At 67.2% G+C, this 57327-nt stretch carries 55 protein-coding genes and 1 riboswitch (1 of these 56 only partly in view); of the genes, 39 read left to right on the top strand and 16 right to left on the bottom strand.

From position 1 onward, the window contains the following. Together VX037_RS16625 and VX037_RS16620 are read left to right on the top strand one after the other, a co-directional pair. Positions 1 to 390, top strand: the final stretch of a protein-coding gene (locus tag VX037_RS16625) for an adenylosuccinate synthase (protein WP_235724453.1). The gene continues 897 nt to the left of window position 1, outside the view; only the last 390 of its 1287 coding nucleotides appear in the window; the start codon falls outside the window, past its left edge; it ends in the stop codon at positions 388 to 390. Between the two features lie 55 nt (positions 391 to 445). Beyond that, positions 446 to 1978, top strand: coding sequence for an adenylate/guanylate cyclase domain-containing protein (locus tag VX037_RS16620; protein ID WP_287015712.1), 1533 nt, complete (start codon positions 446 to 448; stop codon positions 1976 to 1978). 8 nt (positions 1979 to 1986) lie between these two features. Here VX037_RS16620 and VX037_RS16615 read toward each other — a convergent pair whose 3' ends face one another. After that, a complete protein-coding gene (locus tag VX037_RS16615) occupies positions 1987 to 3975 on the bottom strand; it encodes an HNH endonuclease signature motif containing protein (RefSeq protein WP_328714993.1) in 1989 nt (662 codons plus the stop codon). A 705-nt stretch (positions 3976 to 4680) separates the two neighbouring features. On the opposite strand from VX037_RS16615, the gene VX037_RS16610 reads away from it, so the two are divergent. The 4 genes from VX037_RS16610 to VX037_RS16595 all read left to right on the top strand — a co-directional run bounded on the left by VX037_RS16610 (position 4681) and on the right by VX037_RS16595 (position 8126). Beyond that, positions 4681 to 4995, top strand: coding sequence for a UBP-type zinc finger domain-containing protein (locus tag VX037_RS16610; protein WP_235724456.1), 315 nt, complete (start codon positions 4681 to 4683; stop codon positions 4993 to 4995). An 81-nt stretch (positions 4996 to 5076) separates the two neighbouring features. Continuing rightward, positions 5077 to 6945, top strand: coding sequence for a formate-dependent phosphoribosylglycinamide formyltransferase (gene purT, locus VX037_RS16605; RefSeq protein WP_266059927.1), 1869 nt, complete (start codon positions 5077 to 5079; stop codon positions 6943 to 6945). Between the two features lie 12 nt (positions 6946 to 6957). After that, positions 6958 to 7437: a DUF456 domain-containing protein gene (locus VX037_RS16600; RefSeq protein WP_328714991.1), complete on the top strand. Its 480-nt coding sequence runs from the start codon at positions 6958 to 6960 to the stop codon at positions 7435 to 7437. Beyond that, positions 7434 to 8126, top strand: a complete 693-nt coding sequence (locus VX037_RS16595; RefSeq protein ID WP_328714990.1) for a YoaK family protein — start codon at positions 7434 to 7436, stop codon at positions 8124 to 8126. The genes VX037_RS16600 and VX037_RS16595 overlap by 4 nt, the downstream gene beginning before the upstream one ends. Here VX037_RS16595 and VX037_RS16590 read toward each other — a convergent pair. The 3 genes from VX037_RS16590 to VX037_RS16580 are packed head-to-tail and all read right to left on the bottom strand — an operon-like array spanning position 8086 to position 11101. After that, positions 8086 to 8931 (bottom strand): ABC transporter ATP-binding protein, encoded by an 846-nt coding sequence (locus VX037_RS16590; RefSeq protein WP_287014727.1) that lies wholly within the window; start codon positions 8929 to 8931, stop codon positions 8086 to 8088. The genes VX037_RS16595 and VX037_RS16590 overlap by 41 nt on opposite strands. Further along, positions 8928 to 10055 carry a FecCD family ABC transporter permease gene (locus VX037_RS16585; RefSeq protein ID WP_266059930.1) on the bottom strand — a complete coding sequence of 376 codons (1128 nt, stop codon included), beginning with the start codon at positions 10053 to 10055 and terminating at the stop codon, positions 8928 to 8930. The genes VX037_RS16590 and VX037_RS16585 overlap by 4 nt, the downstream gene beginning before the upstream one ends. Further along, the gene (locus VX037_RS16580; RefSeq protein WP_235724462.1) at positions 10052 to 11101 is read right to left on the bottom strand and encodes a FecCD family ABC transporter permease; all 1050 of its coding nucleotides are present in this window, start codon (positions 11099 to 11101) and stop codon (positions 10052 to 10054) included. Before VX037_RS16580 ends, VX037_RS16585 begins: the two co-directional genes overlap by 4 nt. A 281-nt stretch (positions 11102 to 11382) precedes the next feature. On the opposite strand from VX037_RS16580, the gene VX037_RS16575 reads away from it, so the two are divergent. Further along, positions 11383 to 11862 carry a hypothetical protein gene (locus VX037_RS16575; protein ID WP_235724463.1) on the top strand — a complete coding sequence of 160 codons (480 nt, stop codon included), beginning with the start codon at positions 11383 to 11385 and terminating at the stop codon, positions 11860 to 11862. Positions 11863 to 12101: 239 nt separating this feature from the next. Here the strand turns inward: VX037_RS16575 and VX037_RS16570 are convergent, their stop codons facing one another. Together VX037_RS16570 and VX037_RS16565 are read right to left on the bottom strand one after the other, a co-directional pair. Beyond that, complete coding sequence (locus tag VX037_RS16570) at positions 12102 to 13499, bottom strand: FAD-dependent oxidoreductase (protein WP_235724464.1); 1398 nt, start codon at positions 13497 to 13499, stop codon at positions 12102 to 12104. Positions 13500 to 13652: 153 nt separating this feature from the next. Continuing rightward, the gene (locus VX037_RS16565; RefSeq protein WP_328714989.1) at positions 13653 to 14684 is read right to left on the bottom strand and encodes an ABC transporter substrate-binding protein; all 1032 of its coding nucleotides are present in this window, start codon (positions 14682 to 14684) and stop codon (positions 13653 to 13655) included. A gap of 102 nt (positions 14685 to 14786) precedes the next feature. On the opposite strand from VX037_RS16565, the gene VX037_RS16560 reads away from it, so the two are divergent. The 3 genes from VX037_RS16560 to VX037_RS16550 are packed head-to-tail and all read left to right on the top strand — an operon-like array spanning position 14787 to position 16899. Continuing rightward, on the top strand, positions 14787 to 15293 hold the full coding sequence (locus tag VX037_RS16560) for an Rv0361 family membrane protein (protein ID WP_266059932.1): 507 nt from the start codon (positions 14787 to 14789) through the stop codon (positions 15291 to 15293). Then, positions 15290 to 15703, top strand: a complete 414-nt coding sequence (locus VX037_RS16555; RefSeq protein WP_235724467.1) for a rhodanese-like domain-containing protein — start codon at positions 15290 to 15292, stop codon at positions 15701 to 15703. Before VX037_RS16560 ends, VX037_RS16555 begins: the two co-directional genes overlap by 4 nt. Next, entirely contained in the window at positions 15700 to 16899 is a 1200-nt protein-coding gene (locus VX037_RS16550) for an O-succinylhomoserine sulfhydrylase (protein ID WP_287014730.1), read from the top strand. Before VX037_RS16555 ends, VX037_RS16550 begins: the two co-directional genes overlap by 4 nt. Before the next feature lie 140 nt (positions 16900 to 17039). Here VX037_RS16550 and VX037_RS16545 read toward each other — a convergent pair whose 3' ends face one another. Next, positions 17040 to 18143 (bottom strand): isochorismate synthase, encoded by a 1104-nt coding sequence (locus VX037_RS16545; RefSeq protein ID WP_287014731.1) that lies wholly within the window; start codon positions 18141 to 18143, stop codon positions 17040 to 17042. 89 nt (positions 18144 to 18232) lie between these two features. Further along, positions 18233 to 18346: riboswitch (SAM riboswitch) on the top strand. Positions 18347 to 18360: 14 nt separating this feature from the next. On the opposite strand from VX037_RS16545, the gene VX037_RS16540 reads away from it, so the two are divergent. Beyond that, on the top strand, positions 18361 to 19653 hold the full coding sequence (locus tag VX037_RS16540; RefSeq protein WP_235724470.1) for an aminotransferase class V-fold PLP-dependent enzyme: 1293 nt from the start codon (positions 18361 to 18363) through the stop codon (positions 19651 to 19653). A 72-nt stretch (positions 19654 to 19725) separates the two neighbouring features. Here the strand turns inward: VX037_RS16540 and alc are convergent, their stop codons facing one another. After that, positions 19726 to 20709: an allantoicase gene (gene alc, locus VX037_RS16535; RefSeq protein ID WP_328715048.1), complete on the bottom strand. Its 984-nt coding sequence runs from the start codon at positions 20707 to 20709 to the stop codon at positions 19726 to 19728. A gap of 171 nt (positions 20710 to 20880) precedes the next feature. Here alc and VX037_RS16530 point away from each other — a divergent pair, with 171 nt between their 5' ends. Further along, complete coding sequence (locus VX037_RS16530; protein WP_266059935.1) at positions 20881 to 21381, top strand: MarR family winged helix-turn-helix transcriptional regulator; 501 nt, start codon at positions 20881 to 20883, stop codon at positions 21379 to 21381. Next, on the top strand, positions 21378 to 23072 hold the full coding sequence (locus VX037_RS16525; protein ID WP_328714988.1) for an MDR family MFS transporter: 1695 nt from the start codon (positions 21378 to 21380) through the stop codon (positions 23070 to 23072). The genes VX037_RS16530 and VX037_RS16525 overlap by 4 nt, the downstream gene beginning before the upstream one ends. A 203-nt stretch (positions 23073 to 23275) precedes the next feature. Here the strand turns inward: VX037_RS16525 and VX037_RS16520 are convergent, their stop codons facing one another. After that, complete coding sequence (locus VX037_RS16520) at positions 23276 to 23788, bottom strand: inorganic diphosphatase (RefSeq protein WP_328714986.1); 513 nt, start codon at positions 23786 to 23788, stop codon at positions 23276 to 23278. Between the two features lie 133 nt (positions 23789 to 23921). On the opposite strand from VX037_RS16520, the gene dacB reads away from it, so the two are divergent. The 3 genes from dacB to tilS are packed head-to-tail and all read left to right on the top strand — an operon-like array spanning position 23922 to position 27372. Beyond that, on the top strand, positions 23922 to 25325 hold the full coding sequence (gene dacB, locus VX037_RS16515; RefSeq protein WP_372475103.1) for a D-alanyl-D-alanine carboxypeptidase/D-alanyl-D-alanine endopeptidase: 1404 nt from the start codon (positions 23922 to 23924) through the stop codon (positions 25323 to 25325). Beyond that, a complete protein-coding gene (locus VX037_RS16510) occupies positions 25322 to 26398 on the top strand; it encodes a zinc-dependent metalloprotease (RefSeq protein ID WP_266059936.1) in 1077 nt (358 codons plus the stop codon). The genes dacB and VX037_RS16510 overlap by 4 nt, the downstream gene beginning before the upstream one ends. After that, entirely contained in the window at positions 26377 to 27372 is a 996-nt protein-coding gene (gene tilS, locus VX037_RS16505) for a tRNA lysidine(34) synthetase TilS (protein ID WP_328714985.1), read from the top strand. The genes VX037_RS16510 and tilS overlap by 22 nt, the downstream gene beginning before the upstream one ends. 198 nt (positions 27373 to 27570) lie before the next feature. Here the strand turns inward: tilS and VX037_RS16500 are convergent, their stop codons facing one another. Then, positions 27571 to 28302, bottom strand: a complete 732-nt coding sequence (locus VX037_RS16500) for a glycine zipper family protein (protein WP_328714984.1) — start codon at positions 28300 to 28302, stop codon at positions 27571 to 27573. 376 nt (positions 28303 to 28678) lie between these two features. Here VX037_RS16500 and hpt point away from each other — a divergent pair, with 376 nt between their 5' ends. From hpt to lysS, 14 genes are all read left to right on the top strand, one after another. Then, positions 28679 to 29290: a hypoxanthine phosphoribosyltransferase gene (gene hpt / locus VX037_RS16495; protein ID WP_442903690.1), complete on the top strand. Its 612-nt coding sequence runs from the start codon at positions 28679 to 28681 to the stop codon at positions 29288 to 29290. Between the two features lie 191 nt (positions 29291 to 29481). Further along, positions 29482 to 31971 (top strand): ATP-dependent zinc metalloprotease FtsH, encoded by a 2490-nt coding sequence (ftsH, locus tag VX037_RS16490; protein WP_328714983.1) that lies wholly within the window; start codon positions 29482 to 29484, stop codon positions 31969 to 31971. Between the two features lie 69 nt (positions 31972 to 32040). Further along, the gene (gene folE, locus VX037_RS16485; RefSeq protein ID WP_396573287.1) at positions 32041 to 32679 is read left to right on the top strand and encodes a GTP cyclohydrolase I FolE; all 639 of its coding nucleotides are present in this window, start codon (positions 32041 to 32043) and stop codon (positions 32677 to 32679) included. Between the two features lie 17 nt (positions 32680 to 32696). After that, positions 32697 to 33620, top strand: a complete 924-nt coding sequence (gene folP / locus VX037_RS16480) for a dihydropteroate synthase (RefSeq protein ID WP_328714982.1) — start codon at positions 32697 to 32699, stop codon at positions 33618 to 33620. Next, complete coding sequence (gene folB, locus VX037_RS16475; RefSeq protein ID WP_235724479.1) at positions 33617 to 34006, top strand: dihydroneopterin aldolase; 390 nt, start codon at positions 33617 to 33619, stop codon at positions 34004 to 34006. The genes folP and folB overlap by 4 nt, the downstream gene beginning before the upstream one ends. Then, positions 34006 to 34533, top strand: coding sequence for a 2-amino-4-hydroxy-6-hydroxymethyldihydropteridine diphosphokinase (folK, locus tag VX037_RS16470; RefSeq protein WP_328714980.1), 528 nt, complete (start codon positions 34006 to 34008; stop codon positions 34531 to 34533). Before folB ends, folK begins: the two co-directional genes overlap by 1 nt. Then, positions 34530 to 35057: a DUF3180 domain-containing protein gene (locus tag VX037_RS16465; protein ID WP_235724481.1), complete on the top strand. Its 528-nt coding sequence runs from the start codon at positions 34530 to 34532 to the stop codon at positions 35055 to 35057. The genes folK and VX037_RS16465 overlap by 4 nt, the downstream gene beginning before the upstream one ends. A gap of 83 nt (positions 35058 to 35140) precedes the next feature. Beyond that, on the top strand, positions 35141 to 36331 hold the full coding sequence (locus tag VX037_RS16460; protein WP_328714979.1) for a DUF6779 domain-containing protein: 1191 nt from the start codon (positions 35141 to 35143) through the stop codon (positions 36329 to 36331). A gap of 143 nt (positions 36332 to 36474) precedes the next feature. Continuing rightward, entirely contained in the window at positions 36475 to 37476 is a 1002-nt protein-coding gene (locus VX037_RS16455) for a Rossmann-like and DUF2520 domain-containing protein (protein ID WP_328714977.1), read from the top strand. Continuing rightward, entirely contained in the window at positions 37473 to 38390 is a 918-nt protein-coding gene (gene panC / locus VX037_RS16450; protein WP_235724484.1) for a pantoate--beta-alanine ligase, read from the top strand. The genes VX037_RS16455 and panC overlap by 4 nt, the downstream gene beginning before the upstream one ends. Before the next feature lie 30 nt (positions 38391 to 38420). Further along, a complete protein-coding gene (gene panD, locus VX037_RS16445) occupies positions 38421 to 38846 on the top strand; it encodes an aspartate 1-decarboxylase (RefSeq protein ID WP_328714976.1) in 426 nt (141 codons plus the stop codon). 8 nt (positions 38847 to 38854) lie between these two features. Continuing rightward, positions 38855 to 39658: a type III pantothenate kinase gene (locus tag VX037_RS16440; protein ID WP_235724486.1), complete on the top strand. Its 804-nt coding sequence runs from the start codon at positions 38855 to 38857 to the stop codon at positions 39656 to 39658. Between the two features lie 353 nt (positions 39659 to 40011). Then, entirely contained in the window at positions 40012 to 40434 is a 423-nt protein-coding gene (locus VX037_RS16435; protein ID WP_235724487.1) for a rhodanese-like domain-containing protein, read from the top strand. 65 nt (positions 40435 to 40499) lie between these two features. After that, on the top strand, positions 40500 to 42044 hold the full coding sequence (gene lysS / locus VX037_RS16430; RefSeq protein WP_235724488.1) for a lysine--tRNA ligase: 1545 nt from the start codon (positions 40500 to 40502) through the stop codon (positions 42042 to 42044). Between the two features lie 58 nt (positions 42045 to 42102). On the opposite strand, the gene VX037_RS16425 is transcribed toward lysS, so the two are convergent. Both VX037_RS16425 and VX037_RS16420 read right to left on the bottom strand, forming a co-directional pair. Then, complete coding sequence (locus VX037_RS16425; protein WP_235724489.1) at positions 42103 to 42255, bottom strand: hypothetical protein; 153 nt, start codon at positions 42253 to 42255, stop codon at positions 42103 to 42105. 222 nt (positions 42256 to 42477) lie between these two features. Beyond that, a complete protein-coding gene (locus VX037_RS16420) occupies positions 42478 to 44046 on the bottom strand; it encodes a FadD3 family acyl-CoA ligase (protein WP_328714975.1) in 1569 nt (522 codons plus the stop codon). Positions 44047 to 44088: 42 nt separating this feature from the next. Here VX037_RS16420 and VX037_RS16415 point away from each other — a divergent pair, with 42 nt between their 5' ends. From VX037_RS16415 to VX037_RS16390, 6 genes are all read left to right on the top strand, one after another. After that, the gene (locus VX037_RS16415; protein WP_328714974.1) at positions 44089 to 45357 is read left to right on the top strand and encodes an acyl-CoA dehydrogenase family protein; all 1269 of its coding nucleotides are present in this window, start codon (positions 44089 to 44091) and stop codon (positions 45355 to 45357) included. Continuing rightward, on the top strand, positions 45354 to 46181 hold the full coding sequence (locus VX037_RS16410) for an SDR family oxidoreductase (RefSeq protein WP_235724492.1): 828 nt from the start codon (positions 45354 to 45356) through the stop codon (positions 46179 to 46181). Before VX037_RS16415 ends, VX037_RS16410 begins: the two co-directional genes overlap by 4 nt. 21 nt (positions 46182 to 46202) lie before the next feature. After that, positions 46203 to 47360, top strand: a complete 1158-nt coding sequence (locus VX037_RS16405; protein WP_266059957.1) for an acetyl-CoA C-acetyltransferase — start codon at positions 46203 to 46205, stop codon at positions 47358 to 47360. A 183-nt stretch (positions 47361 to 47543) separates the two neighbouring features. After that, positions 47544 to 49052: an aldehyde dehydrogenase family protein gene (locus tag VX037_RS16400; RefSeq protein ID WP_235724494.1), complete on the top strand. Its 1509-nt coding sequence runs from the start codon at positions 47544 to 47546 to the stop codon at positions 49050 to 49052. Positions 49053 to 49147: 95 nt separating this feature from the next. Continuing rightward, on the top strand, positions 49148 to 49750 hold the full coding sequence (locus tag VX037_RS16395; RefSeq protein ID WP_287014744.1) for a TetR/AcrR family transcriptional regulator: 603 nt from the start codon (positions 49148 to 49150) through the stop codon (positions 49748 to 49750). 83 nt (positions 49751 to 49833) lie between these two features. After that, positions 49834 to 51432, top strand: coding sequence for an acyl-CoA synthetase (locus VX037_RS16390; RefSeq protein ID WP_328714973.1), 1599 nt, complete (start codon positions 49834 to 49836; stop codon positions 51430 to 51432). Between the two features lie 21 nt (positions 51433 to 51453). On the opposite strand, the gene VX037_RS16385 is transcribed toward VX037_RS16390, so the two are convergent. The 4 genes from VX037_RS16385 to echA20 are packed head-to-tail and all read right to left on the bottom strand — an operon-like array spanning position 51454 to position 55005. Further along, positions 51454 to 52539, bottom strand: coding sequence for an NAD(P)H-dependent flavin oxidoreductase (locus tag VX037_RS16385; protein ID WP_235724497.1), 1086 nt, complete (start codon positions 52537 to 52539; stop codon positions 51454 to 51456). Further along, the gene (locus tag VX037_RS16380; protein ID WP_235724498.1) at positions 52536 to 53321 is read right to left on the bottom strand and encodes a CoA-transferase subunit beta; all 786 of its coding nucleotides are present in this window, start codon (positions 53319 to 53321) and stop codon (positions 52536 to 52538) included. Before VX037_RS16380 ends, VX037_RS16385 begins: the two co-directional genes overlap by 4 nt. Beyond that, positions 53318 to 54217, bottom strand: coding sequence for a CoA transferase subunit A (locus tag VX037_RS16375; protein WP_235724499.1), 900 nt, complete (start codon positions 54215 to 54217; stop codon positions 53318 to 53320). Before VX037_RS16375 ends, VX037_RS16380 begins: the two co-directional genes overlap by 4 nt. Next, positions 54217 to 55005, bottom strand: coding sequence for a (7aS)-7a-methyl-1,5-dioxo-2,3,5,6,7,7a-hexahydro-1H-indene-carboxyl-CoA hydrolase (gene echA20, locus VX037_RS16370; protein ID WP_235724500.1), 789 nt, complete (start codon positions 55003 to 55005; stop codon positions 54217 to 54219). Before echA20 ends, VX037_RS16375 begins: the two co-directional genes overlap by 1 nt. Before the next feature lie 144 nt (positions 55006 to 55149). Between echA20 and VX037_RS16365 the strand changes: the two genes are divergently transcribed. From VX037_RS16365 to VX037_RS16355, 3 genes are read left to right on the top strand one after another with little or no spacing between them, the layout of a single operon-like run. Next, positions 55150 to 55902, top strand: a complete 753-nt coding sequence (locus VX037_RS16365; RefSeq protein ID WP_235724510.1) for an SDR family oxidoreductase — start codon at positions 55150 to 55152, stop codon at positions 55900 to 55902. Between the two features lie 46 nt (positions 55903 to 55948). After that, complete coding sequence (locus tag VX037_RS16360) at positions 55949 to 56845, top strand: SDR family oxidoreductase (protein WP_328714972.1); 897 nt, start codon at positions 55949 to 55951, stop codon at positions 56843 to 56845. A 2-nt stretch (positions 56846 to 56847) separates the two neighbouring features. Further along, the gene (locus tag VX037_RS16355) at positions 56848 to 57231 is read left to right on the top strand and encodes a hypothetical protein (protein WP_328714971.1); all 384 of its coding nucleotides are present in this window, start codon (positions 56848 to 56850) and stop codon (positions 57229 to 57231) included. The last annotated feature ends 96 nt before the right edge of the window (positions 57232 to 57327 follow it).

Raw genomic sequence — 57327 nt, 5'->3', positions numbered from 1 at the left:
ACCACGGGTCGGGCGCGGCGCTGCGGCTGGTTCGATGCGGTGATCGCGCGGTATGCGACCCGGGTCAACGGGATCACCGACTACTTCCTCACCAAGCTCGACGTGCTGTCCAGCCTGGACACGGTGCCGATCTGCGTGGCCTACGACGTCGACGGTGAGCGAGTCGAGGACATGCCGATGACGCAGACCGGTTTCCATCACGCCAAGCCGATCTACGAGGAGATGCCCGGCTGGTGGGAGGACATCTCCGGATGCACGACCTTCGAGGAACTGCCCAAGAATGCGCAGGACTACATTCTGCGTCTGGAAGATCTTGCCGGCGCACATATCTCGTGCATCGGGGTGGGACCGGGGCGCGATCAGACCATAGTGCGACGCGAGATCGTCTAGCTGCGTCATCGTCTAGGTGCGGTATCGGACGTCGAGTAACCGTCGAGGGGGCGGGATGGACCGGGGGAGTCGTGACTACGGATCGATCCTGCTCGGTTCGGCGTCTGAGGGCGGGTTCAAGCAGCGGGTTCGCATCCAGACCCTGCTGACGTCGTTCCTGTTGATCGCCAACCTGATCGGCGCGATTCTGGCGATCGCGTTGTCGGCGGTGGGGATTCCGGAGCCGTCGTTGTTCCAGGCGGAGCTGTGGTGGGTCAACTACATCGCGGTGCCGGTGTATGTGGCGGTGGCGTTTGTGGTGGGCACGGTCCTCGGGACCGTGGTGGTGGTGCGAGATCTGCAGTGGGCCATCCGGGATCGTCCGCCAACCGCCAAGGATGCCCGGCGTGCGCAGCGCGCGCCGTGGCGACTGGTGTTCATCCAGGGTGCGTTGTGGGCGGCGGCAACCGTCATGTTCACCATCATGTACGGCGTTCTGGACCCGAATCTGATCCCGAAGATGTTCTTCGTGGTGGGGCTCAGCGGCATTGTGGTGGTCGCGATCTCCTACCTGCTCATCGAATTCGCGCTGCGGCCGGTGGCGGCCGAGGTGATCAGCGCCGGCTACCGGCGGCGTAAACGCAGTGGAGTCCGCTCGCGGTCGATCGTGTCGTGGATGGTGGGGTCGGCGATACCGATCATCGGCATCCTGCTGGTGGTGTTCTTCGGTGCTTTTCGGGATGACACGTCAAAACTCGATCTGTTCGTGGGTGTCACGGTGCTGGCCGTGATCGCATTGTCGACAGGGTTGCTGCTGACGGTGCTGACCAGTATCAGTGTGACGGCGCCGATCCGGAGTGTGCGTACCGCGATGAACCGGGTGCAGAGCGGCCGGATCTCGGATGTCGATCTCGTCGTCTACGACGGCACCGAGCTCGGTGATCTGCAGGTGGGTTTCAACAGCATGGTGGGCGGATTGCGTGAGCGCGAACGCATGCGGGATCTGTTCGGCCGTCATGTGGGACGCGATGTGGCCGAGGCGGCGTTGGCTCAGGACCCCGAGCTCGGCGGCGCCGAGCGCACTGTGGCGGTGGTGTTCGTCGACGTGATCGGATCCACGACGCTGGCGCAGGGGCGTAGTCCGAGCGAGGTCGTCGAGATCCTGAATAGGTTCTTCGCCGTGATCGTGGCAGCAGTGGAACGTGGTCAGGGGTTGGTGAACAAATTCGAAGGGGATGCGGTGCTCGCCATTTTCGGAGCACCGCTCGAGATCGACGATCCGGCGGGTGCGGCTTTGATGGCGGCCCGCGACATCGCGAGCGGCCTGGCGCACGAGGTTCCGGACATCTCCGCGGGCATCGGCGTCAGCTACGGGACGGTGGTGGCCGGGAATGTCGGCGCCATCGAGCGGTTCGAGTACACGGTGATCGGCGATCCGGTCAACGAGAGCGCGCGGTTGTCGGAGCTGGCCAAGCGCGATCCGCGCCGACCGTTGGCTTCCGGACGGGCTGTGGATGCTGCCGACGGTGAGGCGACGTCATGGGAACGGCAAGAAAGTACAACGCTTCGTGGACGCAGCGAAGAGACGGTGGTGTACGCGGCGCTGTAGCGCATGCGTCAGCGCGGGTAGGTGACGATGACCTGACCGGTGCGGGCGTTGCGCCAGGTGATGGTGCGGTCGGTGTGCATGGTCGGTATCCACGGCCCGTCATGTTTACGGTCGTGGTCGGGTCGGCACAGGGGTGCGAGGTTGAAGCCCACGGTCCAGCCGCCGGCCAGCGGGTCGGCGTGGCAGAACTTGTGTAGGTGGTCGAGTTCGCATTCCTCGGATGGTCGGCCGCAGTAGGGGTAGCGGCAGCGCCGGTCGAGTTGAATGATCTCGGCCCGCAACGCGGCTGACGGTTTGTAGGTGAGTGCCCCCGGTGGTGGGGCGGCGAATCCGCCGTGGCCGGTGGGGTCGATGGGTGGGGCTGGTGTGCGGTTGCCGAAGATGATCAGTCCGCTGGCGGTGCGGGTCTCACTCGGTCGGGCGGTGATGGTGGTGGCGTGCGGGGCGATCCGTGCGGCGTGGGCGGGGTCGATGGCGCCGTAGCCCATCAGGCGGGTGGGGTCGAGACCGGTCGGGTCGCGCAGCAGGGTCAGGCCGGGGACGATGAGGTCGGGATCGGCGTCGGTGTCGGCTACCTCGGCATCTGCTGTGCCTTCGGCGTCCGTGGTGAGTTCGGCTGCTGGGCCCGCGCTGTCCGCGTCGTCCCCGTCGGGGTCGTCGGTCGCTTCCGCATCGGCGACGTCGGTGTCGTGGTCGGCGGGTGGTGCGGTGATGGACTCTCGTCGCGGTTTCGGGAAGGGCGCGACATCCTGAGCGGTGTCGACGTCCGAGTCGCTGTCGTCGTCGATGTCGGCGAGGGTGATCGGCTGTTCTTCTGCCGCATCCGGCCCACCCAGCGCGGGTTCGGCGGTGTGGCCGGCTGTGTTGGTCTCGTCCGCCGTGCTGGCGTCGACCGACGAGTCACGGACACTGCTGTCACCGGCACTCGGGGTGGGTGCTGTCGCGGGTGTTGGGTTGTTGGTGCGGGTCTGGCGGGCGGGGCAGGTGTCGTCGCCGCAGTGGCAGCGTAGTTTTGCGCCGGGTGCTTTGATGATTTCGGCGAACGCGGCCACACGCTGGGCTTTGGTGCTGCGTCCATCGCGGCGGCAGACCCGTCGTCCGATGAGGGCGCTGATGCGGTCGCGTAGGTGTACGCCGTGTTCGGCGGGGATGCAGGCATCGACGGTCATGTGCCCGAACGCTTCGGCACCGATCGTCACATCCCCGAACAGATCGGTGATGTCCTCGCGGGCCTCGGCCGCCCGGTCAGGGTCGAGGCTGATGATGATCGCGTCGAGATCATCTCGCAACGCGGTGTCGGTGGTGGGCCGGCTGGCCAGATCGAGCACCACATCATCGAAATCCCACGGCTCATCCTCGTCCGGATCGTCACCGGCGGGATCGTCGGTGGCGGCAGGGTCGGTCTCGGACGCAGCATCATCGGAGCCGCCATCATCAGTGCCGTCGCCGTCGGTGTCACCGTCGGAGCCGGCGTCGAGGTCGGCTGTGGGGTCGTCGAGGTCGAGGGTGAGTTCCTCCTCGACATCCTTGCTGTCGGTGTCGGGTTTGTCGGTGGTTTCGGCGTTGTCGGCGAGTTCGCCCAGTCGTGCTCGCAGGTCGCCGGTGGGGCCGGTGGCGGCGCCGCGGATGGCCACACCCAGCCGGTGGGGCCTCAGGTCGCCGGCACGGAAGGCATCACGAATCTTGGGGTGCTCGTCGAGCAGTTCGTCAAGACCAACCCATTCGCTGGCTTGACGTCGCGAAATACCCAACTGCAGCGAGATTTCGCCTTTCGCGGCCTTATCGGCGGCATTGCGGATGCGGTTCGGAACGTAATCGTTGTACCCGGCCAGACGGTCGTTGTAGGTGGATTCACCGATCTGACGGGCGATCTGCATCGCGATGGCCTGGGCTTGATTACTCAACCGCAACAAATCGCGACCGTACTGCGCCAATTCATCGAGACTGCTGGAGGCCAGCAGAGCGTCGTCGGCAGCACGGTCGGTGAAGGTGAACACGAAACGCTCCTTTCCGGCGAAGACGGTCTCTGAGGTCGGGATGGGTTGGTGGGGAATCGAACTGCTATCAGACTATCGGGTGGGTCTGACAACTTTGGCGTGTTGCGGGTGGGGTGTGGATGGATCTTTCGGTGAGGTTCTGGGTTCAGGATATCGGTGGGGTGTGACAACTTTCGTGGGTGAGTGTGGTTGCGTGGGTGGACCCTTCGTGACGCGGCCTCGCCATCTCTGATGCTCCTCAGGGATCTGGGGGCGCGGGTTTGTAGGCTCGACCGCTACTCATGGTCAGAGGCTGCGCTCGTTCCTCGACTTGTTCCTTTGGGTCAGGGCGCTTCGCTTGTTGGTCGCTGCGCTCTTTGTGACTCATGACAAAGGCTTCCTTTCCGATTCTCGGGAAACGTTGGTGGGGAAACGAACTGCTATCAGACTATCGGGCGGGTCCGACAACTTTGGTGCGCTGCAAGTGGGGTGTGGATGGACTTGTTCGGTGAGGTGTTGGGTTCAGGATAGTGGTGGGGTGTGACAACTTCGTGCGTGAGAGTGGTTGCGTGGGTGGACCCTTCGTGACGCGGCCTCGCAAGCTCGGACGCTCCCCGGGGTAGAAGGCAGGGGACGTTCCTCGCGCGCTTCCTACGCGGCGTCAGTCGGTGCCGCTCGTTGCATAAAGCCCGACCCGGAGAGGGACGATCGGGGATGATGGTCACCATGACATTCGCCCGGGGTGCGCAATCGGACGCTGATCGGCGCTGCGTCGAACTCGCGGCCATCGGGGCCGACATCAATGCCGACCCCGAGCCGCGGAACGGTGACCGCTCGGCGTGCGAGGAATGTACTCAACTCGGTGAACACCACTGGGCGCACCTACGGATCTGTCTGACGTGTGGTCATGTCGGGTGCTGCGACTCGAGCCCGCGGCGTCACGCGGCAGCCCACTTCGACGAGACAGGTCACTCGGTGATGCGGTCGGCCGAGCCCGGCGAGGTCTGGCGATGGTGCTATGTCCATCAGTCGACGGACTGATGCGGGGTGCGGGCCGCCGACGATGCGGGACCGACGCGATCTGTTAGCGGCCGTGCACTGAACTGCACGTAGGATCTGGTCATGACGTCAGACAGCGACAACGCTTCGCAGGCGTCGGCGCCGGCGGGCGGAGAGGCCGCGTCGGCGCCGGACGCACACGCTTCCACCCCGGCAGAACACGCGTCGGTGGAGCAACCGCCGGCCGATCAGAAGCCATCCGACGCACCGGCCGACCACCAGTCCCCTGATCGTGGCCCGGAGCAGCACGTTCCGGCCCCCGCGGTCGGCCCGCCCGCCGTGATCGGCACCCCGCTGAGCCCGTCAGCAACCAAGGTGATGGTGCTCGGCGCCGGCGAACTGGGCAAAGAGGTCATCATCGCGTTCCAGCGCCTCGGCGTCGAGGTGATCGCCGTCGACAGGTACGCAGACGCGCCGGGTCAGCAGGTCGCACACCATGCCGAGGTCATCGACATGACCGACGCCGCGGCACTCCTGGCGCTGATCGAGCGCTACCGCCCGCATTATGTGGTCCCGGAGATCGAGGCGATCGCGACCGAGGCCCTCATCGAGGTGGAGAAGCGGGCGCTCGCCGAGGTCATCCCGACCGCACACGCTGTGGTTGCCACCATGAACCGCGAAGGCATCCGGCGCCTCGCCGACGAGGAACTCGGACTGCCCACCTCGCCCTATCTGTTCGCATCGTCGGCGGAGGAGCTCGAGGCGGCGGTCGCCGAGATCGGCTTCCCCTGCGTGGTGAAACCGGTGATGTCGTCGTCGGGCAAGGGCCAGACCGTGGTGCGTGCACCCGCCGACATCGGCGGCGCCTGGCAGAACGCGACGACCGGCGCTCGCGTGCAAGGCGAGCGGGTCATCGTCGAGGGCTTCATCGAGTTCGACTACGAGATCACTCTGCTGACGGTCCGCGCGATCGATCCCGTCACCGGTCGCCTCGCCTCCCATTTCTGCGCACCGATCGGTCACCAGCAGGTCGGCGGCGACTACGTGGAGAGCTGGCAGCCGCACGAGATGTCCACCGACGCGCTGGCCGCGGCGACCTCCATCGCGGCCCGCATCGCCACCGCGATGGGCGACGGGAAGCTCGGCGGTCGAGGTATCTTCGGCGTCGAACTCTTCGTCCAAGGCGACGACGTCTACTTCTCCGAGGTCAGCCCGCGCCCGCACGACACCGGGTTGGTGACTCTCGCCACGCAACGCCTCTCCGAGTTCGAGATGCACGCGCGCGCCATCCTCGGCCTGCCCGTCGACGTCACGCTGGCCTCGCCAGGTGCGTCTGCGGTGATCTACGGTCAGCTCGACGAACCGGCCATCGGATTCGCCAACGTCGCTCGTGCGCTGGCCGTACCCGAAACCGACATCCGGCTGTTCGGCAAGCCGCAGAGCTTCCACCGGCGCCGCATGGGTGTCATCACCGCCACCGCCGACGATGTGGCCACGGCCCGCCAGCGCGCCGTCCAGGCGGCGTCGCTGGTGACGCCGGTGGCGGCGCGTCCCTTCGAACGGACTGTCCCCGAGCCGCTGGGTAACCCGCCGGTGCCGCCACCGCCCCGCCGTCCGGGGCCGCCGCCCGGTGCTCCGAATGTGCCGCCGCACGCCGGTCCACAGCAACAGCGCCCAGCTGGCTGGGCCTATCCGGCCGGACCGCGTCCGGCCGGCGCACCGCCGATTTCCGGGCAGCCGCCGCGCCCGGGCCCGGGTGGACGTCCGCCGCGGCCGACCCCGCCGGGACCGCCGCCCGGTGGCCCACGGCCCGGCCCACCGCCGCAGCGGGGGCCGCAACCACCACGCGGCGGCGCGCCCGGACGCCCCGTCGGGCCGCCGCCCGGACGGCCCGGTCCGCCGCCGGGACCCACCCCTCCACCGGCATCGCGTCCGGCCGGGCCCACGGCGAATCGCCAGGCCGACGAACCGTCGCGCGCCTCGGTCGACTGACCCCAACCGACGATGTCGCTGGGTGGGGAACTGCTCATCGGAGCGGTCATCCTGGTCGGTCTGCTGGGCATCGTCTTCCCGGTGCTGCCTGGAAGCATCCTGGTGGCGCTCGCAATCGGCGTGTGGGCGGTCGCGGTCGGCGGCTGGGCGTGGGGCATCTTCGCCGGCGCCGCGGCTGTCATCGTCATCGGTGAAGTGGTCAAGTATCTGGTCGCCGGGCGGTCGTTGAAGGCCTCCGGTGTGCCGAACACCACCATCGCCGTCGGCGGGGTCCTCGGCATCATCGGGTTTTTCGTGATCCCGGTGATCGGACTGTTCATCGGCTTCGTCGTCGGCGCCATGATCGCCGAGCTGGTCCGCACCCGAAGCGCTCAGGCCGCCTGGCGGGGCACCGTGTCGTCGGCGAAGGCCGCGGCCATCACCATCGGCATCGAGTTGTTCGCCGCATTGCTCGGCACCGCGATCTGGCTTGTCGGGGCAGGGATCTGGTGACCCGGCCGGCTGCGGGGATCATCTCTGCCGCAACGCTGCTGCTGGTCGCCGGATTCGTCGACGCCATCGCCTTCATCTACCTGCAGGCAAACTTCGTGTCCTTCATGTCCGGCAACACCACCGTGATGGGTGTGTCGCCCAGCCTGGGGCACTGGTCAGATGTGGGGATATGCGCCGGGCTGATCGCGCTGTTCTTCGCCGGTGTGTTCGTGGGCTCGGTCATCAACCGCACCCGCCGACGCCCCCGGGAATGGCTGCTGTGGACGGTGACGGGCACCATGGCTCTGGGTGCCACAGTTGCCGACCTGCAACCGGATTCGTCGGGACAAGGCGTCGCCGGGGCGGGCGTGACCGGCATGCTGGTGGTGGCGGTCGCGACCGGCATGATCAATGCGATCTTCGAACGGGACGCCGCGGTGCCCTACGGACTCACCTACGTCACCGGCACATTGGTACGTTCGGCTCGGCAACTCGCCGATACGGTGGTGACGCGCGGGGATCACACCGACGCTCCGCGTCGGGCGTGGCTGAAATCGCTGGGAATGTGGTCGCTGCTCGCCGTCGGCGCCGTCGGCGGGGGCTACGGCTTCCGATGGTTGACGTTGGCCGCGTTGTGGATTCCGGTAGTCGCACTGCTCGTCATGGCGCTCACGACCGCACTGGCGCGTGTCGTGAACCGAGCGGGATGATCATCGGCCCACCGGCGACCGGGTCCTCCATCACGTGGGCCTGGAGACCGAAGGCGTCCTCGAGGAGGTCGGCGGTGACGACGTCGTCGGGTCGACCCTGCGCGACGATCTGTCCCGCCCGCATCACGAACAGTGAATCGCTGTAGCGGGCAGCGAGATTGAGGTCGTGCAGCACCATCACCACGGTCTTGCCGTGCTCGGTGCGCAACGTGTGTACCAAATCGAGGATCTCCACGGAGTGCGCGAGATCGAGGTAGGTGGTCGGCTCGTCGAGCAACAGCAGATCGGTCTCCTGGGCCAGCGTCAGCGCGATCCACACCCGCTGTCGTTGTCCGCCGGACAACGCGTCGATGGGGCGGTCGGCCAGATCGGCGGTCTCGGTCTGCGCCAACGCCCGAGCCACCGCGGCTTCGTCCGCCGCGGTCGCCTGCTGATACCACCGCTGGTGCGGATGACGGCCGCGGATGACCAGGTCGGCGACGGTCAGACCTTCGGGCGCAACGGGATTCTGCGGCAGCAGACCCAGCGCGCGGGCCACCGATTTCGGCCGCATCCGGTTGATGTCCTCGCCGTCGAGGTAGACAGTGCCGGCGCGGGGCGGCAACAACCGCGACAACGCACGCAGCAACGTCGACTTCCCACATCCGTTGGGACCGATGATCGTGGTGATCTGGGCGTCGGGGATGGCGATGTCCAGATCGGTGATGACCGTCCGCTCGTCGTAGGCGACGCTGAGCCCTTCTGCACGCAGTCGACATTGCCCGTTGTTCGGGGAGGTGACGTCGGTGCCGAAACCGTTGGTCATACGGTGGCCTTTCGGGACATGGTGATCATGAGGTAGATGAGGAACGGTCCGCCGATCGCGGCGGTGACAATGCCCACCGGCAGGTTGCCGGGCAGCACCGTTCGGCACAGCAGGTCGCCGCCGAGGACCAGCATCGCGCCGATCAGTCCGGACGCCAGGGGCGTCGGCTGCGACGATCCGGTGAGTCGCAGGGCGATCTGCGGTGCGAGCAGCGCGACGAACGCGATCGGTCCGGCCGCCGACACGCACAGCGCGGTGACGAACACCGCGACCAGCAGCACCACTGCGGTGACCCGGCCGGCGTTCACACCGAGCCCGCGGGCGATCTCGGGTCCGAGGCCCAGCACACCGATCGGGCGCGACAACCCGAGCACCATGGTCACACCGACAGCCACCGCGATCAGCGACGGCCACACGTCGGTCCACGTCGCCTGCGACACCGACCCCACCAGCCAGGTCTGTGCGCGTGCGGCGTCGGCGATCTGCGCGCGGGTCAACATGTAGCTGGTGAGCGCCTGCAGCATCCAGGTGACGCCCACGCCGATGATGACCAGCCGGAACGGGTCGATCCCCGAATTCGCCCGCCGCCCCGGCCAGGCCAGGATGTACATTGCGATCGCCGTCGCGAAACCGCCGAGCAGGGCTGCCGTCGGGATGCCGAGGCCAGCGAGCCAGGCGCCCCAGCTGGTCGAGAACGCGATGGCCGCCACCGCGGCTGCGCTCGCCCCGGCAGTGATGCCGAGGATGTCGGGGGTCGCCAGCGGGTTGCGGGCGATCCGCTGGGTCAACGCGCCGGCCATGCCGAAGCCGAAGCCCACCAGCAGGGAGACGAGCGCGCGGGGCAGCGAGACGTCGAAGACCACCACGTTCTCGATGCGGGTTCCGCCGCCGAGCAGGACGCGCGCGACATCGAACGGCCCCATCGGGTAATCGCTGACACCGACGCTGAGCAGGAACAGCAGCACGGTGATCGCGGCGCCCACGAATCCCACCGTCAGCATGCGCGGCCGAATCACCCACGACGACGGTCCGATCCGCACAACGCGCCGGGTGGCCCGCCGCTGACCGGCGGTGGTCTGGTCGGGTTCGGGGGCCGGCGGCTGCGGCGCGACGTCGACGGTCATACGCTCACCAACTTCCGTCGACGCACCAGCGCGATCAGGAACGGTGCCCCGACCAGCGCGAGCACCACACCGACCTGGATCTCGCCGGGCCGGGCGATGACGCGGCCCAGGATGTCACACACCAAGATGAGGATCGCACCGAGCAACGCCGAGTAGGGCACTATCCAGCGATAGTCGGGGCCGACGATCGCGCGGGAGATGTGCGGGACCACCAGGCCGAGGAAGACGATGGGGCCGCAGGCGGCCGTCGCGGCACCGATGAGCAGCGTGATGGTGAGGATGCCGACGGATCGGATCAACACCACCCGCGAGCCCAGCGCCTTGGTCATGTCCTCGCCGAGGCTGAGCACGTTGAGGAAGTAGCCGCTGCCCAGCGCCAGGATCAGTCCGAGGACGATGAACGGCAGACTCGCCGAGAACACGTCGAGGCCGCGGCCGGTGGTGGCGCCGACGTTCCAGAACCGCCAGGCATCCAACGTGACGCTGTCGGTGAGCACGATTCCCGAAGTGATGGCGAGTAGCAGCGCCGACAGTCCGGTGCCGGCCAGCACCAGTGTCAGCGGGCTCGCACCGGACAATGCGGACAGGCCGAACACCGCACTCGCGGCAATCAGGGCGCCCAGCAGACCGAAGGCCATGTAGGCGATCGGACTCTGGATGCCGAGCACGTAGACGCCGACCACCACCGCGCACGCCGCGCCGGCGTTCACTCCCAACATGCCGGGATCGGCGAGCGGGTTGCGGGTGTGGCCCTGGGCCAGCGCGCCGGCCGCGCCGATCGCGAGGCCCACGATCAGGCCGAGCACCGTACGCGGGAAACGGAGGTCCCAGACGATGCCGTACACGTCGTCGGCGCCGGGCGGGGGAGTGGGCGATTCCAGCACCAGCCACGGCACCCCGTGGAAGTCGGCGAGGGCCAGATGTGGCCAGCCGCCGGCCTGGATCGCGTCGAGAACCTCGCTCAAGCCGAGTTGGCGGGTGCCGATGGCGACCGACGCGAGCAGCGCCACCACGAGAACCGCGGTGAGCAGCACAATCCCGGTCATTCGACGCACAAAGGGTTACCTTACCAACCTTTCCCGCCCCCGATGTCAGGGCCAAACGTTCCAATATCCGTTGTATAACGAATCACGCTCATGACTGTGAAGATGCTGAGCAGTGCGTAACGATTCGGCAGGCGCGGGCCGATAGTCACACCACACGTCGCAGAGACAACACGTCGCACGGACGTTGCGTCGACAGGCGCAACTCGTCGAGAAGTCGAAGCAATCGAGAAGTCGAAGCAATCGAGAAGACAACAGTCGAGAAGACAACAGAGGAGAGGGCGATGAGAGCATCACTCAAGCGTGCGGGGGCAGCCGTGCTGGCCACGGTCGGCATCGCGGCAGGTTCGCTGGCAGGCACTGCGCCGGCACAGGCCGCGACTCCGGGTGATCTGCAGATCCTGGGAGGCATCGAATGCCATTTCGGTCAGTGGGGCCAGCCGTGGAATCAGGCCTGGTACATGTACCGCTGGATGACGGTCCGCAACATCGGTGACACCACCATGCACAACGTCATCCTCAACGAGATCAACGGCGCGTCGGTGCGCGTCAAGGAACTCAAGCCGGGTGAGTCGATGTCCAAGTGGAACGGTAACCGCTGGGTCCGTCCGATCGAGACCCGTTGGTTCGGCTGCTTCCCGTCGTCGATCTCCGGCTTCACCTTCGCCAACGAGGCCGAGAACCTGACCAACAACTTCGGCTACTGGCAGAACTTCCGCCGGATGGACAACCCGGGCCAGCAGACCCCGCCCACCGGTAGCTAGGTCTCCCGCCGTCGGCGCTGGGTAGCGCCGACGGCACCCGGTTTCGCGCCGACAGAACCCGGTTTCGCGCCGACAGAACCCGGTTTCGCGCCGACAGAACCCAAAAAATCACCGAGAGAACCACGGTCTGTGATGACCGGCCCGCGAACTTGTGCGGGTGGGTTCTCTCGGTGATTTTTTGGGTTCTGTCGGCTGCCGTGCTGAGCGCGTTGGCGAGGTGACTCGCCAACGCTCGGGACTCAGCTGGAGGGGCGGGCGACCTTGTCGGGCTCGCTGGCGGCGAGCATGTCCTCGCGCTCGACGACCTTGACGCGTTCGCGGCCTTCGGCGGCGCCCAGGGCGCGCTCGTGCTCGTCGAGGCGGTACCAGCCGTCCCAGGTAGTGAACGGGATGCTCTTGGCCTCGAGGATCTCGATGAGGGCGTCCTCGGACGGACGGCTCGGCGAGAGCAGAGCGCCGTTGGTCATGTCCTCGAGAATGCAGTCGACGGTTTCGTTGGCGTCGCCCTTCGTGTGACCGATCAGGCCGACCGGGCCGCGTTTGACCCAGCCGGTGGTGTAGATGCCGGTGAGTTGGCTGCCCTCGTCGAACACGCGTCCGGCCTCGTTCGGGATCACGCCTGCCTGGTGGTCGAACGGGATCTGCGGCAGGTTGTCCGACAGGTAGCCGACAGCACGGTAGACCGCGCCGATCTCCCAGTCGGTGTGCTTGCCGGTCGGCTTGACGTTGCCGGTGCCGTCGAGCTGGGTGCGCTCGGTGCGCAGGCCGACGACCTTGCCGTCCTCGCCGAGGATCTCCACCGGATTCTCAAAGAAGTGCAGGTAGAGCTTGTGGATCGCGCCCTGCTTGGGGTCGCGGATGGCGTAGTTCTCGATGATCGTGGCGACCTGGTCGGTGATCTTGGACCCGCGGCGGGCCACTGCCGAACCCTCGTCGTACTCGATGTCCTCGGGTGCGACGATGACCTCGATGTTCGGGGAGTGGTCGAGTTCCTTGAGTTCGAGCGGGGTGAACTTCGCCTGCGCCGGTCCGCGACGCCCGAACACGTGCACCTCGACGGCCTTGTTGGCCTTGAGGCCCTCGTAGACGTTGGCGGGGATCTCGGTGGGCAGCAGTTCGTCGCCGGTCTTGGCCAGCACGCGCGCGACGTCGAGGGCGACGTTGCCGACACCGATGACGGCGACCTTCTCCTGATCCAGCGGCCAGGTGCGCGGGAAGTCGGGGTGCCCGTCGTACCAGGCGACGAACTGGGCGGCGCCGTAGCTGCCCTCGAGGTCGATGCCGGGGATGCCCAACGCGCGGTCGTCGGTGGCGCCGGTGGAGAAGATCACCGCGTCGTAGAGGTCACGGAGTTCTTCCAGTGTGATGTCGGTGCCGTAGTCGACGTTGCCGATCAGGCGGACCTGCGGCTTGTCGAGCACCTTGTGCAGCGCCGTGATGATGCCCTTGATACGCGGATGATCCGGTGCCACGCCGTAACGGATCAGACCGAATGGTGCGGGCATGCGCTCGAACAGGTCGATACTGACGCCTCGGTCCTTGGCGGTGTCGGACTTCATCAACGCGTCGGCGGCGTAGATCCCGGCGGGACCTGCACCGACGATGGCAACCCGCAACGGGCGGCTGGTGTCACTCATGGAATAGGTGCTTTCCGTGGCTCTCTCGGTGACTTCCGGTGAAGAAGTCGGTGGCGGTGGCCGCTGACGCGGCGCCTATCCCTTCTACGGTAGGCGCTGATCGTCGTCGGCCAAAATCTCTTGTGAGGTAAACCTCACCTGTGTCCTCGGTGGTCAGCGCTGTGCGGCCGCCGAGATCGGCTCGACAGCCTGCTCGGCCACCCACGGGATGGTGAGCACAGTGGGCACCGACATCGCACTGCCCACCTGCTGATCGAGGTAGACCACGCGGCCCTTGGTAACCACCGGTAGCCGCGACCAGGCCGGATCGTTGCGCAGACGATCGTTGGCGCCGTCCCAGTCGACCGCGACCACGACGTCCACGTCGTTGAGCATGGACATGTTCTCGGCGGAGATCGAACCGTAGAAGCCGTTGGTGATGGCCGGTTGCAGTGACTCCGGAAACGTGAGCCCGTAGTCGGTGAGGGTCTGCCCGCGGCCGTCGGAGCCGGCATAGATCGACAGACCGCCGTCGGGCGAGGCCGTGACCACCACGCCGGTCTTGCCCGCGAATTCGGGATGCTGTTCGCGGATGTCGGCCAGGAATCCCTGTGTCTCGTCGATCTTGGCCTGCGCCTGTTCGGGTAGTCCCACGGCGCGACCGATCTGGGTCGTCTGCACGTCCCACGGCACCTGCCAATCGGGGTACTCGGCGGGGCGGGTGATGGTGGGTACCGCCTTCGACAGAATGTCGTATTGCTCCCGGGTCGGCGCGGCGCCGACGGCGGTGACCAGCTCCGGATCGGTCTGCAGGGCCAGCGGGATCTGACTGCCGAACTCTGCGGCGGCCTGCGGCAGGATCACCGGCTCCGCGTCGCCGAGCAGGTCGGCGTTCCAGGGTGTGCTGCGCTGGGTCGGATCGGCGAACGGCGCGATCGTCGTCGGTGTGATGCCCAATGCCAGCAAGGTGTCGGCGTCGCCCACACCCATCGCCGCGACGCGAGAAGGCTGCTCGGTGATGGTGGTGGCGCCGTACTCGTGGTCGATGGTCACCGGTAGGGCGCCGGGATCGGCGGCCGGCATCGACGACGATACGGCGGCGTCCTCATCGGGTGCGCTGCACGCCCCGACCGACAGCGCCGCGACGGCCACGAGTGACGTGATCGCGATCCGCACCGTGCGGGGGAGTGATCGATGTGCCTTCATGGGAGCCCTCACGTCGATTGGGTTGGGTACCCTAGCCTAACCGCCTGTGGCGGGCCGGTGCCGCGGCCAGGGGGTCTGACGACGGTCGATAGACTGCGCGCCATGGCCAAGCGTGCGGGTGATCAGGATCGTTCGGAGTCCGGTGGACCTTCCGACGGTCAGGCGACGCCCGCGCCGACCTGGAAGGCGGCGTGGCCGTTCCTGGTGGCCCTGGGTGTGGTGGCCATCGCCGCGATCGGCATCGGCATCTCGTATCTGATCCGTCCCGCCGACGACCGGATGAGTACCGAAGCGCACATCCAGCATGCGGTCAACGATGCGTACACCGCTCGCAACGAGTTGGATTACACGCGCTACCGGGAGGCCACATGCGCTGCGGAACTCGCCTCCGACACCTTCCCGGACAAGGACACATTCGTCGAGCAGAACCGGGTCTCGTTCGAGGAGAACGGGCAGATCGTGATCCCGGAGATCGCCGACATCACCGTGAACGGTGACCGGGCGACCGCACAGGTACATTGGCATTTCGACGAGACGCCGGACTCAGAACAGGTCACGGATGTGGTCGTGGTGCGAGAAGACGGGGACTGGAAGGTGTGTACGTCGTGAGCTACGCGGGTGACCTCACGCCCCTGGAGGCGTGGAAGAAACTGGAGAACGACCCCAAGTCGGTGCTGGTGGACTGCCGCACCCGGGCCGAGTGGGCGTTTGTGGGTGTGCCGGATCTCGAGGTCATCGGTAAGAAGACGGTGTTCATCGAGTGGAACACCTTCCCGGACGGCCGCCACAATGATGCGTTCGTCTCGCAGTTGCGCGATGCGGGAATCGCCGATGACGACGAGGTGATCTTCATCTGCCGGTCCGGACATCGGTCCATCGGGGCGGCCGAGGCCGCGACCGCAGACGGGGTCGGCAAGGCCTACAACGTGCTCGACGGCTTCGAAGGTGGGCTGGACTCCGACGACCATCGCGGCAACGCGGGCTGGCGGGCGCAGAACCTCCCCTGGCGGCAGTCGTGAGCCGGCAACTGCCCGAAGGTGTTTCGGCCGACACGCTGGCGGTGCGCGCCGGCCTCGACCGGTCGGGTTTCTTCGAGACCTCCGAGGCGCTGTATCTGACCAGTGGTTACGTCTACGACTCGGCGGAGGCCGCCGAACGCGCGTTCACCGGTGAGGACGAGCGCTTCGTCTACTCCCGCTACGGCAACCCCACAGTCGAGATGTTCCAGGAACGTCTGCGCCAGATCGAAGGTGCGCAAGCGTGTTTCGCCACCGCCAGCGGAATGGCCGCCGTGTTCGTCGCGCTCGGTGCGCTGCTGAAGGCCGGTGACCGCCTGGTGGCCGCACGCAGCCTGTTCGGCTCGTGCTTCGTGGTGTGCAACGAGATCCTGCCCCGTTGGGGTGTGGAGACGGTGTTCGTCGACGGCGAGGACCTCGACCAGTGGCGCGATGCGCTGTCGACGCCCACCACGGCGGTGTTCTTCGAGACCCCGTCCAACCCCATGCAGACCCTCGTCGACGTCGCGGCAGTGACCGAGCTGGCCCATGCCGCCGGCGCGAAGGTGGTGCTGGACAACGTGTTCGCCACCCCGCTGCTGCAGCGCGGACTCGACATGGGTGCCGACGTCATCGTCTACTCCGGGACCAAACACATCGACGGCCAGGGACGCGTGATGGGCGGTGCGGTACTCGGCGAGCAGGAGTACATCGACGGCCCGGTGCAGACCCTGATGCGCCACACCGGGCCGGCATTGAGTCCGTTCAACGCCTGGACGATGCTCAAGGGCCTCGAGACGATGCGGTTGCGGTTGGACGCCTCGGTCGCCTCGGCGTTGCGGATCGCCGAGTTCCTGGAGGCCGATCCACGGGTGGCGTGGGTCAAATATCCCTTCCTGCAGTCTCATCCGCAGTACGAACTCGCCAAGGCGCAGATGTCGGGCGGCGGCACCGTGGTGACCTTCGAGATCGCCGACCGCGACGGCGTCGGTGGCAAGAAGCGGGCCTTCGAGGTGCTCAACGGCCTACGGGTCATCGACATCTCGAATAATCTCGGCGACTCGAAGTCGCTGATCACCCACCCGGCCACCACTACCCATCGTGCGATGGGTCCGGAAGGTCGAGCCGCCATCGGCGTCACCGACTCGGTGGTGCGGCTTTCGGTAGGGCTCGAGGGCGTCGACGACCTGATCGCGGATCTCGATCGGGCGCTGGGGTAAGGAAGTCGGCGGCCTGATCTCGATACGGCCCTCGGCTAGCGCCTCGGACCTACTCGATCACCGGAGAGTCAGCCCAACCGCTGGGCGACGTATCGAGGAGCGACGAACCCTCCTCCGGGTTGTGGGCGATCAGGAAGTCGTCAGGCATGCGCTATACCCAATGCGTTGAGGACGGTCGCGAGTTTGGCGGTGGTCTCGTCGAGTTCGTCCTGTGGGTCGGACTGGGCCACGATCCCGCCGCCGGCCCAGGTGCGCAGACTGTGGCGATCTGCGGCAAGCTGCAGGCATCGGATGGTGACCATCCACTCGCCGTCGCCGGCGTCGTCGCACCAGCCGACCGCGCCCCCGTATAACCCGCGTGGGTCTTCGACATCGCGGATCAACTGGGCGGCAACATCACTCGGTGTGCCACAGACCGCGGGGGTGGGACTGAGCAGCGCCGCGAGATCCAGCGCGGTGACCGACGGATCACGCAGCGTCGCGCGGATGGGTGTCGCCAGGTGCCAGATCTCGCCCGTGGAGCGGACCTCGGGGGTCGACGGTGCATCCAGATCCGAACTCAACGGGGCGAGCCGGTCGCGGAGGTAATCGACGACGAAGCGGTGCTCGGCGAGGTCTTTCGACGACGACGCGAGTGCCTTGGCGGCCGCACGGTCCGTGGTAGGGTCGGCGGATCGGCGTGCCGAGCCTGCGTACGGTCGGCAGGTGACGACCTGACCCGTCTTGCGCAACAACACTTCCGGGCTCGAGCCGAGTAGCCACGAATCGTCGCCGATGACGGCCCCTACGTCCACGGCGAAGGCGTTGTGGTCGACATTGCCGCCCGCGAGTGCGGCAAGCAGATCGGTGACCTCAACCGGCTGCCCGATCACGATGTCGACGGCGCGGGCGAGGACCACCTTGTCGACCACGCCGTCGGCGATCTGTTTGATGGCTGCGACCACCCGGTCGCGGTGGGTTCGTGGATCGGGGTGGGCCGTCATGGACACAACCTCGCGCGGTGTCGGCGGCACCGGCGTCAGCGGTGCGGCGTCCACATCGAGGACTTTTGGTTCGACGAGCGTCGCATTGTCGGCTGGGTCGAAAGGGATTGCCCCGGTGATGGCCCGAACGTCACCCGTGGAGAGGGCTGCGCGGGCGGCGGCGGTGTCGGTGAACGCACGCCGACGACCACGGGCGCGGACGGTGCCGTGGGGTCGGGACAGCACGAACACCTCGCGGTCGTCGCCGTCGGAAGTGGACATGACCTCACGGTACCGGCGCGGCTCGCCGGGTTTCGCGCACGCTGATCGGAAATTGACTCGTCCGGGGCCGATGGGCGACTGTTGATGCGGGTCATGAGTGCCAGTGACAAGCCCCGGCTCGCTGGCCGGCAACCCTCCTCCGCGGTGGGGTGCTCCGGGTGACGACCCGGCTGTGGTCGAGGTGGCCACGGCAAGTGCGGATTCCCTAGGAGCGTTCATGTCCACTGTGCTGTCAGACCCATTCATCACGTCACTCGCGGCTGCGCCGCTGCCCGCGTGCCCGCAGCCGACCCCGATCCCGCCGCTGGCCGAGGTCGTCGGCGCCACCGCGCACGTTCCTCTGTGCTCAGGCGGGTCGGTGCGCTATGTGAACCTCGACTACGCGGCCAGTGCGCCGGCGCTGGCCGCGGTGGCCGGCGCCGTGCAGGCCGCGCTCGGCCAGTACGCGAGCGTCCATCGGGGTGCCGGACATCATTCGCAGGTCACCACCGTCAGGTACGAGTCGGCCCGCGAGTCGGTACGAGCCTTCGTGCGCGGACGGATCGACGACGCCGTGGTGTTCACTCGCGGCACCACCGACGCGATCAATCTGGCCGCCCGGGCCACCCGCGGCGATGTCGTCGTCCTGGATATCGAGCACCACGCGAATCTGTTGCCGTGGACGGCCCGCGAGCGCACCGGGGGCTCGCGGGTGGTGCGGGCGCGGTCGACTATCGAGGGCACCCTGGCTGCACTGGAGGCGGAGTTGGCGGCGGCGCCGGCTGCGTTGCTGGCGGTGACCGCGGCGTCCAATGTGACCGGTGAAGTGCTGCCGATCGGCCGGCTCGCCGCGCTGGCCCACCGACACGGCGCCCGCATCCTGGTCGATGCAGCCCAGCTCGTCGCGCACCGGCCGGTGTCGATGGTCAGCCACGGTATCGACTACCTCGTGTTCTCCGGACACAAGCTTTACGCGCCGTTCGGCGCCGGGGTGCTGATCGGCCGGGCGGACTGGCTCGACGCGGCCGACCCGTACCTCGCCGGCGGCGGTGCGTCGGCGGCAGTCACCCTCGACGACGCAGCGTCGGCGAGTGTCGAATGGCGCAGCGGCGCAGCTCGACACGAAGCGGGATCACCGAACGTGCTGGGCGCCATCGCGATCGCGGCGGCCTGCGAGGCGTTGGCCGGCATCGGCTTCGAGACCATTGGTACGCATGAGGCGGAGCTGTTGGGTCGCCTCGACGCCGGACTGGCCGGGATCGCCGGCGTCGAGCTGCTGCGGATCTTCGACGACTCGACCGACCGGGTCGGTATAGCCGGGTTCGTCGTGGACGGTCACGCGCCCCGTGAAGTCGCCGAACATCTCAGTGACACAGCGGGAATCGGCGTGCGCGACGGAAAGTTCTGCGCACATCCGCTGCTGCAACGGCTCGGCTTTCCCGATGGTGCGGTGCGCGCGAGCTTCGGCCTGGGGACCGGCGCAGACGACATCAACCGTTTGGTGGAGGCGCTGCACCGATTGCAGGCCTGACACATCCGCGCACCGAGCGCGCATCCGCGCACGTCTCGACATGCGCGGATGCGCGATAGATGCGCGCGAAGCTCAGGCCTCGCCACGCTCCCACTGCTCGACGAGCTCGGCCTCCGCATCGTCGGTCAATGTGCCGTACAGCTTGAACCGCGCCATCCCACCGTCGGGGTAGATGTCCATGCGCGCCTCGGTCATCGGACGATCGAGGTCGATGACGAAGCGATGGCGGGTGTCGGGCTGCAGCTCGGTGCGGGGCAGGACCTCGAACCACTCGCCGTTCTCGCCGTCGCGACCCCGGACCGTCGCCGCGCCGGGAGCGTTGCCGAGGAAGTAGCTGGTGTCGAGTTCGACGAGGCTGACCTGGCCGCGCCCGGCCAGCCGGACCTGGACCCAGTCGTTGCCGTCGTCGCGGCGCCGCGAGGTCTCCCAGCCCTCGCCCATGTTGCGGGCGCGTCCGGGCATCAGCAGATTGTTGGGGGAGCTGTAGAACATGTTGGAGCAGGCCGTGATCAGGCCACCGTTCTCCAGTGCGGCGAGATCGAAGTGGCCGTAGCGGAAGAAGTGCGGGTTGGGCACTCCGCGACCGTGCACGCGGAAGCGGGCCACGCCGCCGTCGGGATGCATCGTCAGTCGCACGTGCGTGAACCGGTTCTTCGCATCGACCTTGAACGGGTTGCGGGTGTCACCCTCGGCGGGGGACTTGTCGACGATCGTGACCCACTCGACGTCGTTGAGTAGTTGATCGACCGAGACGACGCCTTCCACTGCGGCGGCCTCCACCGAGATGTGCGGTGGATAGTTGCCCTTGAACCACGACGTGTCGACCACCACGCCGTAGATGACGCCGGGCGCGCCGAGTCGGACGATCGCCTGGTCGACCCCGCTCTGCCGCCGTCGCCGGGTCTCCCAGCCGTCGTAGACCTGGCCTTTGTGACCGAACGTGGCCGGCTGGTACTGCGCCGCCGGCGTCTTGATGAGGTTCTGCGCCTCGGCGAATAGGTCGTCGTTGGTCCAGACCACCGCGCCCCCGAGATCGCGAAGGGCGAGATCGGGCATGGAGGTGAAATGCGGACGGTTGCCCGATGTGGGAGGCGGCTGAGGAGTCACGTTTTCTGATCGTAGGTAACGGTTTGCCTTCCCACGAATCCGCGCGCATACTTGCGTCCAGCAACTAATTGCAGTTCGCAACTAATTGCAAAGGGAAAGTAAAGAACTCGAGGAGGCGTGATGCTCGACCAGGGAGCTCTCGACGAGCTGTTCGACACTCTCGCCCGATACATCCGCATCCGCGACCGTGCGGCACACACCACGTTCAAGACACCGGACGGCGAGTTCGAGTCGGCCGCCTTCAAGTCGCTCTTCCACCTGGCCCGCCAGCCCATGCGGTCACGGGAACTCGCCGAGAGCCTCAACGCCGACCCGTCGACGGTGAGTCGCTATGTGGCCCAACTCGTCGATCTCGGCCTGGTACGCCGCGAAGCCGACCCCGACGACGGTCGCGCCACCCAGCTCGTGATCACCGACGACGGCCGAGCCCGCGTCGAGGCGATGCGGACGGTGCGTCGTACAGCCATGGACAACGCCATGTCGGACTGGAGTGACGACGAACTGCGCACCCTGGTCGGTTTGCTCGGCAGGTTCGTCGACGCCGCCGAGTCCGTGATCGCACCCCCATGCGCCAAGACGGGATCCGGCTCGCTCGAAGCGCTTGTGAAAGGACAGAAATGACAGAATCCACGGCCACGGCCCGCGACGACGACGTCGCCGGCGCCGGGTTGAGTCACCGTCAGATCCTGACGGTGCTGGCCGGCCTGATGAGCGCGATGTTCCTGGCCGCGCTGGACCAGACGATCGTGTCGACATCGATCCGGACCATCGCCGACGACCTCAACGGTTACGACATGCAGGCCTGGGCGACGACCGCCTACCTGGTGACGGCGACCATCGTCACACCGCTGTACGGCAAGTTGTCGGACATGTACGGCCGCAAGCCGTTCTTCATGGTGGCCATCTCGATCTTCGTGATCGGATCGTTCCTGTGCAGCATCGCGACGTCGATGTACGAACTCGCGGCCTTCCGTGCCTTCCAAGGCCTCGGCGCCGGTGGCCTGATGACGCTGGCATTGACCACCATCGGTGACATCGTGCCGCCGCGTGAGCGTGCCAAGTACCAGGGCTACTTCCTGGCGGTGTTCGGTACCTCCAGCGTCCTGGGTCCGGTGCTCGGTGGTCTCTTCGCCGGACAGTCGTCGATCCTGTTCGTCACCGGCTGGCGCTGGGTCTTCCTGGTGAACGTGCCGATCGGGATTGCCGCGCTGGTGCTGATCTACAAGGTCCTCAACTACGACCAGCAGAAGGGACAGGGTGGCCGCACAGACTATTGGGGCGCCACCGCCCTGGCCATCGCCGTCGCGCCGCTGCTCATCGTCGCCGAGCAGGGCCGCGAATGGGGCTGGACCTCCGGAGCTGCCTGGCTGTGTTACGTGGTGGGCGTCGTCGGCATCGCCGCCTTCATCTGGATCGAGAACCGGATGGGCGACGAGGCGCTGATCCCGCTACGGGTGTTCCGGAACCCGATCTTCTCGCAGGGTATCGGGATCTCGGTGATCGTCGGTGCCGCGATGTTCGGCGGCATCTCGATGTTGCCGCAGTACTACCAGGTGCTGCGTGGATCGAGTCCGATGGTCGCCGGCCTGCAGATGTTGCCGATGGTGCTGGGCCTGATGACCGGTTCGATCCTGTCCGGTCAGCTGATCTCGCGCACTGGGCGGTACAAGATCTTCCCGATCATCGGTTCGGTGCTCATCACCGTCGGTGCATTCCTGATGCACCTCGTCGGCGTGGACACCCCGTTGTATCTGGTGATGCTCATCGCCGCGCTGATCGGCTTCGGCCTGGGCAACCTGATGCAGCCGATCATGCTGGCGATGCAGAACATCCTGCCGCCCAAGGACATGGGCCTGTCGACGGGCACCGCGACCTTTTTCCGCCAGATCGGCGGCACCATGGGTGTGGCGGTGTTCTTCTCGGTGCTGTTCTCCCTGATGGGGCCGAATATCGCCGACGAGATGAGCTCGGCCGCCACACAGCCGGAGTATCAGGCGGCGGTGGCGCAGGCCGCGCAGAGTGACAACCCGCAGACCCGTGAGTTCGCGCAAGGTCTCATTGCCGCGGCACAGAACCCCGGCCAGGCGTCGGCGTCGTCGGACGTCATGTCGGACACGTCGGTGATCCAGGAACTACCGCCGGAACTCGCCCGCCCGATCAAGGAGGGCTTCGCGAACTCGATGGACAGCGTGTTCCTGGCCGTGTCGATCATGGCGGCATTCGCGATCATCGGGACGGTGACCTGGAAGGAACTGCCATTGCGGACGGGTCGGCCCGTCGGCGCGACCACGGAGCCCGCGAAAGCAACGTAAGTCACGCTCGCACCGTGCCCAGCACGTTTTTCGTGTCGAGTGGGCGCTGTTTTCCGTCGAGTGGGCGTCGGGCTTCCGGCAGAACGTGCGGTTCTGCTTGGAAGCGATGCCCACTCGACGGAAAACAACGCCCACTCGACCGCCGTGCTGGTGGCGTTGCCAGCGGAAGGTGACCGTTGCTCAGCCGCGGAAGGTGCGGTTGCTCAGCCGCGAGAGGGCTCGTTGGCCTCGTGGGGCTGCTGGGCGAGGCGGTCGATGGCCTGCTGGGCGACCTTCTCGGCCTCGGCCTTGCCGACCCAACCACCGGGCTGAACTTCCTTGCCCGGCTCGAGGTCCTTGTAGTGCTCGAAGAAGTGGGAGATCGGGCCGAGCTCGTACTCGCTGACGTCGGAGATGTCCTGGATGTGGTCCCAGCGCACGTCGTCGGCGGGCACGCACAGCAGCTTGTCGTCGCCGCCGGCCTCGTCGGTCATGGTGTACATGCCGACCACACGGGACTTGACGATGACACCGGGGTAGACGGACTCGGGTAGCAGCACCAGCGCGTCCAACGGGTCGCCGTCCTCACCGAGGGTGCCGTCGATGTAGCCGTAGTCGGCCGGGTAGCCGAATGACGTGTACAGGTAGCGGTCGAGGTAGACCTTGCCGGTCTCGTGATCGACCTCGTACTTGTTGCGGCTACCCTTCGGGATCTCGATGGTCACATCGAATTCCACAGTTCCTCCTGGCACATTTGTCGCTGGTGGTGACGGCAGCCGACGAGCAGTCGCCTGCGCAGATCGCCTCAACGATACTGTGAGGCGGACATGGGGGCCCGACCCCCACGGCGATCACCGGAGGTGGCGGAGCGTGCGGCTCGGATCGACGAGGCCCGACAGCAGGTCGGGTCGTTCGCTGCGGTCGCGTCGAGGAGTGCTGTGGGCGCTGATCTCGGTGGTCATCCTGGCCCTCATCGGCGGTGGCGCCGTCGCCGTCGCGCTGCAGATCGACTCGTCCGAGGAACTGCCACCCGGCATCCCGCCGCAGCCGGCCGCCATCGCGGTGAACCCGCAGATCAACCCGGTCCCGCCGAACGCGCCCGAACCCACTCCCGCCGGGGTGCGGCAGGCCATCGAAGAGGCGGTCACCGACCCGGCACTCGGTGAGTTCACCGGGGAGATCAGCGATGCGCTCACCGGGCAGCAGCTCTGGTCGGACTCGCCAACCGAGCCGCGGGTTCCGGCGTCGAACGCCAAGATCCTCACCGCCGCCGCGGCACTGTTGGATCTGCCACACGATCAGCGGATCACCACCACGGTCGTCGCCGGCCCCGGCGGACAGGTGATCCTGAAGGGCGCAGGCGATCCCACCCTGTCGGCGCAGCCGACCGGCGCGGACACCTTCTACACGCGCGCCCCCCGCATCGCCGACCTCGCCGCGCAGATCCGCAAGGCCGGTATCGACGTCACCTCGGTGGCCGTCGACACCAGTGCCTACACCGGGCCGTCGATGGAGAGCACCTGGGACGACGGTGACATCGCCGGCGGCGACATCGCGCCCATCGAATCGCTGATGGCCGACGGCGCCCGCATAGAACCGCTCGACGAGTACTCGCCGCGCGTCGCCGACCCCGCCATCATCGCCGGGGAGTCGCTGGCCGCGGCGCTCGGCGTCGACGCCCCCGTCACCGAGCAGACCGTGCCCACCGGCGGACAGGTGATCGCGCAGGTGCAGTCGGCGCCGCTGGTGACGCGCGTCAACGACATGATGCGCTTCAGCGACAACGTGCTCGCCGAGACGCTGTCGGTCGAACTGTCGACCGCGCAGGGCGGCCCGGCGAGCCTCGCCGGCGGAGTGGCCGCCATCGAGAGCTCGCTGAGCCGGCATGGCTTCGACATGTCGGCGGTGACCCTGCGCGACGCGTCGGGGCTGTCGTACGCCAATCGGGTGCCGGCCGGAGTGTTGGACACCCTGATGGGCGCGGCGGCCGGGCCGTCGCAGCCGCTGATGCGGTCGTTGCTCGACGGACTGCCGGTGGCCGGCGGCACCGGCACCCTGACCGACCGCTTCGACCCGGACACCAATCCCGGCGCCGGATGGGTACGCGCGAAGACGGGAACCCTCACCGGGGTGAGTTCGTTGACGGGGATAGTCCAGACGATCGACGGCCGGGTGCTGGCGTTCGCGCTCATGTCAGGAGGCACGTCCCCGGCCGATGCACGGCCCGCGCTCGACGACGTGGCCGGCGCGCTGAGGGAATGTGGGTGCCGATGAACAGCAACGACACGACTCTCGACCAGGTCGACGCCGAGTCGATCGGCGCCCGGATCGATTGGGGCCTGGCCGCGGCCACCGGACGGCGACTGGCCCGACCGGGACCCAAGACCACCGCATACACGCTCGACGCCGCCTATGCCGAACTGGCCGATGCGGCCACCCGCGCCGAGGCGCCGGTCCGCGAATTGACCGGTCTGGCCGACGGCCTGCGGGTGCCCACCACCCGCATCCTCGACCGCAAGCAATGGGTCGACGCCGCCTCCCGCTCGATGCAGTCGATGCTCGGCGTCAGCGGTGAGGCCGACACCTCCGGACTCGCCGGACTCTCCGCGAAGGCCGGGGGAGTGCAGGCGGGCGGGCTGCTCGCCTTCCTGTCCGGCGCCATCCTCGGGCAGTACGACCCGTTCACCCCCGACCCCGACACCGGTGACCCCGGCGTGCTCATGGTGGTGGCACCCAACATCATCGCCGTCGAACGGTCCCTGAAGGTTGTGCCCAGCGACTTCCGGTTGTGGGTGTGCCTGCACGAGGTGACCCATCGGGTGCAGTTCTCCGCCAACCCTTGGTTGCGCCAGTACATGATCGACAATCTGGAGATCCTCACCTCGGATGCGGGGGAATCGACCGGCGAGATCATCGGCAGAATCACCGAGACGCTGCGTGGCGACAAACCCCGCGAAAAGGGCGTGCTCGGCGCGATGCAATTGCTGCAGACGCCCGAACAGTACGAGGCGTTCAACCGCATGATGATGCTCGGCACCCTGCTCGAGGGCCACGCCGATCACGTGATGGATGCCGTCGGCCCCGTGCACGTGCCGACCGTCGCGAACATCCGCGCGGCCTTCGACAAACGACGCACCGCACCCCGCAACCCGATCCAGCGCATCATCCGGGCTCTCATCGGCATGGACGCCAAACTGGCGCAGTACATCCGGGGCAAGGCGTTCGTCGACGAAGTGGTCGGCGCAGTCGGGATGGAGCAGTTCAACACCATCTGGACCTCGCCGGAGACGATGCCGCGACCGAACGAGATCGACGAACCGCGCCTGTGGATGCAACGGGTGCTGTAACCCGCGCAGTCGCCGAATTCGCAGCTGCGTACCCGGGCGTCGGCGACGAGGTGTGCGTCGGGCTGTCCGGCGGACCGGACTCGTTGGCGTTGATGGCGTGCGCGGTGCGTGCTGGTCTGCGGGTGCGCGCGCTGGTCGTCGACCATGGTCTGCAGGCGGGATCGGACGCCGTTGCGTCCGAGGCAGTCGATGCCGCACGGCGGCTGGGGGCCGAGGCGACCGTGCTGGCGGTCCGCGTGGGCTCCGCGGGCGGGATGGAAGCGGCCGCGCGCACCGCTCGCTACACCGCACTCGACGGCGCCCGCGCCGGCCGGCCCGTCCTGCTGGCGCACACCGCCGACGACCAGGCCGAGACGGTGCTGCTCGGCCTTGCGCGGGGATCGGGGACGCGATCGATCGCCGGCATGCGGCCATGGAATCCGCCGTGGGGCCGACCGTTGCTGGGTGTTCGTCGAACCCAGACACTGGCCGCCTGCGCCGAACTCGGACTGCGCCCGCATCACGACCCGCACAACCGCGATCCCCGCTTCACCCGGGTTCGTGTGCGGTCCGAGGTGCTGCCGCTGCTCGACGACGTGCTGCACGGCGGGGTCGTCGACGCGCTGGGCCGGACGGCGTCGTCGCTGCAGGACGACAACGACGCTCTCGACGCACTCGCCGACGACCTGTATGACCGGGCGGTCATCGGTGCAGACTGTGACATCACAGGAGCCGACATCCCAGAACTCGGTGCTGCAGTACTCGACGCTGCGGTCCTCGCTGACGCTCCGGCGGCGTTGCGTACCCGGGCGGTGCGTCGCTGGCTGCTCGACGTCGGCGCCACCGAGCCCACCTATCGGGTGATCGTCGCCGTCGACTCGCTGGTGGGCGATCCCACCTCCCGAGCGCAGGTCGCGATCGGCGGCGACCCCACCGCGCGCCTCGTCGCCACCCGCACCGGAACGCGGCTACACGTCACCCGCCACCCCCGCTGACGTGCGCCGCGCCGCCGCGGGCGGTGGGCCAATCAGTTCTGGCTGCAGTTGTGGGTTCCGGCCGCAGGTGCGGCTCCAAGCCGGAAGCGGGAACTGCGGCCAGAAGTTCGCGACCACGGCAGGCCAACGTCGCAGACTCAAGTGACGGTCCGCCTCGTCGAGCACTGAGGCGGACCGTCGGGGTGAAGCGTCAGCGTGTCACTTCTTGGGTGGGACGAACGGGGAGTTGATGGTGTTGAAGTAGTTGACCGCGGACCAGATCAGCGATCCACCACCGCCGAGGGCGAGTCCGACAAGGCCGCCCAGGGACGCGCCAAGCGGGACAAATGGCAGGCAGGCGATGAAGCCGGTGGGAATACCAGCGAGCAGACATAGCGCCGCCCCACCAACGATTGCGCCGAGTACCGTGCCGACAATTGACGAGATCGACAGACCAGCACTCAACTCCTGATTGAACCGAGCCAGCGCCTCGTCATCCCGCTCCTGCTTCGTCTGCGGGCCAGCCGCCTTCTGCTGCTTGGCAGCCTCCACCCGCAGCCGCTCGACCTCGGCCGGATTGACCGGAACGGCCCGCGCAACGTCACGGGAAGGTATCAGCGTGGCGCTATTTCCCGAGGTCCGGGCATCGATGGGGAATTGCAGATATTCCTTGCGATAGTTCAGGGGCATCTGAAATGCGGTCGCACCGGCGTTATTGCGAATGGCGAGCACACCGTTATTGGTGCTGATCGAGCCGTTGTGCACGGTGATGGAGAACGACGTCGCTGTCGTGTGAATGTCGTACGTCGTCTGCGCGGGCTGGGTCGGGGCGGCCTGCGCGACCCCGGCGAACGCCGTAATCGCCACGGTGACAAAGGAAAAGACGGTCAGTAGGCGGAGGTGGCGACGAAGCCCGCGGCCGCGGGTGCGGGTGCCTGGGTGTGCATGCATGTGTGGTGTCTTTCAGGTCATCGACTCCGCGACGAGAGTCGGGCTGGGCAGGCTGCATGAAGGAATCTCGTTCGCAGAACAAATGACCAGGCCCCCTGAAATCACAGCGTCTGCGGACGAATTTCACTTTCACAAATATCGGTTCACGGCTGGAGAAAAGTGTGTCGCGTGTGAATCATGTTGTCATTCGTGATCTTAGTGTGATGCGCGACATCCCGTTCCCACAAAAAATGTCGTACGAACGACCTACATCGTTACCAGGCCCACTGGGACGGTTGACCAACGCCACGCCGACGACAGCGAATCCACCCGAGATTCGCGCGCGGATCCGGGTGGTCGTGGGCGTGCTCCGGCCGGGACATGACAAGCTGGAAGCGTGCAGTCCCCACACGGATCCGACACCACACCCGCCGACGCCGCACCTGTCGACAACTCGCACGCCTACGGCGACGACATCGAGGCGATCCTCATCACCGAGGAGCAGATCAAGCTCCGCACCCAGGAGCTCGCCGAGTCGGTGGCGGCGCGCTACGCCGACATCGAGCAAGACCTAGTGTTGATCGGGGTGCTCAAGGGTGCGGTCATGTTCATGACCGACTTCGCGCGGGCGCTGAGCATCCCGTCGCAGATGGAGTTCATGGCCGTTTCGAGTTACGGGTCGTCGACTTCGTCGTCGGGAGTCGTGCGCATCCTCAAAGACCTCGACCGCGACATCACCGGCCGTGACGTGCTCATCGTGGAGGACATCATCGATTCCGGGCTCACGTTGTCGTGGCTGATGAAGAATCTCGCGACCCGCTCGCCGCGATCGTTGGAGGTGTGCACGCTGCTGCGCAAACCCGATGCGGTGCGTTCGCCGGTCGACGTCGCCGACGTCGGCTTCGACATCCCCAACGAGTTCGTGGTCGGTTACGGCCTCGATTTCGCCGAACGCTACCGCGATCTCCCCTTCATCGGTCGGCTACGCCCGACGGTGTACCAGAACTGACCGTGTACCTGCGGTGAGCAGCCGCGGACGGTGGGCGGAACGGTTTTCCCCGGAAGTTCGTTGACCGGTAGCCTCTACAAATACGGACAGCTGCGCTCGCGACGCGCGGCAGGCCGCGACGTCGACCGGGAAGGACAGTGGGAACGGCGCGGGCAGGACTGCCAGACCGGCCCGAACCACCACCAACACGCATGAACCGAAAGTCAGTCTTCCGCAACCTCGCCATCGTGGCGTTGATCGTGCTCGCCCTCTGGGGCTGGAGCGTGATGCGTGACTCCGGCCGCGAGTACTCGTCCGTGGACACCTCGGTCGCGTTGACGCAGCTCAACGTGAAGAACACCGACCGCATCGACATCGATGACCGCGAGCAGACGCTGCGAATCGAGTTGAAGAACCCGATCCAGGTCGACGGCCAGGACGTCACCAAGATCAGCGCCAAGTATCCCGCCGCGGCCGGCGACGAAGTGTTCAACACCGTCACCCAGACCGGCGCGCCCTATCAGACGAACGTGACCGAGGAATCGGCGCTCTGGCAGATCCTGATCTTCATCCTGCCGATGCTGTTGCTGTTCGGACTCTTCTTCTTCGTGATGAACCGCATGCAGGGCGGTGGTCGCGGCGGCGTGATGGGCTTCGGCAAATCCAAGGCCAAGCAGCTCACCAAGGACATGCCCAAGACCACCTTCGCTGACGTCGCGGGCGCCGACGAGGCGGTCGAAGAGCTCTACGAGATCAAGGACTTCCTGCAGAACCCGACGCGCTATCAGGCGCTCGGCGCCAAGATTCCCAAGGGTGTGCTGCTGTTCGGCCCGCCCGGAACCGGTAAGACACTGCTCGCCCGGGCCGTCGCCGGCGAGGCCGGAGTGCCCTTCTTCACCATCTCCGGTTCGGACTTCGTGGAGATGTTCGTCGGTGTCGGCGCCTCCCGCGTGCGTGACCTGTTCGAGCAGGCCAAGAACAACAGCCCCTGCATCATCTTCGTCGACGAGATCGACGCCGTCGGTCGCCAGCGTGGTGCCGGCCTCGGCGGCGGCCACGATGAGCGCGAGCAGACGCTCAACCAGCTGCTCGTCGAGATGGACGGCTTCGGTGATCGCTCCGGCATCATCCTGATCGCCGCCACCAACCGCCCTGACATCCTCGACCCGGCGCTGCTGCGGCCGGGCCGCTTCGACCGGCAGATCCCGGTCGGCAATCCCGACATCGCCGGTCGCCGCGCGATCCTGAAGGTGCACGCGCAGGGCAAACCGATCGGCGACGACGCCGACCTCGACGGACTGGCCAAGCGCACTCCCGGCATGTCCGGCGCCGACCTCGCCAACGTCGTCAACGAAGCGGCGCTGCTGGCCGCTCGCGAGCACAAAGACACCATCACCGCCGAGATGCTGGAAGAGGCCGTGGACCGCGTCATCGGTGGCCCGCGCCGCAAGAGCCGCATCATCAGCGAGCACGAGAAGAAGGTCGTCGCCTATCACGAGGGCGGACACACCCTGGCGGCCTGGGCGATGCCCGACCTCGACCCGATCTACAAGGTCACCATCCTGGCCCGCGGCCGCACCGGCGGCCACGCTCTCGCGGTGCCCGAGCAGGACAAGGACCTGATGACGCGCTCGGAGATGATCGCGCGCCTGGTCATGGCGATGGGCGGTCGGGCCGCCGAGGAACTCGTGTTCCACGAACCCACCACGGGTGCGTCGAGCGATATCGACCAAGCCACCAAGATCGCGCGTGCGATGGTCACCGAGTACGGCATGAGCGCAAAGCTCGGCGCCGTGCACTACGGCCAGGAACAGGGCGATCCGTTCCTGGGCCGGTCGATGGGCAACCAGGCGTCGTACTCGGCCGAGATCGCCAGCGAGATCGACGAAGAAGTGCGCCGCCTGATCGAGGCCGCGCACACCGAGGCGTGGGCCATCCTGTCGGAGTACCGCGACACGCTCGACGTGCTCGCCTCGGAACTGCTGGAGAAGGAAACGCTCACCCGCAAGGACCTCGAGGGGATCTTCGCCGAGGTGCACAAGCGCCCGCGCATCACCACCTTCAACGAGTTCGGTGATCGCACCCCGAGCGACAAGCCGCCGGTGAAGACGCCGGGTGAAATGGCGATCGAACGTGGTGAGCCGTGGCCCCCGCCGGCGCCCGAGCCGGTTCCGGAACCGGTCGGCGCGGGCGGTCCGCCCGGACATCCGGGTGCCGCACCCGGCTACCCGAATCCGACGCCGGGCCAGTCGTATCCACCGTCCTACCCGCCGCAGTCCGCGCCCGGCCAGCCCTACGGTGGCTCATCGGGGGGCTCCGCGGGTGGATATCAGGGGTCGGGTGGCTACTCCGGTCAGCCAACCCACGGCACCCGGCCCGACTACGGCGCCCCGCGCGACTGGTCGGCACCGGGCTGGCCGCCGCGGGACGCTCCGCAGGGTGGCCCCAATGGGTCCTCCGGCGGCTACGGCGGTCAGGGCCGCCCCGGCAACCAGGGCTACCCCGGAAACCAGGGCTACCCCGGCAACCAGGGTGCCGGCCACCACGGTGGTGGCCAGGGGCAGCAGCCCCAGGGGCAGCAGAACGGACACGGGTACCCCAACGGGACCAACGGCCACGGTGCCGGATACGGGTCTCCCGACCGGAATCCAGACGACCGGGGACCCGATGACTCCGGCACGAACGGTGCCGGATACCGGTAACGACCCGCGACACCAGGCGTCAGACCCCGCCGACGGCACCGACGTTCCCAGAACGGACCAGATGACACGATGACCATCAGTGAGCAGCAGGACATGGATCGCGCAGTCGACGAACTCGCCCCGCGCACGCCGAGCGGGCGACACTTCGATCAGCCTCGCGCCGAGGCCGCGATCCGAGAACTGCTGATCGCGGTGGGGGAGGACCCCGACCGCGAAGGCCTGCAACGCACCCCCACCCGCGTCGCCAACGCCTACCGGGAGATGTTCGCGGGTCTCTACACCGACCCCAGCGAGGTGCTGGCCACCATCTTCGACGAGAACCACGACGAACTGGTGTTGGTCAAGGACATCCCGATGTACTCGACCTGCGAACACCACCTCGTGTCGTTCCACGGCGTCGCGCACGTCGGATACATCCCCGGCGAGGGTGGCCAGGTGACCGGGCTGAGCAAACTGGCGCGGGTCGTCGATCTGTACGCCAAGCGTCCGCAAGTCCAGGAACGTCTCACCAGCCAGATCGCCGATGCCATCGTCAATCGGCTCGAGCCGCGCGGGGTGATCGTGGTGATCGAGGCCGAGCACCTGTGCATGGCGATGCGCGGTATCCGTAAACCGGGTGCCACCACCACCACATCGGCGGTGCGCGGGTTGTTCAAGACCAGCGCCGTCTCGCGTGGCGAGGCACTCGACCTGATCTCGCGGACCTGAGCGGCCCACGCGACCCGATGCGTCTGGATGCCGACCGCACCCTCGTGATGGGGGTCATCAACGTCACCGCGGACTCGTTCTCCGATGGCGGCCGCTACCTCGACCTCGACGCGGCGATCGCCCACGGGCATGAACTGATCGCCCAGGGCGCCGACCTCATCGACGTCGGCGGCGAATCCACCCGACCGGGCGCCAGCCGCGTGGACCCGGAGGTGGAGGCGTCGCGGGTCGCGCCGGTCATCAAGGGCCTCGCCGACGCCGGTGTGCCGCTGTCGGTGGACACCATGCGGGCCGCGGTGGCCGAGGCCGCCATCGACGCCGGTGTCACCGTCATCAACGACGTCTCCGGCGGACGCGCCGACGCCGACATGGCCCGAGTCGTGGCCGACTCGGGCCTGCCCTGGATCCTGATGCATTGGCGCCCCGTCGACCGGGTCGCCGCTCATGCCGGTGCACCGTTCACCCACGGCGTCGACGACGCCGGCGGGTACCGCGACGTGGTCGCCGAGGTCAGCGGGGAACTGCTGGCCCAGGTCGACGCGGCCGTCGATGCCGGTGTCGACGCCGATCGGATCATCCTCGATCCGGGCCTCGGCTTCGCCAAGACCGCCGATCACAACTGGGCGCTGCTACACGCCCTGCCCACCCTGGTCGGTCTCGGTTTCCCGGTGCTGGTGGGGGCGTCGCGCAAACGCTTCCTGGGCACCCTGCTGGCCGACGACGGCGAGAGCCGGCCACCGGCGGGACGTGAGATCGCGACCGCGGCCATCTCCACCCTCGCCGCTGCCGACGGTGCCTGGGCGGTCCGTGTGCACGATGTGGCCAAGAGTCGCGATGCCATCGCCGTCGCGAGCGCCTGGCGCCGTGGCGGACGCCGCCGACCCGCCGACGCCGGGTCGGCCGACCCGATACGTCCGACCAGAGCGAGGAACAGCCGATGACCGACCGCATCGAGCTGCGTGGCCTCGTCGTCCGGGGTAACCACGGTGTCTTCGAACACGAACGCCGCGACGGGCAGGACTTCATCCTCGACATCATCCTGTGGCTCGACCTGACCGCGGCGGCTGCCTCCGACGACCTCGACGACACCGTCGACTACGGTGCACTCGCCCAACGCGCCCACGACATCGTGGCCGGCGAACCGCGCAACCTGATCGAGGCCGTCGGCGGTGAGGTGGCCGACGCGCTGATGGACGACGAGCGGATCGCTGCTTGCGAGGTGACGGTGCACAAGCCGTCGGCGCCCATCCCGCTGCAGTTCGCCGACGTCGCGGTGGTGACGCGACGCTCCCGGAAATCGATGAGTTCCCGAAAGTCGATGAGTTGATGACGTATTCACGTGTCGTCCTCTCGGCCGGGTCCAATATCGGTGACCGCACGGCCCACCTGGCCGGTGTGGTCGAACGTCTCGCCGACGACCTCGTGGCGGTCTCACCGATCTACTCCACGGCGCCATGGGGCGGCGTCGCACAGGACGATTTCCTCAACGTGACGATCATCGCGGAGGGCGAGCGTTCTCCCGAGCAGTGGCTCGAGATCTGTCAAGAACTCGAGCAGGCCGCCGACCGTACCCGTGAGGTGCGTTGGGGGCCCAGAACTCTGGACGTCGACGTGATCTCCGTCAGCCGGGACGGCCACGTCGTAACCAGCGCCGATCCCGTCCTGACGCTGCCCCATCCCCGTGCGGCGCAACGCGCCTTCGTGCTGGTGCCGTGGCTCGCCGTCGAACCGGACGCCACGCTGTGGACCGCGCAGGGCGAGCGCCCGGTGGTCGACCTCGTCGCCGAACTCGACCCCGACGAACGCGCCGGAGTCGTGGTGGTCGACGAACTGCCCACACCGAGGCGGCGATGACCGCACCGAAACGTCCACCGGAGGAGAACCAGGAATCCGGGCTCGGCCCCACCCGGGTGCGAGACCTGACCGCCATCGCTGTCGTCGTGGCGATCGTGGCGTGGATACTGGTTCGCTACAACTACGGCAGCCTGCCGCCGATGCCCTTACTGGCCGGCCTGGTGCTGTACATCCTGGCCGCGCTCGAGGCGGTGATCGCGTTCATCGTGCGCGCCCGGGTCGCCTCGCGTGATGTCGGGCGCGCCCGCGGGCAGTTGCATCCGCTGACCGCGGCACGGGTGTTCGCACTGGCGAAATCGTCGGCGATCCTGGGCGCCATCGCGGTCGGGGTGTGGGCCGGGTTGCTCGTGTTCCTGTGGACCCGACACGATCTCGCCGCCGCGCAGCACGACCGGCCCGGCGCGATCGTCGGACTCGTCGGCGGCATTGTGTTGGTGGCGGCCGCCCTCTGGCTCGAATATTGTTGTCGTGCACCCGACGACCCGACCGATGACGCTGTCGAAGGGCATCCGGGGCCTGCTTGACCTCGCCCATAGCACCCGAGGGATTCGTGACTCTCCGCGGTGCTTGGGCAACTTCAGTGCGGTCAGGCGGTAAGTTCACGATCATGACGACCTCGAACGGCCGTTCCACGGAGCCGCGGCGCTCCGGAAGATCGGTGGGACAGTGGCTGCTGGGTCTGCTCATCGTGCTCGCCATCGTGGCCAGCATCCTGATGGTCTTCACCGATCAGTTGTCGATCAGTGGATCGCTGGCGGTGATCGCAGCGCTGTGGGCGGCCGTGATCGGCGCCATCCTGGTGACCAAATTCCGTCGGCAGGCCGAGAGTGCGGAGGCCAAGAGTCGCGATCTGCGGCTGGTGTACGAACTGCAGCTCGAGCGCGAGATCGCGGCCCGGCGCCAGTACGAGCTCGACGTCGAGACCACGATCCGCAAAGAGGTCAGCGCCGAGTCCAACGAGGAGCTCGCCGAACTCAAGGCCCAGGTGCTGGCGCTGCGGTCGAGTCTGGAGACCCTGCTCGGTGAGTCGTTGCCGGATCCGCGGGTCGCACTGCCGAGTGAGAAGTTGCGGGAGCTGGCCTCGGGGATCGGTCAGCCCGGCGGCTACGGCTCCGGATATGGGGGCGGAACCGGTTTCGGCGCGGACTTCGCCACCGACGACAGTGTGCGCGCCGCGCAGGACTTCGCCACCACCGCCCCGGCCGCGGACTCCGGTCGGCGTATCCCTGCCGATGTCGATCCGAACGAGATGACCGAGGTGATCCCGGTGATCACCGATGAGGCGCCCATCTCCGGACGCATCGCGACCGAGGTGCCCAACGACGTCACCGACGATCAGGTGCAGGATGCCGTCCTCGCCGACGAGGAGGCCGGCGCCGAGACGTCCGCGCCCGCCGACGCCTACGTCGACGAGTCGCCCACCGACGAGTGGCCGCCCGCCCAGTCTGCGGCTCCGGTATCCGCTGCTCGCGAGTCTGCTGCTCCAGAGTCTGTGGACGACCTGCCGGCCGACGCCGGGACCGACATCCCGGAGGCTGCCGACGAGGAGTCGGCCCCCGCCGAACCCGCACCGGACAACGCCCGTCCCGAACCGTCGCCGGAGTCGGCGTCGTTCGCTGCGATGGGACGGCACGAGGGCAGCGGCGACGAGTCGAACCCGGCCCTGCAGGGGCGTCGTCGGCGGCGGGGCGAGGACAGCGAGAGTGCTCACTCCGCCGGCCTGCCGGTCTCCGAGCTGCTCAGCCAGCTGCGTCAGTCGGGTGCGCCCGGCGGTGGTCGGCGGCGTCGGGAGGACTGACCGACCGCGTGCCGTGACGCTTGTCGTCACGTGAAGCCTGTCACAGGCGTTGGCCCCGGGCGGTGTTGAGGGCCTAGTCTTGCCCTGCAACGTCTGGTACCCGAGCTCAGCCGGGACTGGAACATTTTCAGCGGAGGACAGTGGTGACCTCACCGAGCGATGATCTCGGCCCGTCCGGGCTGCACGGGGATGCCCCGTATCTGTCCGGCGTTTCCAATCTCCCCACCCCTGCGCGTCTGACCGTCGGATTGATCTCGGCCGGCCGAGTCGGAACCGCACTCGGTGCCGCTCTCGAACAGGCCGGTCACGTGGTGGGCGCGGTGGTGGCCCGTTCCGAGGCCTCCCGACGCCGCGCCGCCGACCGGCTCCCCGAATCCGAGGTCATGGACCTGCAGTCGGTGGTCGCCCGGTCGGAGCTGCTGATCCTGGCCGTCCCCGATGCGGCGCTCGGTGCCGTGGTCGACGAGATCGCCCACAGCGGGGCGCTGCGGCCCAACACGCTGGTCGCGCACACGGCCGGAGCCAGCGGCGTCGCCGTACTCGCGCCGCTCGCCGAACTGGGCGCCCTGCCACTCGCCATCCACCCGGCGATGACCTTTGTCGGCACCGCCGACGACACCACACGGCTGCGGCAGGCCTGTTTCGGTGTGACCGCCGCCGACGAGGTCGGGTATGCGATCGCGCAGGCGCTGGTGCTGGAGATGGGTGGCGAACCGGTGCGCATCGCCGAAGCCGACCGCGTGCTCTATCACGCCGCGTTGGCGCACGGCGCCAACCATCTGATCACCCTCATCACCGACGCGGTGGCCGCGCTCGACGCCGCGATCGACGGGCCCGCCGGCCAGGCCGGGCGGGCCGCGGCCACCGTCGACGGCAGCGGCGCGATGCTCGCCGAACGCATCCTGGGCCCCCTCGTGACGGCATCTCTGCAGAACGTGTTGGAGCTCGGGCCGCGCGCGTTGACCGGGCCGGTCGCCCGCGGCGACGCAAAGGCCGTCGCCGATCATCTCGGCGCGCTGCGGGGGCTGCCCGCCGACGACGCCGGTGCCACCGGCATCGCCGAGGCCTACCGCGTGCTCGCCCGTCGGACCGCAGCCCACACCGCTGCGCCCGCCGAACTCATCGACGTGCTGGAGACGACATGACCACCGACCTCGGCGACAAGCCGTACACGCCAGGCGAACTCACCGTGCATCGGGATCCGGCGACGCTGCACCGGATCACGTCCGCGCTGCGTCGCGCGGGCAAGCGGGTGGCGCTGGTGCCCACCATGGGCGCACTGCATGCCGGCCACCTCGAACTGGTCCGGACCGCGAAGGCCAGCGGCAATACCGTCGTCATCGTGTCGATCTTCGTCAACCCGCTGCAGTTCGGGGCCAACGAGGACCTCGATGCCTACCCGCGCACGTTCGACGCCGACTGCGAGTTGCTGCGGCCGCTCGGGGTGGAGGTGGTGTTCGCGCCCACGGCCGCCGACATGTATCCCGACGGGCAGCGCACGATGGTCCATCCGGGCTCGGCCGGCGCCGTGCTCGACGGCGCGTCTCGGCCCACCCATTTCGCCGGCATGCTCACCGTGGTCCTCAAGCTGCTCACCATCGTCGCGCCGCATGCGGCGTACTTCGGGGAAAAGGACTACCAGCAGCTGGTCCTGATCAAGCAGATGGTCGACGACCTGAACCTCGACGTCGACGTCGTGGGCGTGCCGACGGTGCGGGAGAGCGACGGTCTGGCGATGTCGTCGCGCAACCGGTACCTCGACGAGGAGCAACGCGAGCTGGCCACCACGTTGTCGGCGGCGCTGGTCGCCGGTGCCCATGCCGCGGCCGGCGGACGCGACGCGATCCTCGCCGCTGCGCAGTCGGTGCTCGACGCCAATCCCGAGATCGAGGTGGACTACCTCGCGCTCACCGACCGTCAACTCGGCGAACCACCCGAGTTGGGCGACGGACGGCTGTTGGTCGCCGCCCGGGTCGGCGCGGCACGCCTCATCGACAACGTGGGCGTCGCGATCGGCACCGGTTTCGCCGGTCGCGACCCCGAACAGATCCACCACTGACACCAGATCACCCACCGAAGGGAATCGCATATGTTCCGCACCATGATGAAGTCGAAGATCCACCGGGCCCGGGTCACCCAGGCCGACCTGCACTATGTGGGATCGGTGACCATCGACCAGGATCTCCTCGACGCCGCCGACCTGCTCGAGGGTGAACAGGTCACCATCGTCGACATCGACAACGGTGCCCGCCTCGAGACCTATGTCATCGCCGGCGAACGCGGCTCCGGTGTCATCGGCATCAACGGCGCCGCAGCGCATCTCGTACACCCTGACGATCTGGTGATCATCATCGCCTATGGCATCGTGAACGAGCAGGAGCTGCGCGAGTACTCGCCCTCGGTCGTGTTTGTCGATGACCGCAACCGTGTCCTCGAGGCCGGCGACGACCCGGCCCGTGTGCCCGCCGGCTCAGGGTTGCGTGACCCGCGCGAGCTCGTCGACACCGCGGTGTAGTCGCGTCCATGCTGCTGACCGTCGACATCGGGAACACCAACATCCATCTCGGGGTCTTCGCCGGCTCGGGCGAACACGCAACAATGGTGCGCGACTGGCGTATCCACACCGAGCCGAACCTGACCTCCGACGAGCTCGCGCTGCTGATCCGCGGCCTGCTGGGCTCCGACATCGAGCAGGTGACCGGTGTCGCGGCGCTGTCCACGGTTCCGTCGCTGCTGCGTGAGCTGCGGGTGATGGTGCCGCGCTACTTCGGCGACGGCCATCACCACATCCTGCTGGAACCCGGTGTGCGGACCGGCGTTCCGCTACTGGTGGACAACCCCAAAGAGGTAGGCACCGACCGTGTCGCCAACTGTGTTGCCGCCCACCACAATTATCCGAAGGCGCCGTGCATCGTGGTGGCCTTCGGCACCGCCACCGTGGTGGATGCGGTGTCGGCGAAGGGGGAGTTCCTCGGCGGTGCCATCGCCCCCGGCGTGAACCTCGCGGTAGAGGCGCTCTCCGAACACACCGTCACGGTGCGAAAGGTGGAGTTGATGCCCCCGCGCAGCGTGCTGGGCAAGAACACCGTCGAGGCGCTGCAGTCGGGCATCCTGTACGGGTTCGCCGGTCAGGTCGACGCGCTGGTGGACCGCGTGCGTGACACCGTCGCCGGCTTCGACGGCGACGACGTGTCCGTGGTGGCCACCGGCTTCCTGGCGCCGTTGATGTTCGACGAATGCGAAACGCTCACCGCCCATCACCCCTACCTGACCCTCGACGGGTTGCGGCTGGTGTACGAGCGGTCAAAGCAGCAGCGTCGGCGCTGAGGTTCCGATTGTCGCCGAACCTGATCTCGATACACTCCTCACTCCGTTCGTCGTTACTCGATCAGCGGAGTGGGTGCCTGTCGGTGCGCGAAGAGCGAGGCGTCAGCCGCCCTACGTGACGACTCTCCGCAGGGGTCGGGGTGCGACCCTCCGCAGGCTCCGGGTCTCAGGGGCCGGGGGTGACGACTTCCACCACGTCTCGGATCTGTGCAGGTCTGGTGCAGAGTGTGATTCTGTGGCACACTTTTCGCCGTGATCAAGAGCTGTCTGGAGTGTTGTCAGGGCTGAGTTCCGCATCTGCGGCCGCCCTTCTTCGACGCCCCCCGCTCACTCGATTACTTTCAGGACCTCACATGACCGCCGTCCTCGGTACCCCCATCACCACTGTCACAACGTCCGCCGACGCCACGCCGCTGTCGGCCCAGGCCGCCGACTACGAGAAGCTGGTGCGCTCCGGCCACACACCCGTCGACGTCCGTAGCCAGCGCAAACGCCAGGCCGACGGTGTGCTTTCCGGGGCGCTGGCCGTCGACGCCGCCGAACTCCTCACCCGTCTCACCCCGGGGACGCCGGAGTCCCTGCGTTCGGCCCATACCGACGCCCGCTGGCTGCTGATCAGCGACGACGGTCACGAGGCCGAGTGGCTGGCCTGGCATCTGCAGGCGCGCGGCATCGCCGGGGCGGTGTTCGTGGTCGGCGGGTTCCGCGCCCTGCGCCGGGCGCATGTCGCCGGCACCATCAGCGAACAGGAACTCGCCGCGATCTCCGCCCACTGAACCGGCGCGGCGGGCTGCTCGACCGGGCAACGGGCGCGACACCTGATTCCGATAAGGTCTCGGGGGTGAGCAACTCCCCGACCACGCAGAACGCGCCCGTAGACACTGCCGACGACAACGCCCCGGAACAACTCCGGATCCGTCGGGAGAAGCGCGACCGCATCCTGGGCGAGGGGCGCGAGGCCTACCCGGTCTCCATCGCGCGTACACACAGTCTGTCGGAGATCCGGGCCGCCCATCCCGACCTCGAGGCGGGCACCGAGACCGGCGAGATCGTCGGGGTGACCGGCCGCATCATCTTCCTGCGCAACAAGGGCAAGCTGTGTTTCGCCACCCTGCAGGAGGGGGACGGTACCCAGTTGCAGGCGATGATCAGCTTCAACGGTGTCGGCGAAGAGGCGCTGACCCGATGGAAGGCCGATGTGGACCTCGGTGACATCGTCTTCGTGCACGGCGAAGTGATCAGTTCACGCACCGGCGAGTTGTCGGTGATGGCCGATTCCTGGGAGATGGCGTCGAAGGCGTTGCGTCCCTTGCCCGTCGCGCACAAGGAGATGAACGAGGAGACCCGGGTCCGGCAACGCTACGTGGACCTCATCATGCGGCCGGAGGCGCGAGCGAATGCGCGAACCCGCATCGCGGTGATGTCCGAACTGCGAAATGCGTTGTCCCGCAGAGACTTTCTCGAGGTCGAGACCCCGATGCTGCAGACGCTGCACGGGGGTGCCGCAGCCCGTCCGTTCGTGACGCATTCGAACGCCTTCGACATGGATCTCTATCTGCGGATCGCGCCGGAGCTGTTCCTCAAGCGGTGCATCGTCGGCGGGATCGAGCGGGTCTTCGAGATCAACCGCAACTTCCGCAACGAGGGCGCCGACTCCACCCATTCGCCGGAGTTCGCGATGCTGGAGACCTATCAGGCCTACGGCACCTACGACGACGCTGCGGTGATGACTCGCGAACTGGTGCAAGAGGTCTCACAGGGAGCGCTGGGCACCCTGACGCCGACGATGGCCGACGGTAGCGAGTACGACCTGTCGGGGGAGTGGACGTCGCTGCAGATGTACCCGTCGCTGTCGGAGGCGCTGGGGAGCGAGATCGTCCCGATGAGTGGCGATGCCGGCACCAGCGTCGACGAACTGCTGTCGATCGCCGATCGGGTGGGACTCGAGGTCCCTAAGGACAAGGGCTACGGGCATGGCAAGCTCGTCGAAGAGCTCTGGGAGCACATGGTGGGGCAACATCTGTCGCAGCCGGTGTTTGTTCGTGACTTCCCGGTCGAGACATCGCCGCTGGTGCGAGCGCACCGCACCGTCGCGGGGGTGGTCGAGAAGTGGGACCTGTATGTGCGCGGCTTCGAACTCGCCACCGGCTATTCCGAGCTCGTCGACCCGGTCATCCAACGGGAGCGGTTCGTCGATCAGGCGCGGCTGGCCGCGGCCGGCGACGATGAGGCGATGCGTCTGGACGAGGAGTTCCTCGCCGCGATGGAGTACGGTATGCCCCCGACCGCCGGCACCGGCATGGGCATCGACCGCCTGCTGATGGCGCTGACCGGTCTCGGGATCCGCGAGACGATCCTGTTCCCGCTGGTCAAGCCGCGTTCGTGAGCCTGCCGTCGCGCGTCGGGAGTTCGTCGGTGACCAACCCCCGACGCGCAGAGACCGGCTAGCTGTTGGTGGTCCAGAGTGGCGGCAGGAACGGGAAGAGCGCGTTGTGGGTACCCGCGATCACATCCCAGATCGGCAGCCACACATTGTTGTAGACATCGGTGCCGGACAGCCAATAGCCGAGCTCCAGAATTGATTCCGTACTTCCCACGTCACTTGCCCTTCTGCCCAGGTCGGTGTGCACGATTCGGCACGGTCGGAACAATATCGGACACCGATCTGCCGACCGGCAGTGGGGTTAGGTTTGCCTAGCCAATACTCGGCAACGACGCCTGTGGATCGCAACCACACGGAGAACTGGCATCCACACAGGTTGTAACCGCCGTGGATGTCAGTTCCCCATGTGGTTTGCGTTGCGTCCCCGCCTGCGTGGTCACACGAGTGTGGGTAGTTGCCGCTTGAGGATCTTGCCGGCCGCGTTACGCGGAAAGGCTTCGACGAACACCACCGATCGGGGCACCTTGAAGTTGGCCAGGTGCTCCCTGGCGTAGGCGATGACCGACGACTCGTCCAGCTCGGTGCCGTCGCGCACGGTCACGTAGGCGCGGCCGACCTCGCCGAGGCGTTCGTCCGGCACCCCGATCACCGCGGATTCGGTGATCCCGTCCAGTCGTGCGAGGGTCTGCTCGATCTCGGCGGGATAGACGTTGAAGCCTCCGCAGATGTACATGTCCTTGAGGCGGTCGGTGATCTTCAGATTGCCGCGGTCGTCGATGGTGCCGATGTCGCCGGTGTGCAGCCAGCCGTCGTCGTCGATCGTCTCCTTCGTGGCGGCCGGGTCGTCGAGGTAGCCGCGCATCACCATGGTGCCGCGGGCCAGCACCTCACCCTGCTCCGACAACGCGATCTCCATGCCCTCGAACGCTCGGCCGCAGGTATTGGCGACGGTCTCGTCGTCGTCATCGGGAGTGCAGGTGGACACGAACCCGCTGGCCTCGGTCAGTCCGTATGCGGTGATGACGGTGTCGACGCCGAGGTCGCTCTGGAGTCGCTCGATCAGGACGACCGGCACGATCGCGGCGCCGGTCACCACCAGCCGCAGCGACGACAGGTCGTGCCCGGCCCGCGTCGGGTCGTCAAGGATCGTCTGGAAGATGGTGGGCGCCCCTGGGAAGACGGTGGCGCGCTGGGTTGCGGCGAGCCTCATGGCCTCGGCCGGCGAGTACACCGCCAGCGGCAGCATCGTCGAACCGAACAGCGCGCACGGCAGGATGCCGGCCTTGTAGCCGAAGGTGTGAAAGTACGGGTTCACCATCAGGTAGCGGTCGTCGGCGTTCAGTCGGCCGTTGGCGCCCCACGCGTGCGAACCGGCGATCGTCTGCTGGTGTTCGGCCAGTACACCTTTGGACTTGCCGGTGGTGCCAGAGGTGAACAGGATGTCGGAGATGTCGTCGGGGGCCACGGAATCCGCGCGTTTCTCGGCTTCTGCGCGTGTCTCCGGGGTGGCGCGATCGAGAAAGTCCGTCCACTCGACGGCGCCGTCGGGAATGGTGGAGGAGTTCTCGAATACCACGCCAACGACGGTGTCGGGCATCGCGGCGTGGTGATCGCGCATCAGTTCGGCCAGGTGATCGCCGCCCAGGAACTCGGAGGACACGATCACCGCGCGGGCGGCGGAACGCTCGATGATCTCGATCGCCTCACCGGCGGTGTAACGGGTGTTCAGCGGCACCAGCGTCGCGCCCGCATACTGCACACCGAGCGCGGCGATCGGCCAGTGATAGCTGTTCGGAGCCCAGATGGCGACGCGATCACCCGCGCCGATTCCCGACGCGATCAGCGCGGCGGCGCAGGTGCGTACCTGATGGGCGAATTGTGACCAGGTCAATTCCAGATGTGGTGTGTCCGACGATGTCCACTGGTCGTCGATGATGGCGGTGCGTGCCGGCCAGGTCTGTTCGGCCCTGCGCAGGGCAGCAGGGGTCGTCAGGATCGCCTCCATGCCCCCAACCTAGCACTTGCTTGGTGCGCTAAGCTAGCGGCCATGACCTCGATCAACCTGGCCGACCGGGCGGTCGACCTCGGCGAATGGGCGCAATCTGTGCCAGATGCCGATGAACAGTTCGCTCGTGCCGTGCGGACCTGGCTCGACGAGAACCTCGTCGGCGAGTTCGCACACCTCAAGGGGCGCGGCGGTCCGGGCAGCGAGCACGAGTTCTTCAGCGAGCGACTTGCATGGGATCGTCATCTGGCTCGGTCGGGCTGGACCTGCCTCGGCTGGCCGGCCCGATACGGAGGCCGGGGTGCCACGTTGGAACAGCGCATCATCTTCCATCAGGAGTACGCGCGCGCCGACGCCCCGGCGCGCGTCAACCACCTCGGTGAAGAGCTCCTGGGGCCCACCCTGATCGAGTACGGCACCGAGGGGCAGAAGCGACGCTTCCTGCCCGGCATCGTCGACGTCACCGAGTTGTGGGCGCAGGGCTACTCCGAACCCGGCGCCGGGTCCGACCTCGCCGGGGTCTCGACCAACGCTGCGCTCGACGACGCCGGAGAGCGGTGGGTCATCAACGGGCAGAAGATCTGGACGTCGCTGGCCCACGTCGCGCAGTGGTGTTTCGTCATCGCCCGGACCGAGAAGGGCTCATCGCGGCACGCCGGGCTGAGCTTCCTGCTGGTACCGCTCGAGCAGCCTGGTGTCACCGTCCGACCCATCCAACAGCTCACGGGTACATCGGAATTCAACGAGGTGTTCTTCGACGACGCGGTGACCGAGGCGGACCTCATCGTCGGCGAACCGGGTGACGGTTGGAAGGTCGCGATGGGCCTGCTGCAGTTCGAGCGGGGTGTCTCCACCCTCGGTCAGCAGGTCGGCTTCGAGCGGGAATGGCGCAACCTGGCCGAGATCGCACGACGCAACGGAGCGGCCCACAACCCGGAGATCGCTTCACGGTTGACGCGCGCCTGGATCGGTTTGAAGGTGATGCGCGCCAATGCCCAACGTACCCTCGCCGGCGACATCGTCTCCGGCGCCGGCGCCGCCTCGGTGTCGAAACTGTTGTGGGCCAACTGGCATCGCGACCTCGGCGAACTCGCGATGGCGATCATCGGTGCACCGTCGCTGATCGGCCCGACCCACACCGCCGAAGGCAGCGAGAACGACATCACCGACCCCGATCACGTCGAACTCGACGAATGGCAACGCCTGTTCCTGTTCACCCGCGCCGACACCATCTATGGCGGTTCGAACGAGGTGCAGCGCAACATCATCGCCGAGCGCGTGCTCGGCCTACCGCGAGAGGCCCGATCGTGACAGAAACCGCTGTCGATCCATCCGTCGTCCGTTCGCCGCTGGCAACACCGCCGGCCGAGACACCCGGACACGGACTGCTCCTCGGCCGCAAAGTCGTGGTGACCGCCGCCGCCGGCACCGGCATCGGCTTCGCCACCGCGCGCCGCGCGCTGCTCGAAGGTGCCGACGTGGTGATCAGCGATTGGCACGAACGCCGACTCGGCGAGGCGCAGGAAAAGCTCGCGGCCGAGTTCACCGATCGCACCGTCGGTCAGATCGTCTGCAACGTCCAGGAATCCGTGCAGGTCGATGCGCTGATCGAGGCTGCGGCAGGCGAACTCGGCCGCATCGACGTGCTGGTCAACAATGCCGGCCTCGGCGGCGAGACACCGGTCGCCGACATGACCGACGAGGAATGGGACCGCGTCCTCGACATCACGCTCAACGGGACCTTCCGTGCCACCCGTGCGGCGCTGCGCTACTTCCGTGGCGTCGATCACGGCGGGGTCATCGTCAACAACGCATCGGTACTCGGTTGGCGCGCCCAACGCGGCCAGGCGCACTATGCGGCGGCCAAGGCCGGCGTGATGGCGCTGACCCGCTGCTCGGCCGTGGAGGCCGCCGACTTCGGTGTCCGGATCAACGCGATCGCACCGTCGATCGCCAAGCATCCCTTCCTGGCGAAGGTGACCAGCGACGAACTCCTCGACGAACTCGCCGCCAAGGAGGCGTACGGGCGGGCCGCCGAAGTCTGGGAGGTCGCCGCCACCATCGCCATGCTTGCCAGCGACTACACCACCTATCTCACCGGCGAGGTCGTCTCGATCTCCAGCCAGCGTGCCTGACCACAGAACAGGAGCCATGACATGACCACACCGCAGGCCTACATCGTCGACGCCATCCGCACCCCGGTCGGCAAGCGCAACGGTTCGCTCGCCAAGACCCACCCGGCGGATCTGGGCGCCCACGTGCTGACCTCTCTCGTCGAACGCACCGGGATCGACCCGAACGTGGTCGACGACGTGGTCTTCGGTTGCGTGGATGCCATCGGACCGCAGGCCGGCAACATCGCGCGCACCGCCTGGCTGGCCGCGGGGCTCCCGCTCGCCATACCGGGGACCACCGTGGATCGGCAGTGCGGGTCGTCGCAGCAGGCCATCCACTTCGCCGCGCAGGGCGTGATGAGCGGAACACAGGACGTCGTGGTCGCCGGCGGTGTGCAGAACATGAGCGCGATCCCTATCTCGCAGGCCATGATCGCCGGCCAGGAACTCGGCTTCACCACGCCTACCGCAGAATCCGCAGGGTGGCGCGAACGCTTCGGCGATGCCGCGATCTCCCAGTTCAACGGCGCCGACATGATGGCCAACAAGTGGGACATCTCCCGCGAGGACATGGAGCGCTGGGCGCTGCAGTCCCACGAGCGCGCTCGTGCCGCGATCGCCGAGGGCCGTTTCGACAACGAGACCGCGGCGCTCGGGGACTGCGTCGTCGACGAGTGCCCGCGCGAGACGTCGATGGAGAAGATGGCCGGGCTCGCCCCGTTGGCTGAGGGATCGCGGCTGACCGCGGCGGTGTCGTCGCAGATCTCCGACGGCGCGTCGGCCACCCTGGTGGTCTCGGAGAAGGCGCTCAAGGAGTACGGGCTGACGCCGCGCGCTCGCATCCACCACATGTCCGTGCGCGGCGACGACCCGGTGATGATGTTGTCGGCGCCCATCCCGGCGACCGCCTACGCGCTGCAGAAGACCGGGCTGTCGATCGACGACATCGACGTGGTCGAGATCAACGAGGCGTTCGCGTCGGTGGTGCTCTCGTGGCTGAAGGAGACCGGCGCCGATCCGGCAAAGGTCAATCCGAATGGCGGCGCCATCGCGCTCGGACACCCGCTGGGTGCCACCGGGGCCAAGTTGTTCGCCACCCTGCTCAACGAACTCGAGCGGTCGGGTGGTCGCTACGGTCTGCAGACCATGTGTGAGGGCGGCGGTACCGCGAACGTGACCATCGTCGAGCGGCTGAGCTGACTGCGCCCCGGTCTCCTCGTCGATGAAATGGCGCAGTACAGACCAGCAACGTCGGCCGGGGGCTTCTGACTACGCATGTAGTCGTATATCCTGCTGTGACGCACTGCATAGTATGCTGGAACAAGTGCGGGGGATTGTTTCAAACAGGCCCTCGTGTCGACCGGCACTACACGAAGGATCGCAATGACCAAACCAGCAGAGGTGAACACCGCGGCCGCCGGCCGGGTGTCGTCGGAAGCCCACTCCATGACCGAGCTGCTGGAGATCCAGCGCGCGGCGTTCCTGCGTGACGGCATCCCGGACGCGAAGACCCGCATCGATCGCATCACGCGCCTGTCGTCGCTGCTCCTGGACAACTCGGAGGAGATCGCGGCGGCGCTGGAGGCCGACTTCGGATCGCGGCCCCGTGAACTGTCGATGGCGACCGACATCGTCGGCTGCATGATCGACCTCACCCACCAGCGGCGGCACGCCGAGAAGTGGATGAAGGAGGTCAATGTCGCCAAGGGGCAGGGCCTGGCCGGCTTCAAGCAGCGACTGCGCCACGACCCGCTCGGCGTCGTCGGCATCATGGGCCCGTGGAACTTCCCGCTGAACCTGACCTTCGTGCCCGCCGGCTCGGCATTCGCCGCCGGTAACCGGGTGCTGATGCGTCCGTCGTCGGTCACCGCGCGCACCACCGACGTGATCGCCAAGCATGCGCCGGACTACTTCTCCATCGAAGAACTCGCCGTCATCACCAGCAAGCACGGCTCGGGGTCGGACTTCGCGAAACTGAAGGTCGACCACATGTTCTTCACCGGTTCGCCGGAGGTCGGTTCGTCGGTCGCGCAGGAGGCCGCGAAGAACCTGGTCCCGGTCACCCTGGAACTCGGTGGTAAGAACCCGGCCGTGGTGGACCCCGACGCCGACATCGACAAAGCCGCGAAGTTCTTGGCCGACGCGCGCATGGTCAACGGTGGTCAGGTCTGCCTGTGCCCCGACTATGTGTTCGTCCCCGAGGCCAAGCTCGGCGAGTTCACCGACAAGGTGATCGCGCGGTGGAAGGAGAAGTTCCCGACGATCCGGTCGAATACCGAGTACACCTCGACGATCAACGAGAAGAACTTCACCCGCATCGTCGGTCTGATCGAGGATGCCGAACAGCTGGGCGCCACCAAGCACCAGGTCATCCCGGCCGGCGAATCATTGCCGGACGCCGAGGCCCGTAAGATCCCGCCGACGCTGCTGACCGGGGTCAAGGCCGGCATGAAGATCGAGGAGGACGAGGTCTTCGGTCCGGTGTTGACGGTGTATCCGTACCGGGAGCTGTCCGAGGCGATCAGCCACATCAGCAGCCACCCGCATCCGCTGACGATGTACTGGTCCGGCGACGACAACGCGAACTACAAGAAGCTCATCGACGGCACCCGCAGCGGTTCGGTCAACGCCAACGACTTCGCCACGCATCTGTTCAGCTTGGAACTGCCGTTCGGCGGTGTCGGCAAGAGTGGCATGGGCGCCTACCACGGCCGCACGGGCTTCGAGACGTTCAGCCACGCGCGCGCGGTGACGGTGTCGACGCTGCCGGTCTCGATCGCCGAGATGATGTCGCCCCCGTTCACCAATCGGGACAAGAAGATGACCAACGGTCAGCTCAAGATGTGGGCGCGCTTCAACCGCAAGGCCATCAAGAAGAACAAGAAGCGCTGACGTAAGTTTCTCTCACAGGACTTCTCACCGGGAGTCGCTCGCTTGGCCGGGTTCGCATCGCGCGGGCCCGGCCAAGCGCTTGCTAGGGTGAACCCATGGCCCCACGTACCGGCACCGTCACCGGCTCCACCAGACGTGACGAGCTGCTGGCCACGGCCGGCCAGATGTTCGCCGAACAAGGGCTGCGATCCACCACGGTGCGCGACATCGCCGATGCCGCGGGGATCCTGTCCGGAAGTCTGTATCACCATTTCGACTCCAAAGAGTCGATGGTCGACGAGATCTTGCGCGGCTTCCTCGAGGATCTGTTTGCCCGGTACCGCGAGATCGCCGCGGCCGGTCTCACCGCCGCGGAGACGTTGCGTCGGCTCGTCGTCGCGTCGTTCGAATCGATCGATGCGCAGCGCAATGCGGTCGCCATCTATCAGGACGAAGCCAAACGTCTTGCGGCGCAGGAGCGATTCGGCTACATCGGTGAACTCAACACCGAGTTCCGGCAGCTCTGGCACGCGGTGCTGCGGCGCGGCGTGGACGACGGTGAGTTCCGTGCCGACCTCGACGTCGAACTGGCCTACCGCTTCCTGCGCGACACCGTCTGGGTGGCAGTGCGCTGGTACCGGCCCGGAGGTGCGTTGTCGGCCGACGACATCGCCGAGCAGTATCTGTCGATCGTGCTGGACGGAATGCTGCCGCGCTGATCCCCCGAGCTTGCGGGCGTCACCACGCGGTCCCTGCGGAGCCGTTGATAGTGTGACCTGCGTTACGAGCAAAGGGGCACGCCATGACAGAGCGCTACACACCCACAACCGCCGCAGCCATCGACACGGTCCGCCAGCACACCCTCGGTGACCTGCTGCGTCGCACTGCATTGCGCGTGCCCGACAAGGTCGCGGTCATCAACGGCACCACGACCCTGACCTTCGCCGACTTGGACCGTGCGGCGAACCGGTGCGCGAACGCGCTGTCGTCGCGTGGCGTGGTCAAGGGCGACCGGATTGCGCTTGTCAGCCACAACTGCTGGCAGTTCGCAGTCCTGCACTATGCCTCGGCGCGTCTGGGCGCGGTGCTCGTCCCGGTGAACTTCGGCCTCGGACCCGAGGAGATCAGTTTCATCCTCGACCATTCGGGTGTGAGTGTCGTGGTGACCGAGGACGCGCTGGCGCCGACGGTCAGCAAGGCGATGGAGTTGTCGGGATTGACCGACGCCGTCCGCGGCTGGATTCCGATGGGTGGGGTATCCGCGGAGGCGGGCTGGGAGAGTGTCGACGAATGGATGACCACCGGTGACGAGTCCGTGCCGCAGGTGGCCATCGCCGATGACGACCCGCTGCGTCTGATGTACACCAGCGGCACCGAGTCGCGACCCAAGGGTGTATTGCTGTCATCGAAATCCTTGATCAGCCAGTATGTCTCGTGTGCCATCGACGGCGGAATGAGTGGTGACGACGTAGAGATCCACTCCTTGCCGCTGTTCCATTGCGCGCAGCTCGACTGCTTCCTGTCGGTCGACGTCTACCTCGGCGCCACCAGTATCATCCTGCCCGGGCCCGACCCCGCGGCGATGCTCGAGACGATCGAGCAACGGAAGGTGACGAAACTGTTCTGTCCGCCCACGGTGTGGATCTCGCTGTTGCGGCACCCGGACTTCGACCGGCGTGACCTGTCGTCGTTGCGCAAGGGCTACTACGGCGCGTCCGCCATGCCCGTCGAAGTACTCCGTGAACTCGGCGAGCGACTCCCCGACGTCTCGCTGTGGAACTTCTATGGCCAGACCGAGATGTCGCCGTTGGCAACGATTCTGCAGCCACACGAGCAACTCGACCGGGCGGGCTCGGCCGGTCGTGCCGCGCTCAACGTGGAGACCCGGGTCGTCGACGACGAGGACAATCCGGTCCCCACCGGTGAGGTGGGCGAGATCGTGCATCGCAGCCCGCACGCCTCGCTCGGCTACTACAACGACGAGGACAAGACCGCGGACGCCTTCCGCAACGGCTGGTTCCACTCCGGCGACCTCGGCATCATCGACGCCGACGGCTATCTCTCGGTGGTGGACCGAAAGAAGGACATGATCAAGACCGGCGGTGAGAACGTGGCCTCCCGCGAGGTGGAGGAGGCCATCTATCTGCTCGACGGAGTCGCCGAGGTGGCGGTGTTCGGTGTGCCGCACCCGAAGTGGATCGAAGCAGTGGCCGCAGTCGTGGTGCCCAAACAGGGGGTGACGCTGACCGAGGAGCAAGTGTCCGACCACGTGGCGGGCGTTCTCGCCGGCTACAAGCGACCCAAATACGTGGTACTCGCCGACGCGCTGCCGAAGAACCCCAGCGGGAAGATCCTCAAGAAGGATCTGCGAGTGCGGCACGCGGACATCGCCGAGGCCTGAGCCGGCTCACGGCGCCCGCCGTCACCCCAACGTGCCGAGCGCCTTCAATCGGCCCTGCGCCTGCGTCATGATCGACTGGACCAGTTCGTCGCAGCTGGGCAGATCGTCGATCATGCCCACCACCTGACCGGACGCGAGCACCCCGGCCCGGGTGTCTCCCTGGACGAGACCGGCCCGCAACAGCATGGGGGTGTTGCCGGCCATGATGATCTGTTGCCAGCTGCGCTCGCCAGACTTGCGCATCGTGCGTCCGTCGCGGAGCATCGTCGTCCACTTCATGCCGGTCAACTGTTTGAACTCGTTGGCGTTGCGGGCCGCTGCGATCAACGCCGTGGCGCGGCTGCCACTTTCGAGGGCCTCGACCAGAGGAGTGCGCAGGACGCGATGCGGCATGCCGTCGACTTTCACTGACACCACGGTGTCACCGAGACCGCGGCCCAGGTATTCCTGTTTGACGGCGTCGGGGACGGCGCTGTCGGAGGTCAGCAGGAATCGGGTGCCCATCGCGACTCCCTCGGCGCCGTATGACAGCGCAGCCACCAGGCCGCGGCCGTCGAAGAATCCGCCCGCTGCCACCACCGGTATACCGTTGCTTCCCAAAGCGTCCAGCACCGACGGCAGCAGCAGGGTGGTGGCCACCGGACCGGTGTGCCCGCCGCCTTCACCGCCCTGCACGATGACCGCATCGGCGCCCCACGACGCCACCTTGACCGCGTGCTTGGCAGCGCCGATGGACGGGATCACCACGACCCCGTTCTCCTTCAGCTTCGCGATCAACTCCTGCTTCGGCGCGAGGGCAAAGGACGCCACTCGCACCCCTTCGCGGATCAGCAGATCGATCCGCTGCGGTGCGTCGGTGGCATCAGCCCGGATGTTGACGCCGAACGGCTTGTCGGTCAACGACTTCGTCTTGGCGATCGCCGCTTCGAGTTCGTCGTAGGTCATCGTCGCCGAGGCGAGGATGCCCAGCCCGCCGGCATTCGAGGTTGCCGAGGTGAGCGACGGCCCGGACACCCAGCCCATGCCGGTCTGCACAATCGGGTACTCGATGCCGACGAGTTCGGTGAATCGGGTCGACAATCCCGCCGCACGTGCTGCGGCACTCATTTCACTTCTCGATTCCGTACGCCCTTGGGATCGAGGACATCCCGGATCAGAGCCAGCTCCTCATCGGAGGGTAGACGTGTGTTCGGAGCGTCGGCGAGACCGGCGATGTCGAACCCGGTGTTCTCCGCGACCTCGTCGGCCGTGACGCCCGGATGCAACGACCGTGCCCGCATGGTGTGTTCTGGGCCCTCGAAGTCGAAGACGCCCAGATTGGTGACCACCCGCGGGATATTCAGATAGCGAAACGCCGGATTGTCGGGATCGACCTTGTCGTAACCGACCCCGGAGACGATGTCGACGTGCTCGGTGAACACCCGCGTGGTGTGGCGGGCCACCCAATAGCTCGTCGGGTGATTGATGGTGTTGCCGGGCGCGCCGCGCACGCCGAACATCTGGCGGGTCGGATGCTGCAACGGCCCGAAGGCCGACAGGTTCTGATTGCCGTAACGGTCGATCTGGTTGGCGCCCATCACCACGTGGCGACGTCCCGAGGCGACCACGTCGAAGACCTTCCGGAACGGCATCCAGCCCTCGATGGGTCCGGACTTGCCGATCGGCGGGGTGTCGGCGAGGACGAGTGCCTCACCATCGGTGATGAGCAGGTCGGGTTCGATGGTCAGTCGGGCCAGGCGGGCGCCGATCAACGGGGTCGGTGCCATCGGCGAGGCCATGATCTCGCCTGCACCGGAGAAGATCTCGGCACACGCCACGACGCAGATCTCGGCGCGGGTGATTTCGACTGGCTCGGTCGGTGAAGAACTCGTATCGGCGGCGGTGCTCATTGCTTGTCCTCCTGCTCGCTCTGCCATTCGGTGACGGCGCGCTGATAGTCGGCCTCGTCGACCTCGAGGAAGCGCTTGGCAAAGGCCGCCCACGTCTGCGGGTCTTTGGCCGATTCCACGTAGAACTGCTGGAACTTCTCATCACGGCCGTACTCGCCGGCAAAGGTGAAGTGTGCGCCGTTCGGTGCATGCACGACGCGATCGACATTCATCCGGTTCAGTAGCAGTCGTTGCGTGGGAACGGTTTTCACGAGCACCTCGGTGGACACGATCTGGTCGGTCTCCAGGTAGCGACGTTCGGCGGCGCCGCAGAAGATGTCGTCCATGTACGGATCGACGCCGGTATAGGCGGCGTTGCCGCGATTGTCGGCGAGATCGAGATGGACGAATGCGGCATCGAGGCGCAGCGCGGGCATGGCGATCAGGGTCTCGGTCCTCCCGTCGGCCGCCGGATAGGGGGAATCGACCGTCCTCAGTTCGCCGTCCCAGAAGTTGGGCACGTCCGAGCCGAGTCCGGCGCGGATCGGCAGGAACGGCAGTCGCGCGGCGGCGGCTTCGAGGCCGCACTTGACCATGCCCTCATCCATCTCACGGGCCTCGAGCGTGCCCGACGTGCGGGCCTTCGCGAACCACGGGTCGTAGAACGGCGCCGAGTCCAAGGACACGAAGCCGTAATAGGCGCGTCGGACCTTGTCTGCCGCGCAGAGCAATCCGAGATCCGGGCCGCCGTAGGTGACGACGGTCAGATCCTTGACGTCGGAGCGGGCGAGCGCACGGACCAGCGCCATCGGCTTGCGGCGCGAGCCCCATCCGCCGATGCCGATGGTCATGCCGTCACGCAGTTCGCCGATGACCTCGTCGAGGGAACTGGTCTTGTCGGTCGGGGTGGCCGTCATCAGGCGCGTCCTCCGTTGCTGTTCGATCCGGCAGTGTCGAGGACCTTGCCGGTGCTGACGAAGGCGTCGCGATGTTCGTCGGCTACGCCGGCCAGATTGAGTTCGAAGGTGAAGCCCTGCTCGAGTCGGTAGCTGCTCTTCACATCGACCGGATCGATGTGATTGATGGCCTCTTTGGCGGCCCGGATCACTCGGGTGTCCTTGGTGGCGATCTGCTCGGCGACCTCCATCGCCGCGTCCAGCAGGTCGGCCCGGGGCACGACGCGGTAGACCGAACCGAAGTGTTCGAGCTGCTGGGCGGTCACATTCTGCGCGGTGTAGTAGAGCGTGCGCATCATGTGTTGCGGTACCAGCCGGGCCAGGTGGGTGGCCGCCCCGAGGGCGCCGCGATCCACCTCGGGCAGGCCGAAGACGGCATCGTCGGAAGCGATGATGACATCGGCATTGCCGACCAGACCGATCCCGCCGCCGACGCAGAAGCCGTTGACCGCCACGATCACCGGCACCTTGCAGTCGTAGACGGCGGAGAAGGCAGCCGCGCATCCCCGATTGGCGCCGATCAGCGCGTCGAACCCGTCGGTCGCCTGCATCTCCTTGATGTCGACGCCGGCGTTGAACCCGCGCCCCTCGGCTCGCAGGATCACCACATGGGTGGTCATGTCCTCGCCGGCTGTGGTGATGGCGTCGGCCAGCTCGAACCACGCCGCCGACGGCAATGCGTTGACGGGCGGGTAGTCGACGGTCACCGTCACGATCCCGTTGTCGGTGCGTGTCGTGGTGATCGGCACACCTGCTCCTCTCGGTTTGTACAGCGCAACCAAGCAAGTGCTTGGTTGTTTGGTAGGGTAGCACTCATGAAGTCAGACGGGCAGGCCGCTGGTCAGGGCGTCGTCGGCGCCGGTGCCGCTTCGGTCGCCGCGCGTGGACCGGACATGGGTTTGGACAAGAAGGTCGTACTCGTCACCGGCGGGACGCGCGGGGTCGGTGCGGGCATCACGCGCGTGCTGGCCGAGTTCGGCGCGGTTCCGGTGGTGTGTGGCCGCCACCCCGGAGCCGACTCGGACGTCGAGTTCATCGCCTGTGACGTGCGTGATGCCGACGCGGTCGATGTCATGGTGCGTGACATCGTCGAGACGCACGGTCGGCTCGACGGGGTGGTGAACAATGCCGGGGGCTCGCCGTTCGCGCTGGCCGCCGATGCCTCACCGCGGTTCACCAGCAAGATCGTGGAGCTGAACCTGCTCGGCCCGTTGGCCGTCGCGCGCGCGGCTCACGCAGTGATGCGTGAGCAGTCCGGCGGCGGTGCAATCGTCAATGTGTCCAGCGTCAGCGGGCATCGGCCGTCGCCGGGAACTTCGGCCTACGGTGCGGCCAAGGCGGGACTGGACAACGCGATGACGTCGCTGGCGATCGAATGGGCGCCACATGTACGCATCAACTCCGTGGTGTGCGGGTCGGTGCTGACCGAACAGGCGCATCTGCACTTCGGTGACGATGCCGGCATCGCAGCGGTCGGGGAGACGATCCCGATGCAGCGACTCGCGATGCCCGAAGACGTCGGCAATGCTGTCGCGTTTCTGCTCAGTCCGCTGGCCGGTTACATCACCGGTTCAACGCTGACCGTGCATGGTGGTGGTGAGCGACCGGCCTTCCTGGCCGCGGCGACCGCCGACAACAAGGTATGAGCAACCGCCCGACTTCGGTCGAGGCGAATGATGAAGGGGAGAAGTGTTGGCTGACAAGCTGAATGAGGGACGTGTCGCCATCGTGACCGGTGCCGGGCAGGGCATCGGTCGAGCGCATGCACTCGCGTTCGCCGCAGAGGGGGCACGCGTGGTGGTGAACGACTTCGACACCAACTCGGCGCATGCCGTGGCCGACGAGATCGTTGCTGCCGGTGGAAAGGCCGTTCCCGTCGTCTCCGATGTGGCCGACTGGGATGCCGGTAAGGATATGATCGCCGGCGCCGTCGAGGCCTTCGGTGGGCTCGACATCATCGTCAACAACGCCGGTTTCGTGCGGGACCGGATGCTGGTCGCCATGTCCGAAGACGAGTGGGACGCTGTGGTGCGGGTTCATCTCAAGGGGCATTTCGTGACACTGCATCATGCCGCCGCATACTGGCGCGCCGAATCGAAGGCCGGTCGTCCGCGAACCGCTCGGATCATCAACACCTCATCGGGCGCAGGCCTTTTCGGGTCGGTGGGGCAGGGCAACTACGTGGCGGCGAAAGCCGGTATCACCGCTCTGACCATTCAGGCGGCAGCCGAGCTGGCCGGCTACGGGGTGACGGCCAATGCGATCGCGCCGTCCGCGCGGACTCAGATGACCATGGGTGCCGGCGAGGCGATGGCAGCGCAGATGGCCGCACCCGCCGACGGCTCCTTCGACGCCATGGATCCCGCGAACATCTCGCCGCTGGTGGTGTGGCTCGGCTCGCCGGAGTCCGCCGGGGTCACCGGACGGGTCTTCGAGGTCGAGGGCGGGAAGGTCACCGTCATCGACGCATTCCAGCGCAGTGCCGAGCAGGACAAGGGATCGCGCTGGGCGCCGGGCGAACTGGGTGCGGTGGTCGAAGAACTCCTTGCGAAGTCGCCGGTGCCCGTTCCGGTCTACGGCGCGCGGTAGACGTGACGCCGGACCTGGACCCCGAACGGGCGGCGCAACGCGTCGCCGCCGCGCGTGCCTACGTCGACGCGCTCGTCAGCCACGATCCGTCCGGGGTGTCGCTGCATCCGGAGTGCACCCGGGTCGAGCTGGGCCTCAAGACCGGCCGCAACGGGCCGCACATCGCGCGCGGTCTCCGGCGGGGGCCGCAATTCCGGCTGATCCACCGGATCAGTGAGTTCTCGGCGGATGTCGACGGCCACATGGTGGCCACGCGGTACTGGGTGCATGTGCGGCCCAAGATGCTCGGGTTGGCCGCGCATGTGCACGAGTCGTTCGTGGTCGACGAGGACAACCGGATCCGGGCGATCGTCGCGAGATTCGGGGTGCCGCGCAGGCGCGGGTAGGGGCGCTCGGGTGCTGCGGTCTGTAAGGAAGGTTAGGTGAGGTGGCGTCGCTGACTGGCGTCGTGGGCGCTGGGTCGGGACGGTTTCGGGTCAGGA

The sequence above is a fragment of the Gordonia sp. Z-3 genome (assembly GCF_036233855.1).
Classification (GTDB): domain Bacteria; phylum Actinomycetota; class Actinomycetes; order Mycobacteriales; family Mycobacteriaceae; genus Gordonia; species Gordonia tangerina.
Note: the sequence above shows the minus strand (reverse complement) of the source record. Positions and strands in the feature narration are given on the sequence as shown.

Coding starts and splice junctions, on each gene's coding strand:
- VX037_RS16405 (WP_266059957.1), top strand. CDS start 46,203: ATGACCACACCGCAGGCCTACATCGTCGACGCCATCCGCACCCCGGTC.
- folK (WP_328714980.1), top strand. CDS start 34,006: ATGACGTATTCACGTGTCGTCCTCTCGGCCGGGTCCAATATCGGTGAC.
- VX037_RS16560 (WP_266059932.1), top strand. CDS start 14,787: ATGGCCAAGCGTGCGGGTGATCAGGATCGTTCGGAGTCCGGTGGACCT.
- panD (WP_328714976.1), top strand. CDS start 38,421: ATGTTCCGCACCATGATGAAGTCGAAGATCCACCGGGCCCGGGTCACC.
- alc (WP_328715048.1), bottom strand. CDS start 20,709: ATGCCCGATCTCGCCCTTCGCGATCTCGGGGGCGCGGTGGTCTGGACC.
- VX037_RS16570 (WP_235724464.1), bottom strand. CDS start 13,499: ATGAGTGACACCAGCCGCCCGTTGCGGGTTGCCATCGTCGGTGCAGGT.
- VX037_RS16590 (WP_287014727.1), bottom strand. CDS start 8,931: ATGACCAACGGTTTCGGCACCGACGTCACCTCCCCGAACAACGGGCAA.
- VX037_RS16585 (WP_266059930.1), bottom strand. CDS start 10,055: ATGACCGTCGACGTCGCGCCGCAGCCGCCGGCCCCCGAACCCGACCAG.
- VX037_RS16420 (WP_328714975.1), bottom strand. CDS start 44,046: ATGGAGGCGATCCTGACGACCCCTGCTGCCCTGCGCAGGGCCGAACAG.
- VX037_RS16530 (WP_266059935.1), top strand. CDS start 20,881: ATGCTCGACCAGGGAGCTCTCGACGAGCTGTTCGACACTCTCGCCCGA.
- VX037_RS16415 (WP_328714974.1), top strand. CDS start 44,089: ATGACCTCGATCAACCTGGCCGACCGGGCGGTCGACCTCGGCGAATGG.
- folP (WP_328714982.1), top strand. CDS start 32,697: ATGCGTCTGGATGCCGACCGCACCCTCGTGATGGGGGTCATCAACGTC.
- VX037_RS16545 (WP_287014731.1), bottom strand. CDS start 18,143: ATGTCCACTTCCGACGGCGACGACCGCGAGGTGTTCGTGCTGTCCCGA.
- VX037_RS16385 (WP_235724497.1), bottom strand. CDS start 52,539: ATGAGTGCCGCAGCACGTGCGGCGGGATTGTCGACCCGATTCACCGAA.
- folB (WP_235724479.1), top strand. CDS start 33,617: ATGACCGACCGCATCGAGCTGCGTGGCCTCGTCGTCCGGGGTAACCAC.
- VX037_RS16465 (WP_235724481.1), top strand. CDS start 34,530: ATGACCGCACCGAAACGTCCACCGGAGGAGAACCAGGAATCCGGGCTC.
- VX037_RS16390 (WP_328714973.1), top strand. CDS start 49,834: ATGACAGAGCGCTACACACCCACAACCGCCGCAGCCATCGACACGGTC.
- VX037_RS16525 (WP_328714988.1), top strand. CDS start 21,378: ATGACAGAATCCACGGCCACGGCCCGCGACGACGACGTCGCCGGCGCC.
- VX037_RS16510 (WP_266059936.1), top strand. CDS start 25,322: ATGAACAGCAACGACACGACTCTCGACCAGGTCGACGCCGAGTCGATC.
- VX037_RS16400 (WP_235724494.1), top strand. CDS start 47,544: ATGACCAAACCAGCAGAGGTGAACACCGCGGCCGCCGGCCGGGTGTCG.
- VX037_RS16365 (WP_235724510.1), top strand. CDS start 55,150: ATGGGTTTGGACAAGAAGGTCGTACTCGTCACCGGCGGGACGCGCGGG.
- VX037_RS16580 (WP_235724462.1), bottom strand. CDS start 11,101: ATGACCGGGATTGTGCTGCTCACCGCGGTTCTCGTGGTGGCGCTGCTC.
- ftsH (WP_328714983.1), top strand. CDS start 29,482: ATGAACCGAAAGTCAGTCTTCCGCAACCTCGCCATCGTGGCGTTGATC.
- VX037_RS16610 (WP_235724456.1), top strand. CDS start 4,681: ATGACATTCGCCCGGGGTGCGCAATCGGACGCTGATCGGCGCTGCGTC.
- VX037_RS16435 (WP_235724487.1), top strand. CDS start 40,012: ATGACCGCCGTCCTCGGTACCCCCATCACCACTGTCACAACGTCCGCC.
- VX037_RS16575 (WP_235724463.1), top strand. CDS start 11,383: ATGAGAGCATCACTCAAGCGTGCGGGGGCAGCCGTGCTGGCCACGGTC.
- VX037_RS16375 (WP_235724499.1), bottom strand. CDS start 54,217: ATGACGGCCACCCCGACCGACAAGACCAGTTCCCTCGACGAGGTCATC.
- VX037_RS16600 (WP_328714991.1), top strand. CDS start 6,958: ATGTCGCTGGGTGGGGAACTGCTCATCGGAGCGGTCATCCTGGTCGGT.
- panC (WP_235724484.1), top strand. CDS start 37,473: ATGACCACCGACCTCGGCGACAAGCCGTACACGCCAGGCGAACTCACC.
- VX037_RS16440 (WP_235724486.1), top strand. CDS start 38,855: ATGCTGCTGACCGTCGACATCGGGAACACCAACATCCATCTCGGGGTC.
- VX037_RS16565 (WP_328714989.1), bottom strand. CDS start 14,684: ATGAAGGCACATCGATCACTCCCCCGCACGGTGCGGATCGCGATCACG.
- VX037_RS16500 (WP_328714984.1), bottom strand. CDS start 28,302: ATGCATGCACACCCAGGCACCCGCACCCGCGGCCGCGGGCTTCGTCGC.
- VX037_RS16395 (WP_287014744.1), top strand. CDS start 49,148: ATGGCCCCACGTACCGGCACCGTCACCGGCTCCACCAGACGTGACGAG.
- VX037_RS16540 (WP_235724470.1), top strand. CDS start 18,361: ATGTCCACTGTGCTGTCAGACCCATTCATCACGTCACTCGCGGCTGCG.
- VX037_RS16380 (WP_235724498.1), bottom strand. CDS start 53,321: ATGAGCACCGCCGCCGATACGAGTTCTTCACCGACCGAGCCAGTCGAA.
- VX037_RS16620 (WP_287015712.1), top strand. CDS start 446: ATGGACCGGGGGAGTCGTGACTACGGATCGATCCTGCTCGGTTCGGCG.
- folE (WP_396573287.1), top strand. CDS start 32,041: ATGACCATCAGTGAGCAGCAGGACATGGATCGCGCAGTCGACGAACTC.
- VX037_RS16460 (WP_328714979.1), top strand. CDS start 35,141: ATGACGACCTCGAACGGCCGTTCCACGGAGCCGCGGCGCTCCGGAAGA.
- purT (WP_266059927.1), top strand. CDS start 5,077: ATGACGTCAGACAGCGACAACGCTTCGCAGGCGTCGGCGCCGGCGGGC.